The organism is Algiphilus sp. (genome assembly GCF_965216485.1).
In the GTDB taxonomy this organism is placed as follows: Bacteria; Pseudomonadota; Gammaproteobacteria; order Nevskiales; family Nevskiaceae; genus Algiphilus.
This window is the reverse complement of sequence record NZ_OZ244162.1, coordinates 1717864-1774967: the sequence shown is the minus strand read 5'-3', so window position 1 is coordinate 1774967 and position 57104 is coordinate 1717864. Positions and strand designations below refer to the sequence as shown.

Genomic DNA, 57104 nt, shown 5'->3' with positions numbered 1-57104 from the left:
TCGACCATCTCCGTACCGCCGTCCGGCGCCGGCGGTTCCACCGCCTGCGGCGGCTGATCAGCGTGTTCCTCAGTGGGGATGGCGACTGTCTCGCGGCGGTCGTCCACAGCAATCTCGGCGGTGATGCGCGCCTTGGGCACCAGGGTCGAAAAAAGCCGCGGCACCATGCTCGCCTGCGGGCGCCCGGAACCGAAATAGCCGGTATAGCCCGGCGCCATGCCGGTAGCGGCCTGGGCGATCTCGCGCGAGAACAGCTGCATCGCCTTGGGATTCTTGTGCTGTACGGCGATCTTCATCACCACCTCGCGGGTGGCCTGTGCCGCGGGCCGGGCATGCGGGCCGTAGCTCTCTTCCGAACCCACCGCGTGGATATCCACGCCGGTGAAGTCGTCATAACCCTTTTCCTTGAACTGGCGACGCACCTTTTCGATGATCGCCTTCGCCACCGTGCGTCCCTTCTCGGCCGCATCGATGCCGCCCATCATGAACAGCGCAGCGCAGCGCATGCCGGCGGGATAGGTCGCGCTCACCTTGTAGTTGCCACTGGGCGCGCGGCCCTTGGTGCCATGCACGGCGACGCGGTTGTTGCCCAGATCCTCGTAGCGCACTTCGCTGAAATCGCAGATCACGTCCGGCAGGTGGTAGCTGCGCGGGTCGCCGATCTCGTACAGCATCTGCTCCAGAACCGTGAAGCGGGTCACTGCCCCACCCGTGCCTTCGGGCTTGGTGATGACCATGCTGCCGTCGGCGGCGACTTCGGCAATCGGGAAGCCCATGTCCGGATAACCGTCCGCCACTGTGCGCCAGTCGGTGAAATTGCCGCCAGTGCACTGGGCGCCGCACTCGATGATATGACCGGCCAGCGAACCCGCCGCGAGCTGGTCATAGTCGGTCTGCCCCCAGCCCAGCTCATGCATGAGCGGGCCGAGCACCACGGCGGAATCCACACAGCGTCCGGTGACCACGATATCGGCCCCCGCCTCCAGCGCGCGCACGATCGGCAGCGCACCGAGGTAAGCATTCATCGACACAATGCCGGAGGGCATGGCAGCGCCGCTTTCCATCTCCACCGCATCGCTGAAATCGTCCAGCCGCGGCATCAGGTCATCCCCCAGCACCACTGCCACCTTGAGCGATACGCCGGCTTGCTCAAGAACCTCTTCCAGCGCCTTCTTGCAGGCCAGCGGATTGACGCCCCCGGCATTGGCCACCACCTTGATGCCCTTCTGCGCGATCTGCGGCGCCAGGTCCCCCATGACGTGCTTGACGAAGTCATTGGCATAGCCCTCGTCCGGATCGCGCATGCGCTTGGCGGCAAGGATGGACATGGTGATCTCGGCCAGATAGTCGAAGACCAGGTAGTCGATGTCGCCCTTGCTGACCAGCTGCTCCGCCGCCGTATTGGTATCCCCCCAGAATCCGGCTGCACAGCCGATGCGCACCTTCTTGTCTGTCATAGCTCCTGCCTTCTTGATCGCAATATGCGGTGCCGCCCCAGTAACGGGTCTGCGCTGCCACCGCCTGTGTGTGTTGTACCCGCCAGCCTTCGCCAGCGGTCAAGGTGCCTGCTAGGCCGGCACCAGTGCTTCACCCAAAAGGAGGGTCAAGACCCCCGTGACGACCGCGGCGAAGACACCCGCCAGCAGGTCATCCACCATGATGCCAAGCCCCCCGCCTACGTGGCGGTCGAGCCAGCGGATGGGCCATGGCTTGAGAATGTCAAAGAAGCGGAAGGCCACGAAGGCCACCAGCAGGCCCAGCCACAGCGGCGCCTCCACCCAGCCGAGGGCGGGCAGCAGCGGCGCCGCCGCCACGCAGTAGCCCACCATTTCGTCCACCACAATGCCCGGATGGTCATGCACGCCGAGCTTGCGGCTGCTGTAGGCGCAGACCGCCCAACCCAGCAGAGCAATGATCGCCAGCGCCAGTGCAAAGGCCTGCACATGCAGCCAGCTCAGCGCCAGAAACAGCAGAACGCCCGGCAGGGTGCCGAAGGTACCGGGCGCTACCGGCGACAGCCCGGTCCCAAAGCCGAAGGCGATGGTATGGATCGGCGAGGCCAGAATCAGCCGTGGTGGAAAACGGATCGCCGTTCCCTGCTGCGTCATGGTGCCACCCCCGCGCCACCACGCATCTCGAAATTGCCTTTAAAAATGGCTATACCCCCCTCTTTCCATTTCTATTTCTGTGCCGTCGGTACGCAACAAGCGCACACCGCTTCCGCGTCGGAAGCGGCCGATCACGGTCAGTGCCGTGCCCGCTTCGGCGCAGCGCGCCACCGCATGCTGGACCAGATCCGGGGCGATCGCCACCGCCAGTTCGTAATCCTCACCGCCACTTGCCTGCCACTCCAGCAACTGGGCCTCGGACACGTCCATCGCCTGTAACGCCTCGGAGGCCGGCAGCAGGTCGGCACGGATATCCGCCCCCAGATGACTGGTGCTGCAGATATGGCCCACATCGGCGAGCAGCCCATCCGACAGATCCACCGCGGCGCGCGCCAGTCCGCGCAAGGCCTGCCCCTCGGTCAATCGTGCCACAGGGCGATGCAGCCGTTGCTGCAGCGCTGTGCTCTCGGTGCCTGCCAGCGCGGCGGCCGCATCACCCAGCGTACCGGTGACCACCAGCAGATCCCCGGGTCGCGCACCGGAGCGCCGCAAGGCGCCGTCGACGGGCACCTCCCCGGTAACGGTGAGCGTGATGGTCAGCGGGCCGCGCGTGGTGTCCCCGCCTACGAGCGGCAGGCCCAGGGCGGTGACCGCTTCGCCAAGGCCGCGCGCAAAGGCTTCCAGCCAGTCGGCATCTGCCGTCGGCAGGCTCAGCGCCAACATGCAGCCCAGCGGGCGCGCCCCCATGGCCGCGAGATCGGAGGCGGCGGCCTGCAGCGCCTTCCAGCCGATGTCGCCAGGCTCGGCGTCCTCGCGAAAATGCCGGCCTACCACCATGGTGTCGCAGCTGAGCACGAGCTCGTGCTCGGGCGACACCGCCAGCAGAGCGGCGTCGTCGCCCACCCCGAGCCGTACTGCCGGCCCGGTAGCGCCGCCGAAATAGTCGCGGATCAGCTCGAATTCGGTCACGCCGCGCCGGCTCTACAGACCCGCGCGCACATGGTCGGCACGGACATCGTGCGCGACGCGGTCGAGCACACCGTTGACGAAACGATAGGACTCGTCGACACCACCGAACATCTTGGTCAGATTGACGGACTCGTTGACCACCACCCGCCACGGCACGTCCGGCTTGGCCATCAATTCGAAAGTGCCCACCAGCAGGATGGCGCGTTCGGTGGGATCGAGCTCCTCCAACGGCCGGTCCAGATGGGGCGCAAAGGTCTGGGTGATATGCGTGGCGTCGGCCGTGATCGCGCGCAATAGTTCATCAAAGTAGTTGCCGTCCGCCCGGCCCAGGCCCGGGTCCTCGCGAAACTCGCGCAGGATCTGCTCGGCCGGGGCTTCATTGACCAGCCAGTGATAGAGCGCCTGCACGGTCAATCGCCGCGCCAGGCCGCGCCGGCTAGGCCCCTGTGCCTTTTGCCCCCGCCCCTTTGGGGCACCGCTATCATTCACGGTGCATCGACCTCCCATTCAAAGCGGATCATCTCGAGCACCGCCTGCGCGGCCTCATAGCCCTTGTTGTCGTGCCCTTCACCGGCGCGTTCGGTCGCCTGCTCCGCAGTATTGACCGTGAGCACGCCGAAACCGACCGGTAAGGCGTGCCGCAGCATGACCTCCTGCAGGCCGCGCGCGCACTCGCCCGCCACGAAATCGAAATGCGGGGTATCGCCACGGATCACCGCCCCAAGAGCCACCACCCCGTCGAAATGCTTGCCGCGGGCGAGCTGCTCGCAGGCCAGAGGAAGCTCGTATGCACCGGGGGCGCGATAGATGCTGACGTTGTTCTCGGCCACCCCCCAATCGCGCAGCGCATTGGCGGCGCCTTCCACCAGGGCGTCCACCACCTCGGCATTCCAGCGTGTGGCCACGATGGCCACCCGGGTGTTGGCGAATTCGTCCGGCGCCGGTGGCGGCGGTGCGTGGTATCCCGATTTCATATCGCTCATGGCCGACCGCCCTCAATCGCAGGGGACATATTCCGTCACTTCCAGATCGAAGCCCGACAAACCCTGCATGCGCTTGGGGGCGGACAGCACGCGCATCTTGCGCACGCCCACATCGGACAGGATCTGGGCACCGATGCCGTAGGTTCGCAGCACTTCCTCGTGGTCGTGGCCGGTGGTGATGGCCACGTCCTGATGGTGGTGGCTGGCGCTCAGGCTCAGCTCCTGAATCTGCTGCGCGAGCTCGCGCGGCGATTCCGGCTTGCGCAGCACGACGAGTACGCCGTGGCCCTCCTCGGCGATGCGCTGCAGCGCGCGGCGCAGCGGCCAGCCGAAGTCAGGATGCTGCACGCCCAGGGTGTCGGCCAGGGTGTTGCGCAGATGGACGCGGACCAGCGTCGGCGTTTCCGGCGAAATCTCACCGCGCACGAGCGCCAGATGTACCGTGTTATCCGCGGAATCCTCGTAGCTGATCAGACGGAAGGGCCCGAATTCGGTCTCCACCCGCGATTCCGCCACGCGCTCGACGCTGTGCTCCTGCTGCAGGCGATAGCGGATGAGATCGGCGATGGTGCCAATACGCAGGCCGTGCTCGCGGGCGAAGACCTCCAGGTCCGGCCGCCGCGCCATGGTCCCGTCTTCGTTCATGATCTCGACGATCACCGATGCCGGCTCCAGCCCAGCCAGCCGCGCCAGATCGCAACCGGCTTCGGTGTGCCCGGCGCGCGTCAGCACCCCACCCGGCTGCGCCATCAACGGGAAGACGTGCCCAGGCTGCACCAGATCCTGCGGCGAGGCATCGGGCTTGACCGCGGTGCGGATGGTATGGGCGCGGTCGAAGGCTGAAATACCCGTGGTCACGCCCTCGGCCGCCTCGATGGACACCGTGAAGGCCGTGCGGTGGGCATCATCGCCGTGCGCTACCATCGGCGGCAGGCGCAGCTGGCGGCAGCGTTCCGGGCTCAACGTCAGACAGATCAGTCCACGGGCGTGACGCGCCATGAAGTTGATGTCCTCCGCCCGCACGCATTCGGCGGCCATGATGAGATCGCCCTCGTTCTCGCGATCCTCGTCATCCATGATGACGACCATGCGCCCTGCGCGGATGTCATCCAGCACATCGCTGATGCTGTCCAATTCACCGGCGGCCGTCGGGCGGCGCTCTGTCTGCTGCGTGTTTTCGGGCTTGTTCATGCGTGATCGCCTGCGCTGAGGAGTCGCTCGGTGTAGCGAGCGATGAGGTCCACTTCCATATTGGCGGCGCCGTCGATCGCCAGCGTGCCGAGGGTGGTGTTGGCCCATGTATGCGGCACGATGTTAACGCCAAAGCGCGCTCCATCGACGTCATTGACGGTGAGACTGATGCCGTCAATGCAGATCGAGCCCTTGCGCGCGACGTACCGCGCCAGGGCGGCCGGCACTTCGAACTCCATGCGCCAGCTGCGCGCATCCTCGTGCCGGCTCCGCAAATGGCCGACGCCATCGACATGGCCGGACACCAGATGACCGCCCAGCGGCTTGGCCAGGGTGAGCGCATGCTCCAGGTTGACTGCGCGCCCCGCTTCCCAGCCGCCGGCCGTGGTCGCTGCCAGCGTCTCCGCCGACACGTCGGCGCGAAAGCGGTCGCCCTCCATCTCGACCACGGTCAGACAGGCACCGGAGACCGCAATGCTGTCGCCGATGGCGGTATCCGCCAGAAAGCCCTCGGGGGTGGCGACCCAGAAGCGGCGGTCGCCACCGTCGTCGATGACCGCGTCGAGCGTGCCCACGCCCTCGATAATGCCGGTAAACATAGCTATTCCTTGTCCAAAGCTGCGTCGGTCGTCGGCGGCTGCATGCCTGCCACGATCCGAAGGTCCTGCCCCACCATGGCAACATCGCGCCACACCAGCGCGCGCCGCTGTGCCAGGCGTTCCAGCCCGGGCAGGCGCGCCAGCGGGCGCGCACCATCACCGAGCAGCGAAGGCGCCACATAGCACAGCAATTCATCCACAAGATCCGCCTGCAGCAGCGCACCGGCCAGACGGGGGCCGGACTCTACCAGCACATCGTTGATGCCGGCCTCCGCCAATAGACGCAGACAGGCCGCCAGATCGAGCTGTTCTCCCGCAGTGGGTGCCGAACACAGGCGCACATGCGCGGGCGCGGTCACCGTAGCCGCGCTGCCCACCACCCACCAGCAGGCGACACCATCATCGCTGAAGACTCGGGCATCGGCGGGCGCGCGGCCACGTGCATCCAGCACGATGCGTTCCGGCTGCCGTGTGCCCGGCGGGCCGGACCGCACGGTCAGCTGCGGATCGTCGTCGAGCACCGTCTGCGCGCTGGTCAGCACCGCATGGTGCCGGGCACGGGCGCGGTGCCCGTCCGCGCGCGCCGCCTCGCCGGTGATCCACTGCGACTCGCCCGAGGCCATGGCCGTGCGGCCATCGAGGCTGAAGGCCATCTTCAAGGTGACGAAGGGGCGGCCAGCCTCAAGGCGCTGCACGAATCCGCGATTGAGCGCACGCGCTTCCGCCGCCATCAGCCCTGACGCGACCTCAACGCCATTTGCCTCCAACCGGGCCAGCCCCTGCCCCGCCGTGCGCGGATCAGGGTCGACATGGGCCGCGACAACACGACGCACCTCGGCACGAATCAATGCATCACAGCAAGGCGGGGTGCGGCCGGTATGCGCGCAAGGCTCAAGCGTGACATAGACATCCGCCCCCGCCGCCGCTGCCCCGGCCGCCTGCAGCGCCAAGGCCTCGGCATGCGGCTCGCCGGCGCGGGCATGGAAGCCCTCGCCCAGCACCTGGCCATCCTTGACGATCACGCAACCGACCGCGGGATTCGGATGCGTGGCGCCAAGACCACGCCGTGCCAGGCGCAGCGCACGCGCCATGTAAGCGGCATCCTGCGCGGTGAAGGCTCCCTGAGCCGTCATGCCAGGCGTGCGCCTTCCTGCGCTGATTGATCCCCCTCATCCCCGGCCCTTCTCCCCAGGGGGAGAAGGGGGCACAGCACGCGGCCCATGCCAAGGGAAGCCCCTCGCCCCTCCGGGGAGAGGGGTTGGGGTGAGGGGCCCGCGTGACTGGCCGATGCCGTACCAGCCAAGCGCGATGGCATCCGCTCGCTGCGCTCACCCCCCTCAACCCCGGCCCTTCTCCCCGAGGGGAGATGGGAGCACAGCACGCGGCGCATGTCAGGGAAAGCCCCTCGCCCCTCTGGGGAGAGGGGTTGGGGTGAGGGGCCCGCAGGACTGGCCGATGCTGAACCAGCCATGCGCAACGCTCTCCGTTCGCTGCGCTCTCCCCCCTCATCCCCGGCCCTTCTCCCCGGGGGGAGAAGGGAGTACGACGCGATGCGCTCGCCAAAGAAAGCCCCTCGCCCCTCCGGGGAGAGGGGTTGGGGTGAGGGGGAGGACGCCGCTACCACCTCAGGCCGCACCGTCATCGTCTTCGCTGTGATGTATCAGCGGCAGCTGACTGCGGCGCAATTCGGCACTGGGGGTCTGCTCGAGACGTTCGATTTCCTCGCGGAAAGCCTGCGCGTCGTTGAACTGGCGATAGACCGAGGCAAAACGGACGTAGGCGACGTGGTCCAGATCGCGCAGTTCGTCCATGACCCATTCACCCAGCGTGCGCGCCGGCACGCTGCGTTCGCTGGCGGTACGCAGTTTCTCGACAATCTGGTCGATGCTCTGCTGCAGGCGTTCATCGCTGACGGGGCGCTTGTAGAGTGCGCGCACCATGCCGCGCCGCAGCTTTTCCTCATCGAAGGCTTCGGTGCTGCCATCCGATTTACGGATGGGGGGGACCGGCAAATGGGCGCGTTCGAAAGTATTGAAGCGGGCCCCGCATTCGGGGCACTCGCGGCGACGGCGGATGGAGGAACCATCATCCGCCGTGCGCGAGTCCACGACGCGCGTGTCGGCATGCCGGCAGTAGGGGCACTGCACGTCAGCCGCCGAGCACGCGCGTCATCAAATCAGGCAGCCGCCCGATACGCGTCGCCGTAGACCGGGAAGCGCGCACAGAGCTGCTCCACTTGGCCACGCACGCGGGTGATGGTGCTTTCGGCGTCGCCCGAGGCGAGCGCGTCGATTACGTCGGCAATCCAGGTGGCCACCTGCGCCATCTCGTCATCACCGAAACCGCGTGTGGTCGAAGCCGGCGTACCGATACGCAGCCCGGAGGTCACGAAGGCGGAACGCGGATCGCCGGGCACGGCGTTCTTGTTGACCGTGATGTGGGCGCGGCCGAGGGCTTCTTCGGCATCCTTGCCGGTGACGTCCTTGGCGACGAGGTCCAGCAGGAAGAGGTGGTCATCGGTACCGTCGGACACCACCTTGAAGCCGCGTTCCTTGAAGACCTTGGCCATGGCGCGCGCATTGCTGATGACCTGCTCCTGATAGCCGCGGAAGTCGCTCGACAGCGCCTCGCGGAAGGCCACGGCCTTGGCGGCGATGACGTGCATCAGCGGACCACCCTGCATGCCCGGGAAGACCGAGGAATTCAGCTTCTTCTGGAACTTCTCGTCGGCACCCTTGGCGAGGATGATGCCGCCGCGCGGGCCGCGCAGGGTCTTGTGCGTGGTCGAGGTCACGACATGGGCGTGCGGCAGCGGCGACGGGTAGACGCCCGCGGCGACGAGGCCGGCAATATGCGCCATGTCGACCCAGAACCAGGCGCCGACCTTGTCGGCGATCTCGCGCATACGCGCCCAGTCCATGACCCGCGAATAGGCCGAGAAACCGCCGATCAACACCTTCGGCTTGTGCTCCAGCGCCTGCTTCTCCATGGCGTCGTAGTCGATCAGGCCGGTGGCCTCGTCGAGGCCATAGGCGACCACGTTGTAGTACTTGCCGGAGAAATTGGCCGGATGCCCGTGGGTCAGGTGACCGCCGTGGTCGAGGCTCATGCCCATGATGGTGTCGCCCGGCTGGGCGAGCGCCATGAACACGGCAGCGTTGGCCTGGGCGCCTGAGTGCGGCTGCACGTTGGCGTATTCGCAGTCGAACAGCTCGCAGGCGCGGGCAATGGCCAGCTGCTCGGCGACGTCGACGTGCTCACAGCCGCCGTAGTAGCGCTTGGCCGGGTAGCCCTCGGCGTACTTGTTGGTGAGCACCGAGCCCTGCGCCGCCATCACGGCCGGGCTGGCGTAGTTTTCCGAGGCGATGAGCTCAATGTGTGCTTCCTGCCGTCCGGCTTCGTCGGAGACCGCTCGCGCGATTTCCGGATCGTACTCGGACAGACTGGGCGCGTTTTTCCACATAATCGTTGTACTCCTTGGGATCATTGCTGAACCGCGTGACGACCGCGCCGGGCGCGGCGGCGGTTCAGTTGGCGATGGCGAGCATCCGGTCGAGCGCCGCGCGCGCCGGGTCGGCGATGTCCTGCGGCACCTGGATGCGATTCACCGTGTTGCCCACCACGAGATTTTCCAAGGTCCAGGCCAGATGCTGCGGATCAATGCGAAACATTGTCGAGCACATGCACACCATCGGCGACATGAACTGCACGCTGACATTCTTGGGTTTCATCTCCGCGGCAAGGCGGTTGACGAGATTCAGTTCCGTACCCACCAGCCAGTGCGTTCCTGGCTCCGAAGCGTGCACGGTTTTCAGAATGGTCTCGGTCGAACCGACATAGTCCGACGCGAGACACACTTCGAGCGAATTTTCCGGATGGCTGATGACCTTGCCGTCCGGGTGCTGCTCGCGGAAATTCTTGATGTGTTCCGGCTGGAACATCTGGTGCACCGAGCAGTGTCCCTTCCACAGGATCACCCGGGCATTGCGGATTTCCTCCGCGGTCAGGCCGCCCATCGGCTTGGTGAAGTCCCAGACCACCATCTGATCCAGCGGAACATCCATGTTGTATGCCGTCCAGCGACCGAGATGCTGATCGGGGAAGAACAGCACCTTCTCGCGCCGTTCGAAGGCCCAGCTCAACACGCCGCGCGCATTGGTGGAGGTACAGACAATGCCGCCATGTTCCCCGCAGAAGGCCTTCAGGTCCGCAGCGGAATTAATGTAGGTGACCGGCGTGACCGTTTCATCAGGGTCGAGCACTTCGGCCAGCTCACGCCAGCAGGTCTTCACCTTGGCGAGATTGGCCATGTCGGCCATGGCGCAGCCGGCCGCCAGGTCCGGCAACACGACGGTGCGCTTGCCATGGGTGACGATGTCCGCCACCTCCGCCATGAAGTGCACGCCACAGAAGACGATGAACTCGGCGTCGGTACCCGCTGCCTGATGCGCCAGCTTAAGCGAGTCACCGGTCAGGTCCGCGTGGCGGTAGACCTCTTCGCGTTGGTAGTGATGGCCGAGCAGCACAGCGCGCTCACCCAGCTCCGCTTTCGCGGCGCGGATGCGTGCGTCGCACTCTCCGTCATCAAGGAGCGCAAAATCATCAAGTTGCAGCGCTGCTGCCACGGTGTGTCCTCCTGCTACCGTCGGGCGTTACCGCAGTCCAACGCCCGATTATAAATCAGCCTGCCCCTCGAACGGGGCGCAATCCGCCGGTTCGGTGACCCGGATCCGCAGAATATCCTCGCGGACAAGGAGTTCGCCCGGCTCTGCCCCACCGTCGTCAAAGCCCGGCAGATCCGGGTCCTGCAGCAGCACCGCGCGCACGGTCTGCTCCTCGCCCACTTCGCCCACGGCAGTGATGGCGCCGGCTTGCAGATTGCTAGACAGCGCGGCGCGGTCAACCACCTCGATCACCGGCTCAGCCTCTTCCTCGCCTGCCGTGTCGTCATCGCTGGGCGCATCCGCCCCGCTATCGTCGCCGCCCGCATCGTCATCCGCGCCGCCGTCTCCTTCTTCGACCACGGGGTCGCACTCCGGATCGACCGGATCCGTGGTGTCGATGGTCTCGTCACCCACGAGGTAATTCACCTCGCGGTCGATGCGACGGGTGACCGTCACCCGGCTGCCATCCTCGCGCAGGATTTCGATATCGCCATCTACGCCGGGCTGCACGGTGCAACCCTGCGGGACTTCGAGCACACGCTCGCCCTCGCCATCGGCCTCGACGCGCCAGCGAATGGCCTGTGCCCGTCCGGGACGCACAGTGAGAGGCAGGCGGTTGCTTTCCGCTTCCGGCAGATCCGATGCGCCGTCGGGGAGCTCGGAATCCGGCACGGCCACGCTGGGGTCCTGATCGAAACGCGCTAGTACGGTGGCGGAACCGCCCTCACCGGGTTCCGGGCAGGTTTCTTCGGTGTCCTGACTGCCCGAGAGGCCCAGCACCAGACTGTTGCTGCGTGCCGGCACCTGCAACAGCAGCAGCACATTGTTGTCGTTGTCCTCGGTCTCGAAGTCCGCTTGATTGTTCAGATTCTGGGTGCTGCCATCATCGAAGATTGCAGTGGCATCCAGCAGCTCGCTGAAACCGATGGCCAGCGGTTCGCCGTCGTCGTTGCGGCGCTCGATCCGCAGCTCCTCAATCTCTGCGACGCGGAATTCCTTCGAGAACTGCCGATCGCACAGGGCGAAATCGAGTGTGGCGCGCTGCGTCGGGCTGGGCAGGAGACCCCTTACGAAGCTCCGGCCACTGACGCTGGTCACTTGTGCGAAGGGACCGGCGTCGCTGCCACCGACATCCTCCACACTCAGTGCCGCGGCACTGGTGACAGAGGTGGTCTGACCTTGCACCACGGCGTCGGCCAGCACCTCGGCCAGACTGGCTGGGGCAATCACCTCCGGGAAATCGACAAAGGGAGTGATCTCGCCGAGGGCATTGACCTGCAGGTCGATCGACGAGCGGAAGCCGGCGAATTCAACCGACACGGTCGCCGTGCCCGCTGCCACCGGCAGCAGGGCGCCTCGCGGGAAGACGGCTTCCTCGTCACCGAGGAAGGGAATGTCGCGGTTCGAGACCTGCAGCACGGCGGGGTTGCTGCTGGTATAGCGCACATTCTCACTGCGCCGCGTGATGTCCTCGCGGCTGCCGTTGTCGAATTCCAGCACCACCCGCATGGCAGCGGGTAGGCACTCGGTCACCTCGAAGGGCGCACCGTTCTCGAAGGCTTCTTCGGCCGCCTCGCGTTGGCGGGCGCTGCCGGTGAAGCCCGGCTCGATCGTGATGCCGCTCGGCGCCACCCCCTCGCCCACCGAATCGCAGCCGGCGACGAGCAGAAGCATGGCCAGCGCGCTGCCGGCGGTGAGGAATGAACGCGGCCGTCGTGGCGTGTGCGTCATGAAGACTCCGTTATGGACGGTGTCGCGGCCTGATTGGCCAGGCTTCGGAGCGACAGTTCTCGTAGCGCCGCGGGTTCGACACGCCCCGGGGCATCGGTGAGCGGACAGTGCGCCGTCTGTGTCTTGGGGAAGGCGATGACCTCGCGGATCGACTCGGCGCCGACCATCAGCATGACGAGGCGATCGATACCGAAGGCCATGCCCCCGTGCGGTGGCGCACCAAAGCGCAGTGCTTCAAGCAGGAAGCCGAACTTCTCCTGCGCGGCCTGTGCGTCAATACCCAGAATGCTCAGCACGGTCTCCTGCATCTCGCGCCGGTGGATACGGATGGAACCGCCCCCGATCTCGACGCCGTTCAGCACCATATCGTAGCCCTGGGACAGGCAGGCAGCCGGATCGTTCTGAACTTCGGCCGGATCGGCCGTCTGCGGCGCGGTGAAGGGGTGGTTGCTGGCAAACCAGCGCTTTTCCTTGTCATCCCACTCGAACATGGGCCAGTCCACCACCCACAGCGCGCGCCAGCCCTGCGCGATGAGGCCGAGGTCGGCCGCCACGCGTTGACGCAGCGCGCCCATGGCATCGCATACCACTTGGAAGCGGTCCGCACCGAAGAACAGCACATCGCCATCCTGGGCGCCGCTGCGCTCGACGATGCCCGCCAGCGCTTCGTCCGACAGATTCTTGATGATCGGCGACTGTAGGCCGTCGCGGCCGGCCGCCACCTCGTTGACCTTGATCCACGCCAGTCCGCGGGCACCGTACTGGCTGACGAACTTGGTGTAGGCGTCGATCTGTCCACGCGACAGCGCGCCGCCGCCCGGCACCCGCAGCACCGCAACGCGCGAGCCCGCGTCATTGGCGGGGCCGGAGAAGACCTTGAAGTCGCACCCGGCGACAAGGTCGGCAATATCCACCAGCTCCAGCGGGTTGCGCAGATCCGGCTTGTCCGAGCCGAATCGGCGCATGGCCTCCGCCCAGCTCATGTGCGGCATGTCGCCCAGATCCTCGTCGAGCACTTCACGGAACAGGGTCCGGATCATGCCTTCCATCAGGCGCATGATGTCGTCCTGCGTGACGAAGCTGGCCTCGACATCGAGCTGGGTGAATTCCGGCTGACGGTCCGCGCGCAGGTCCTCGTCGCGGAAGCAGCGCGCCACCTGGTAATAGCGATCCATCCCGCCCATCATCAGCAGCTGCTTGAACAGCTGCGGCGACTGCGGCAGCGCGAAGAAGCGGCCCTGGTGGGTGCGCGACGGCACCAGATAATCGCGCGCGCCCTCGGGCGTGGCACGCGTCAGAATCGGCGTCTCGACGTCGATGAAGCCATTGCCATCGAGATAACGGCGAAGCGCCGACACGGCCTGATGGCGCAGGCGCAGGTTGTATTGCAGACCACTGCGGCGCAGATCGACGGTGCGGTGGCGCAGGCGGACGTCCTCGCCGACGTTCTCGTCCTCAGGCTGGAAGGGCGGCGTCTCGGCGCGGTTGAGGGTTTCCAGCGCAGTACCGAGGATCTCGATCTTGCCGCTGCGCATGTCCGGGTTGACCGTACCCTCGGGGCGGTGGCGCACCCGTCCGGTCACACGCAGCACGAACTCCGGGCGCGCGCGCTCGGCCTCGGCGAAGACCTCCGGCCGGTCCGGGTCGAAGACCACCTGCACGATGCCTTCGCGGTCGCGCAGGTCGATGAAGATCACGCCACCGTGGTCGCGGCGACGGTGTACCCAGCCACAGACGGTAACTTCGGAATCAACCAGGCTTTCGTCGACCTGGCCGCAGTAATGAGAGCGCATGAATGTGAATTGACAGGATCGCGGGTCGCGCATTGTAGCGGCGCAGTCACGGAGATGAGTGCAGCCGCCCTCCCCGCGCGCTGTCAGTCCGCGCTGGCCTGCTTGGCGGCGGGCTTGCTCTCGCTGCTGCTCTTGCTAGATTCGCTGCTCTTGCTGGCCGCGTCCGAGCTACCTCCGGACGCGCCGTCCGAAGCGCTACCGCTGCTGCTGGCGGTAGCGGAATCGCCGGCCAGATTGCGTTTGCTGCCATTGCCCTTGAAGTCGGTCTCGTACCAGCCGCCGCCCTTCAGTCGAAATCCCGCGGCCGAGATCAGGCGCTGAAGATTGGCGCCCTTGCATTGTTCACACGGGATTTCCGGCTTGTCGTTGATGCCGTGCAGAATCTCTTTTTCGACCCCGCATTCGGGGCATTGGTATTCATAGAAAGGCATAGGTCCCTCGGGATCAAGGAAACGCGCTTCGCGCGATGGATCGCTACTAAGGGCAATCGGCCGCAATTCAAGTGCCTGCGACCCGAACAACCCGCCCTCGAAACCGCAACAGCATGCGGCCCGTATCAGAGGAAATCACGACGATGGGAATGCATTGTCAAACGGACGGGCATTGCGTCGTGCTCACCACGGCGCAAGGATAGCGCCTACGTGCCCCGTTGACGCAGCCCGCGTCACTGAAACGCGAAACGAGTTGTTCATGGATACCACCGCCCCACCCGCCAAGTTTGTCGATCCGGACCGAACCGCCGACGGCGCCCAGCGCGCCAGCGTGGATCCGCGCCGTCTCCAGACGCTGTGGATCAACACGGGAACCCTGTGCAATCTGGCCTGCACCAACTGCTACATCGAATCCACGCCCACCAACGATCGCCTGGTGTACATCAACGACCGCGAGGTGGCGGCCTATCTCGACGAGATCGTGCACGAAGGCTTCGGTACCGAGGAAATCGGCTTCACCGGCGGTGAACCCTTCATGAATCCGCACTTCATGGCCATGCTGGCCGACAGTCTGCAGCGCGGCCATCGCGCGCTGGTGTTGACCAATGCCATGCGCCCCATGGAAAAGTGCGCCGACGCCCTGCTGGCGCTGAAGGAACAATACGGCGACCAACTGGAAATCCGGGTATCCATCGACCACTACACCCTGGCCCTGCACGAAACCGAACGTGGCCCGCGGTCCTGGAAGCCGATGATCCGCGGATTGCGCTGGCTGTCCGCGCATGGCTTCAATTTGTCCGCCGCCGGCCGCACGATGTGGGACGAAGGTGAGGCCGCGATGCGAGATGGCTACCGGCAACTTTTCCAGGAGCAGGCCATTGCAATTGACGCCGACAGCCCGCACCACCTCATCCTCTTCCCGGAAATGGACGAGAACGTCCCGGTACCGGAAATTACCACCGCCTGCTGGTCGATCCTGGGCAAGCGGCCGGACGACATCATGTGCGCGAGCTCGCGCATGGTGATCAAACGCAAGGGCGAGGCGCACCCGGTGGTGGCCGCCTGCACACTGCTGCCCTATGACCCGCAGTTCGAGATGGGCCGCAGCCTGCGCGAAGCCTGGCGCCCGGTGAAGCTCAACCACCCGCATTGCGCCAAGTTCTGTGTCCTCGGCGGCGGTGCCTGTTCGGCAGGCTGAGCCGTGCTGAGCCTGGTACTGCCGACCAGCAACGAAGCCGGTCTGGACTATCTGCCGCGCATCCTGGCGCGCTTTGCAGGCCGCGACGATGTCGAGCTCATCGTGGTCGATAATGCCAGTGGCGACGGCACCCGCGAGCGCATTGCCGAGGCCGGAGTGCCCTGTATCGATCTCCCCCGCAGCAACCGCGCGCAGCGCCTCAATGCCGGCATCGCGCAGGCGCGATCGGAGTGGGTGCTGCTGCATCACCCGCGCAGTCTGGCCCCGGCGGAGGCCCCGGCGCTGCTGGCCAAGCTCCCCGATAGCGTGCGCTGGGGCGCCTTCAGCCACCGCTTCGACATGGCGCACCCGCTGCTGGCCTGGACCTCCTGGTACTCCAACCATGTCCGGCTGGATCGCGCGGGCATCGCCTATCTCGACCACTGCATCTTCGCGCGCCGGGAGGCCTTGCTGAAATATCCCGTGCCGGATCTCGACATCTTTGAGGACACGGCGCTCTCCCGCGGGCTGCGCGCCCGGCTCGGCAAGCCAATGCGTCTGCCGGCCACGGCAACGACCTCGGCAGTGCGCTATCGGCATAACGGCGTGTGGCGACAGGCGTTGATGAATCAGGTGCTCAAGCTGGGCTATGGCGCACGCGTGCCGCATGTCTGGATGAACCGTCTGTACGAGCGCGGCCTGTCGCTCAACGGGTGAGCCGCACCCCTCGCGTCGGCCGCCCGCTATGATCGCCCCTTTTATCAGCGACACCGTCCGCCATGCGCATCCGGTACGCCTCCGATCTGCACGTTGAGTTATCCGGGCACCTTCCCCGCCAGATTCCGGAAATCGGCGAGGATCTGGTGGTACTCGCCGGAGACATTGGCGAAGGCACCAACGGCATCACCTGGGCCGCGGAGACCTTTGCCGGACGGCCCGTGTTGTACGTCTTGGGCAACCATGAGCTGTATGGCCACGATTTCCATCGGCTCGTCGAGCAGGCCCGGGATGCTGCGGCGGCCACCGACAACGTCCAGCTGCTGGAAAACGACGTGGCCTGGTTCGGCGACCTGCGCGTGCTCGGCTGCACGCTCTGGACGGATTTCGACGCCCATGGCGCGCGTACGCGTGCGATGGACGAGGCGCGGCACGCCATGCACGACTACCGGGTGATCCGCGTGGGGGATCGCCCGCTCGAGCCCGGCGATGTACTGGATCGCTGCCGGAAAAGCCGGGCCTGGCTTGAGGACCAGTTGCGCGCATCGGATGCGCCCACGCTGGTGGTCACGCACATGGCCCCGAGCGCTCGCGATGAATTGGTGAATCCCTTTTTCGGGTCCCAGGACCCTCTGACGCCGGCTTTCGCCAACGCCTTTGATCATCTCATCGCATCGCCCGTCGTTGCCTGGATCTTCGGCCACCATCACTATTCCCTCAACACCACCATTGACGGGGTGCGGATCGTCAGCAATCAGCGCGGCTACCCTGGGGAAGGCTGCGACTTCGCCTGGGACCGTGTGTTGGAACTGTGACCACCACGGCCTAGTCACTCGTTTTCGCTGTCGAGACGCAGGGTGCGTTCCCCCAACTCGCTGCGCGCCTGCTGGCTGCCTCGTTCTCCAGCTGGGAGCCTTCGAGCCGGCGGCGCCACTGGGAGGCGCCATTTCGGGGCCAGGTACTGTTCCGGCCGCCCACCTGCGCCTCGGTACGCCGGTACCGCCGCACGCGACGCCGCGATGCTTTCGGCCGTGCGGCGAAGCCCTTATGCTGTCGCGCCGCATCCGTCCAATCATTACGGCCGCGTTCGGCCTTGCTCAGGGAGTGCAAGCGTGAAAATCACCGTTTTCGGGTCCGGCTATGTCGGTCTGGTCACCGCGGCCTGTCTTGCCGATGCCGGCAACCATGTCGTGTGTGTCGACATCGATGCGGCCAAGATCGACCGGTTGCGCAAGGGCGAAGTGCCCTTCTACGAGCCGGGCCTCGAGGCCATCGTCAAGCGCAATCACGAGGGCGGCCGGCTGATCTTCACTACCGATGCCGTGGAGGGCGTGCAGCACGGGCTCTTCCAGTTCATCGCCGTGGGTACGCCTCCGGACGAGGACGGCTCAGCCGACCTGCAGTACGTGCTGGCCGTGGCCCGCACCATCGGCGAGCACATGGCCGACTACCGCATCGTAGTGACCAAATCCACGGTTCCGGTGGGCACCTCGGACAAGGTGCGCGAGGCCGTCGCTCAGGCGCAGAAGGCACGCGGTTCGACGGTGGAATACGACGTCGTCTCGAACCCTGAATTCCTCAAGGAAGGCGCGGCGGTCAGCGATTTCACCAAGCCCGACCGCGTCATCGTCGGTACCGACAATCCGCGCACCGCAGAGCTGATGAAGGCGCTCTACGCCCCCTTCAATCGCAGCCACGACCGCATGGTGGTCATGGATGTGCGCTCCGCCGAGCTGACCAAGTACGCCGCCAATGCCATGCTCGCCACCAAGATCAGCTTCATGAATGAGCTGGCCAATCTGGCGGAACGCCTGGGTGCCAATATCGAAGACGTGCGCGTCGGCATCGGCTCGGATCCGCGCATCGGCTATCACTTCATCTATCCCGGCTGCGGCTATGGCGGCTCCTGCTTCCCCAAGGACGTCAAGGCACTGATCCGCACGGCCTTCGAACAGGATTTCGATGCCGAGCTGCTGAAATCGGTGGAGAACGTCAACGAGCGGCAGAAGTCCCTGCTGTTCAACAAGATCCGCCGCCACTTCGATGGCGATCTCAAGGGCCGCACCTTTGCCGTGTGGGGGCTGTCCTTCAAGCCGCGCACCGACGACATGCGCGAAGCCTCCAGCCGCGTATTGATCGAGGCTCTGTGGAATGCCGGCGCCAGGGTACGTGCCCACGACCCGGTGGCCATGGAAGAAGCCCATCGCATCTGGGGCGATCGCGACGATCTCGCGTTGGTCGACAGCCCCGAGGCCGCCGTGGAAGGCGCCGATGCCCTGGTCCTGGTCACGGAGTGGAAGGTCTTCCAGAGCCCGGATTTCTTCGAGCTGGCGCGCGTGCTCGCGGAGCGCGTGGTCTTCGACGGCCGCAATATCTATGACCCGAATCTGGTCAATACGGCCGGGCTGAGCTACTACGGCATCGGCCGCAACGCCATCCTCTGAGGCCATCGTGGCGCGGATCCTGCTTACCGGCGCTGCCGGCTTCATCGGCTTCCACACCGCGCGTGCACTCTGCACCCGCGGCGACGAATTGGTCGGCTTCGACAACTGCAATCACTACTACGACCCCGCGCTGAAGGAGGCGCGTCTGGCCGAGCTGGCAACGCTGCCGAACTTCCGTTTCCACCGTGCCGCGCTGGAAGACCGCGCCGCCCTTGACGCCGCCATGGCCGATGCCCAGCCCCACGTGGTGATCCACCTCGCGGCACAGGCCGGTGTGCGCTACTCCATTGACCACCCGAAGGCCTATCTCGACAGCAATCTCGCCGGCTTTCACAACGTGCTCGAGTGCTGCCGCCACCACGACGGTCTCCAGCATCTGGTGTTCGCGTCGTCCAGCTCGGTCTACGGGGCCAACACCACGGTGCCCTTTTCGACCACGGACCGCACCGACTATCCGATCAGCCTGTACGCGGCCACCAAGAAAGCCAACGAAGTCACCGCCCACGCCTACAGCCACCTCTACGGCATACCGGTGACGGGGCTGCGCTTCTTCACCGTCTACGGCCCGTGGGGCCGCCCCGACATGGCCTATTTCAGCTTCACCAAGGCCATCCTCGAAGGCCAGCCTATCCAGATTTTCAATCATGGCCAGCTGGAACGCGACTTCACCTATATCGACGACATCGTCGAGGGCGTTGTGCGGCTCGCCGACCGGCCACCCACGACTGCCGTGGGCGCACAGGGTGATTACCGCAGCGATGCACGCTTTGCCCTGCACAACATCGGCAACCACCAGCCGGTGGCACTGGGGGATTTCATCGCCACCCTGGAAGATCTGTGCGGCCTCGAGGCGGTCAAGGAGTATCTGCCCATGCAGCCGGGGGATGTCCACGCCACCTACGCGGATGTGGAGAGTCTGAAGCAGGCAGTAGGCTTTGAGCCCAAGACCCCGTTGCGTGCGGGTCTGGAGCGATTCGTAAGCTGGTATCGCTCTTACTACGGCGCGTAGCAACGCGCACGCTGTGCGCGCCCCCTCACCCCTAGCCCCTCTCCCCGCCGGGGAGAGGGGAATCATTGAATCAAAGCGGAGCGCTGATGGTTGCCAGCAACACCCGCCTCTACGTTCCCCTCGCCCCTTTGGGGAGAGGGGTCAGGGGTGAGGGGGCCCCGCGAGGGTGCCTCTCACAGCGCCCAGGACTTCGATCTTCCCTGACTGCGACATCATCGCGCGCACCGCCGCGCGCCCTTCACACCTAGCCCCTCTCCCCGCTGGGGAGAGGGGCATGAGTAATGCCATCTCGTAACGCTGAAGGTGGCCCTCTACGCCGGCCTAAGCGCTCCCCTCGTCCCTCTTGGGGAGAGGAGAATGGTTGATACCACCTCACAGCGCAGATGGTTACTACACACGCCCCGCATATAGATTCCCCTCGCCCCTTTGGAGAGAGGGGCTAGGGGTGAGGGGCTGCGACGGTGGCCCAATTGATGGAGTCCATGCTGCCGATAGAGTCAGGGGTGAAGGGCTATAATGGCCACGCATGCGCCAAGAACTTGCTGCTACCTTTTCGACATGCATCCCTCCCCCTGCCTGCACCAACCGCAGCCCGCCCTCGACGGCCCGTCTTCCTCCCATTACAAGGCTGATGAGACCACTCACGCTCTCCTCACCGCACTGGGAGAAAAGGACGCGGGATGAGCGATAGCACCGTGCCGGGAGCGCACAGCGGGCGCCGCATCGTGCACATCGACATGGATGCCTTCTACGCGTCGGTCGAGCAGCGCGATAACCCGCAACTGCGCGGACGGCCGGTGGTGGTGGGCGGGCGCGGTGCGCGCTCGGTGGTCGCAGCGGCGTCCTATGAGGCGCGCCAGTTCGGCGTGCGCTCCGCTATGCCCTCAACGCGGGCCGAGCGGCTGTGCCCGGATGCCGTGTTCGTCGCCCCGGATTTCGCGCGCTATCGCGCCGTGTCGCAACAGGTGCGCGCTATCTTCGCGCGCTATACGCCGATCATCGAGCCCTTGTCGCTGGACGAGGCCTATCTCGATGTGACCACCCACCGCGGCGGCCTGGAGACGGCCACCGAAGTCGCCGAAGCCATTCGATCGGCAATCCGCAACGAATTGCATCTCACGGCATCCGCCGGGGTTGCCACCAACAAGCTGCTCGCCAAGCTGGCCTCCGATGCCAACAAACCGGATGGCATCTGCGTGGTGCGGCCGCAGGCGGTGGACCGATTTCTCCTTCCCCTGCCCCTGCGCTATCTGCCCGGCGTGGGGCCAAAAACCCAGCAACGCCTGGACGCGCTGGGGCTTCAGACCGTGGCCGATGTGCGCGCCCACAGCGAGGCGCAGCTCATCGAGTGGCTGGGCCGCACCGGCGAGCGCCTGTTCCAGCAGGCACACGGCATCGATGAACGGCCGGTGCAGGCCGAGCGCGTGCGCAAATCTGTGTCCGCCGAGGACACCTTGGCCGACGACCTCCCACTGGAGGCGCTCGCGCCGCACATCAATGCCATGGCCGAGAAGACCTGGCGGGCCGCCCAGCGTGGCGGCTACAACGGGCGCACGGTGATCCTGAAGCTCAAGACCGCTGATTTCCGCATCCTGTCACGCCACGCCAGCCTCGGCACGCCTCCTGACAGCGCGCGGGCGCTGGCGGATTGCGCCACTGCACTACTGGACCGGGTCGGCATGCCGGCGGCCACGCGTTTTCGGCTGGTGGGCGTTGGAATGACCAATCTGCAGACCACCGCCGCGTCGGACGCAGAGGCCGAGGTGGAGCAGCACCGCCTTTTCGACTAGGCGCTTGCTGCCTGCTGGCGTTGGCGCATCCAGTTGATCAGGCCGCCGCGTCTGAGCAACTCGACCTGCCGGTCGGAAAGCCCGTGCTTGAGCGTGATGGGCTGACCGTCGAGTTCTGCCTTGACGGTATCCCCGGCCGACAGCGCGTCGCGCAGGTGCTGCAGGGAGAGCGTACTGCCGTGCTGGACGGCGCGCGCATCGGTGCGCTCGGCAAAGGTCAGGGGCAGCACGCCAAAATTGATCAGATTCTGCCAATGGATGCGCGCAAAGCTCTCCGCGACCACCACGCGCAGACCGAGATAGCGCGGCGCCAGCGCCGCATGCTCGCGCGAACTGCCCTGGCCGTAATTGCCGCCGCCGACGATGGCGTGGTCCCCGGCTTCCTGCGCACGGCTGGGATAGTTCGGGTCGACCCGGTCGTAGACGAAGGCGCTGATGGCCGGGATATTCGAGCGGAAAGGCAGCACCTCGGCACCCGCGCGCATGATCTCGTCGGTGGAGATGTCGTCGCCTACGCGCAGCAGAATCGGCAGATCCAGCCGGTCGGGCAGCCCCTCGATCTCTGGCAAGGAGGCGATATTGGGCCCCTTCACCAGCTCCACCTGCCGCGCCACCGCTTCGGGCAGCGGCGCCTGCAGCATGCCGTCGTTGACGACCGGATCATCCGGGTCCGCAATGCGCGGATAGCCCATGTCCAGCGTGCGCGGATCGGTGATGACCCCGTGCAGCGCACTCGCAACCGCGGTTTCCGGGCTGCACAGGAAGACTGCATCCTCCGGCGTGCCTGAGCGCCCCGGAAAATTGCGCGGCGTCGTGCGCAGGCTGTTGCGGTCGCTGGCGGGCGCCTGACCCATGCCGATGCAGCCGTTGCAGCCGGCCTGATGCAGGCGTGCGCCGGCATGAAGCAGTGGGCCGAGCAGGCCGTCCCGCGTCAGGGTTTCGAGCATCGCGCGCGAACTGGGATTGACGTCAAAGGACACTCCCGGCGCCACCGCGTAGCCTTCGACCATGCGCGCGGCCACGGCAAAATCCCGGTAGCCAGGATTGGCAGACGAACCGATATAGGCCTGATAGATCGGCTCGCCGGCCGCCTCGCGAACTGGCACCACATTGCCCGGCGAGGAGGGGCGCGCAATCAGCGGCTCCAACTCAGACAGGTCGATGGTCTCTGCCACGTCATAGACGCAGCCCGCATCCGCCACGAGGGGTGCATAGGCCTGGGCGCGCCCCTGGCGCGTCAGGTAGCGCTGCACCTCCTCGTCCGCCGGAAACACCGTGGTCGTTGCTCCCAGCTCAGCCCCCATATTGGCAATGACATGCCGATCCATCGCCGACAGGTGCGCGAGCCCCGGACCGTAGTACTCGATGATGCGTCCGTTGCCGCCATCGACGCCGTGCCGACGCAGCATCTCCAGGATGACGTCCTTGGCCGACACCCAGTCCGGCAATTGCCCGGTGAGCTCGACGCCCCAGATTTTGGGCATCTTGGTGTAAAAAGGCTCTCCCGCCATGGCGAGGGCCACTTCCAGGCCGCCGGCGCCAATCGCCAGCATGCCGAGGGAGCCTGCCGCCGGCGTGTGGCTGTCGGCCCCTAGCATGGTCTTGCCGGGTGCGCCGAAGCGTTCCTGGTGCACCGCGTGGGAAATGCCATTGCCGGGGCGCGAGAACCAGATTCCGAAGCGCTGGCAAGCGCTCTGCAGGAACACGTGGTCGTCGGCGTTCTTGAAATCTTCCTGGATGAGGTTGTGATCGACGTACTGCGCGGACAGCTCCGTCTTCACCCGGTCCAGTCCCATCGCTTCCAGTTCCAGCATCACCATCGTGCCGGTGGCGTCCTGGGTCAGCGTCTGGTCGATGCGAAGCCCGATCTCCGCGCCAGGCTCCAGACTGCCGCTCACCAGATGGGAAGCGATCAGCTTCTGCGCAACGTTCTGGGCTGCTTCTGACATGAATGCGCCCCGTGCGAGTGAAGGCCCATGCTAACGCGGTGGGGCAGTACGCATGCGGATCCAGCTCGCTGCGCTCCCGCCCCCTCATCCCCAGCCCTTCTCCCCGCTGGGGAGAAGGGAGTACAGCGGCGCGGCGCTAAGATGAGCCCCTCGCCCCTTTTGGGGAGAGGGGTTGGGGTGAGGGGCAGACGTGCAGGGATTGCGGAACGCACATGGTTCGCTGCGCTCACCGCCCCCTCATCCCCGGCCCCTCTCCCGCTGGGGAGAAGGGAGTAAAGCGGCGCTGCATCAACGTGAGCCCCTCGCCCCTCCGGGGAGAGGGGTTGGGGTGAGGGGCAGACGTGTTGGAATTGCGGAACGCGCATGGTTCGCTACGCTCACCGCCCCCTCATCCCCGGCCCTTCTCCCCGCTGGGGAGAAGGGAGTACACCGGCGCTGTGCCAGAGTGAGCCCCTCGCCCCTCTGGGGTGAGGGGGTGGGGTGAGGGGCGCCAGAAACAACAAAGCCCGCATCAATGATGCGGGCTTCGCGGTGTCCATCTTGTGGCGTCCCCAAGGGGATTCGAACCCCTGTTACCGCCGTGAAAGGGCGGTGTCCTAGGCCTCTAGACGATGGGGACGGACTTGGTGGAGCCAGGCGGGATCGAACCGCCGACCTCCTGCATGCCATGCAGGCGCTCTCCCAGCTGAGCTATGGCCCCCTTAACGGGAGCGAGATTGTAGCGGCACGATCCCGGCAACACAATCGTTCCGGCCGATTTTTTTGACCGAAAAGTGACGGCACCCTACAAACCGAGTTTCTGCTTGAAGCGATCCACCGCATCGCGGGCGGAATCCCCGAGCTGCTCGACGCGATCTCGTAGCTCGTGCAAACGCTCTTCGGCGGCTTCCTGGATCTCGCCCAGGCGGTCGCGCATTTCATCGGCGCTCTCGCGTGCCCGCTTGAGCTGAGCTTCCGCCGATGCCCGTACGTCCTCCGAGGCGTGCTGGGCGCGCTTCTCGAGCTTTTCAATGTCCTGCTGGATGAGCTCCAGGCGCTGGCGTGCCTGCCGCATCAGTTCTTCGCGATTCATGGTCGTCTCCCTCGTTGGATGGTGAAACATCAAGCTATCGCTGTGCTTGCCACCCCAGTATCCTCCATGGTCCGGCCGAAGACCAACCCGAGTCATGACCACGCCCTTTCGACCGCACCCCTGGATGCAGGGGCCGCACGCGCAGACCGCCCTACCCGCGCTGTTCCGGCCGACGCCCTTCGTCGATTGGCGCTTGGACCATCTTGAGACAGACGACGGCGACGTCATTACCATCGGCCACCACGGGCCCGACGACGGCCCCGTACTGGCCTTGCTGCACGGCCTGGGCGGTTGTCTGGAATCGACCTACCTGTGCGCCACGGCGCGGCGCATGGCGGCCCGTGGCTGGCATTGCATCGGCATTCAGCAACGCGGCGCCGGCCGCATGCCGAATCGCCTCGCGCGGAGCTATAACCACGGCGCCAGTGACGATATCGCCTGGATTCTGCAGCAGCTGGCGACGCGCCACCCCAATGTCACCCGTGCCGCCGTTGGCTGGTCACTCGGGGGCAATGTCCTGCTCAAGACCCTCGGAGAGCTGGGCGCACGCGCGCCGGTGGACGCGGCTGTTGCGGTCTCCGTGCCGTTCCGGCTCGCGCCCTGTGTCGAGCACCTGCAGATGGGGCCGGCGCGGGTCTACCAGGCCTATCTGCTGAAAAACCTCAAGGCTGCCGTGCGCCGCAAGCATGGACCGGTTGCCCTCCCCAAGGGCGCTGATCTCGACAAGGCGCTGGCCGCCAAATGCTTCCGCGACTTCGATAACGCCTACACCGCGCCCTGCAATGACTATGCAGACGCCGATGACTACTACGCCCGCGCCAGCTGCGGCCAGTATCTGTCCGGCGTGACCATCCCCACCCGCATCATCCACGCTCTCGATGACCCGATGATGGTGCCGAGTATCGTGCCGGAGCCGGATACGCTACCCGCCAACATCGAGCTGGATCTGCACGAGCGTGGCGGGCACGTTGGCTTCGTCAGCCGGGGCGACAGCGGCCTGCCGCAGATGTGGTTGGAGCACATCATTGGACACTGGCTGGAAGCCCGTCTGGGGGCGCCTGCGTCGGCTCAATCGGCCGAGCTGGAGTCCGCGTAGCGCTGCGGAATCCACATCGCATCGCCATAGCTGAAGAAGCGGTAGCGCTGTTCGACCGCATGGCGGTATGCCGCCAGCATGCGCTCGCGGCCGGCGAAGGCGCTGACCAGCATCAGAAGCGTAGATTCCGGCAGATGGAAATTGGTGAGCAGCGCATCCACCACCTGAAAACGAAAGCCGGGGGTGATGAACAAGCGCGTCTCCCCTGCCGTTGGCCGCAGCGCGCCGGCATCCACCACGGCGCCTTCCAGTGCGCGCACCACGGTGGTGCCCACCGCCACCACCCTGCCTCCACGTGCACGGGTGGCTTCCACCTCCGCCACCAGCTGATCCGACACGGCATAGCGCTCGGCGTGCATGTGGTGGGCCGTGGGATCGTCAACACGCATCGGCGCGAAAGTGCCGGCGCCGACGTGCAGGGTCAGCGTCGTCCAGCGGATGCCGTGGGCCTTCAGCTTGGCCATCATCGCCTCGTCGAAGTGGAGGCTGGCTGTCGGTGCCGCCACGGCACCGGCCTTGTCGGCAAAGATCGACTGGTAGCGCGCCACATCCTCGGCCTCATCCGGCCGCGTGATATAGGGCGGCAGCGGCACATGCCCCGCCTGCTCGAAGACCGGCAGCGCGTCCTGATCGAAGGCCACGGTGAAAAAGCCTTCCTCGTCGCGACCTTCGACCGTTGCCACCGCCTCCGCGCCTTCCACGGTCAGGCGGGTCCCCGGCCGGATGGGCTTGGACGCGCGCATCTGTGCCTGCACGCGCTGCGGATCGGCGAGCACACGCTCCAGGAAAATCTCCACCCTTCCGCCGGTAGCCTTGTGCGCGTACAGCCGCGCCGGAATGACGCGGGTGTCGTTGAACACCAGAAGATCTTCCGGCGAGAGCATCTCCGGCCAGTCCAGCACGCCGGCATCGCGTGGCCCATCTGGCTCCACGCAAAGCATGCGCGCGCTGGAACGCGGCTCGACGGCGCGCTGCGCGATCAGATCTTCGGGGAGGTCGTAATGGAAGTCAGCGCGTTTCATGATGCGCGCATTGTAGGCGGGCCGGGCCTCCGTTATAGTCCGCTCCCGCGACAAAGCCGGAGTGGCGGAATTGGTAGACGCGCCGCACTCAAAATGCGGTTGGGCAACCAGTGTGGGTTCGAGTCCCACCTCCGGCACCAGCGCGGCCTTATCGGCCTTGCTGTGCGAATAGGGGGTTATTGCCCCCGAACGGGGTCGTACGGGTGCGCCTGGGCGCAATCGTCGATGACCGCGCATCGAATAACCACAAAGACGGCGACCTCACCTTCAAACTCCCGTCCCTGCTGCCCCGTCCAGCGATTTACACGGTTGGACAGCAGCACGCCGGAGACGAAGACGACCTCTTCACTCCGTGAACGACCGCCATGGGGGAACTTCACGTCATTCGCCATCAGAGTTCTGAGCCTCAGGGACTGAATCAGCCGTGGACAATCAAATGGTGTTGGCTCAGTTCGACAAATGGCGAATCTTCAAGGGCCTGGAGAACACGGTGCAAATGAGTCTTCCACAGCGCCAGGAGATCGCGATTCGAAACGTTGCCTGTTGATATCAGGAGGAGCTGTGCAGGCGTGTTACTGAGTTCGTGGCTATTGACGAAATCCGCATCCTTGGTGACGACGATCCGTGCCTGCGCATCGGCGACCGCGCAAATCTCTTCATCGGTGGTTTGATTGGCTTCCGGCAGATCCAAAGTGTGCAGAGCGTCATAGCCTTGCTCGCATAACCACAGCGCGAGCGAGCGCGGCAACTGCGCGTCAACCAGAAACTTCACGCTGCCAATGTTTCATGCCGCTTCAGGCGCGACAACTTGGCCGCATACGCCAAAACAGCGCGGATATCCTCGATCTCAAGATCCGGATAGTCTTCGACAATCTCTTCGGGTGACATGCCGGAGCTCAGCCATTCGAGGACATTCTCCACCGGATACCGCAATCCGCGAATGACCGGTTTGCCGTGGCAAATCGATGGATCAATGGTGATACGCGTCAGCGGATCGTTCATGACAGAACTCCGGATCAGATCGGGCGAATGAACCAATGAATTCGAATCTTATTGTACGCCAGCCATCGGTCTGACGCGGTGCGGACACCGACGCTAGAAAGGTGCGCCGCGTCACCGCCATTTCATCGCCTAGCCCCGCCGCCAGCGCCTTCAATGCCACATCCAGCGCCACCGTGTCGTTGGCCAAGGCCACCGCAAAGCTGGCAAAGGCACACTCGAATTCGTCCCTGCTGCCCCGTCGAGTGATTTACACGGTTGGACAGCAGCACGCTGGAGGTGGTGCCGGCCGCTTTTCGCGTAAACAAAGGCCACGGCGAAGATCCCCGCTGGCTCATTCCAGAATCTCCCGCGACAAAGGCGGCCAGGGGCGCTCAAAAGGGCTGACCACACTCACGCCGTGCCATACAAAGCCGGCCTGCATGTCCTCGGTCAACAGATAACGGCAACCAGCCTGCCCGGCAACCGACAGGATCAGCGCATCCCAGGTCTGCAGGCCGTGCGAAACAGCGCAGTCCATCGCCGCCGAGAAAGCCGCGGCCGTCGAGTCCGCAACCGGATAAGCGTCCGACCAGCTCATTACTGCTGCCCGTGCATCGGCGGCCTTCGAGCCCAGCTTGCCATCCAGCACCCGATAGAGTTCTCCCAGTACCTGGGCCGGCAACACGACTTCGAACCCGTCGAGCGCAGGAATCAATCGGCGAGCCGCCTCGCAACGCTGGCTGTCGCCAGCACCCTCCGCATAAGCCAGCACATTGGTGTCCAGCGCGACGCGTAGCTCAGTCGTCATACAGCGCGTCGCGCGTCCAATCGCGTGCGCCTGCCGCTGTTTGCCCCTGCAACCGCTGCAGCAACGCACGGCGCGCCTGCTCACGTCCGGCCGAACGGCCCTCGCGACCAGGCTCCATGACCGCTACGGGTCGGCCACACGAGATGATCGTCACCGAATTCCCTTCCTGCACGGCACGTAGCAAAGCTGAGAAACGGCGATTGGCTGCTGAAACACTGATGATCTTCATGACCAAGCAGTAGTGTTAACCACTACATGCTGCAAGGGGGCGTAGTGTCATTCCATCTAAATCATGAAACGGGTTCTGCACGCGCACGGTCCCGTAGTACTGGCCGTGATTGAGATCTTCGGAATACAGCAATTCGGCACCTGCGACATACGCCGCCTGCACCACCAACGCGTCCCAGAGTGAGAGCGGATGGCGCGCTTGCAAGTCGATGGCCTCAAGAATGGCGTCCGCGTCATTCACGATCACCTGCCAGTACATGTAATCCGCAATCCAGGCCTTTGCCTCGGCAACCGTTGGTGGATTCGCGCATTGGCGGGTCACATTGACAAAGAACTCGTGCAACACCTGCGTGCTAACCACGCCCTCACCGCTTTGCCACAGGCCAGCGACCAATGTCGCCGCGCGCGCATGCTTCAGCCCGGCGCCAGCATCGTGGGCGTACACCAGTACATTGGCATCGACGAAAGCTCTAACGCTCATGGAGCGCGTCCCGGCTCTCCGGCTTCTCCCAACCAAGTTCTGGCGCTTGGTTCAAGCGCCGGAGCGCGCGCGTTCTCGCGGCCTCGAAATGCTCATCCCGTCGCACCAGACGCTCCAGTTCCTTTGCGACCAGACGGCTCACGGAGGATCCCCGTTTTGCCGCCCAGATCTTGGCGTCCTGCGCCAGGCGCCGATCCACGCGAATCGTGATGTTGGTTGATTCCATAGCGATGCGCTCATGTTCATCGACTTGCACAGTTTCTGTGCGCCACAGCATCTGTGCAATTTGCTCTGGCGAGGAAGCGGCACCGAAGCCGAAGCGACTGCAATGCCTGACCTGTCGATTTCCAAAACAAGGCACACACGTGATGCGCGGACGTCGCCACAAGCCTCACAACCAGCATCTATGGTTCCGCGCGAAGGGACCATCACCGACAACGGCGTAAGGGTTTACAGATGCCGTTTCCCAAAGGAGCGTAGTTGTCGCCGGCACCAATGTTGCATCTCCCCCGCTTGCCGGCGTGATCGGCAAGTAATGAACCGGTACACTGCTGCAACGCAGCATCACCGTTCCCTGAGGGGGGAAAATGACCGCGAGCAAACCCGCGAGTTGCTTCAAGGCCTACGATATCCGTGGGCGTGTGCCGGACGAGCTGAACCCCACCATCGCCTATCGACTGGGCCTGGCCTATGCGCAGCGCTTCGAGCCCGTCAGCGTGGCACTGGGTTGCGACATCCGGCATTCCAGCCGCGCGTTGCTGGAAGCGATTGCGCTGGGCTTAAACCATGGCGGCAGCCGGGTCACCGACATCGGCTACTGCGGCACGGAGGAAATCTACTTTGCCGCTCAGCAACCCGGCTGCGACGGCGGCATCATGATTACCGCCAGCCACAACCCCGCCGACTACAACGGCATGAAACTGGTCCGCGGCGACGCTATCCCCATCTCCGGGGACAGCGGCCTGCGGGAGCTGGAAGCCGCCGTCTACGCCTCCACCGCCGAACCCAGCGGCACCCCGCTGATGACGCGCGACTACCTGCGGCCGCGCTACCGGCGCTTTCTACTCGACTTCATCGCCAATCGCACCATCAAGCCACTGCGCGTGGTGGTAAATGCGGGCAACGGTACTGCGGGCCTCGTCATCGACGCCCTGGAGCCGCATCTGCCGCTGGAGTTCATCCGCATCCACTGCGACCCGGACCCGGACTTCCCCAACGGCATCCCGAACCCGCTAGAACCCAACAACCGCCAAGCCACCATCGATGCCGTCAAGAAACACGGCGCGGACTTCGGCGTGGCGTGGGACGGCGATTTCGACCGCTGCTTCCTCTTCGACGAGAACGGCCGCTTCATCGAGGGCTACTACATCGTCGGACTGCTCGCCAAGGCGCTGCTTGAGGAAGTGCCCGGCGCCACCATCATTCACGACCCGCGCCTGACCTGGAACACCATCGACGAAGTCACCGCCGCCGGCGGCCGCCCCGTGCAGTCCAAGACCGGCCACGCCTTCATCAAGGAGCGCATGCGCGCCGAAGACGCCCTCTACGGCGGCGAGATGAGCGCGCACCACTATTTCCGAGCCTTCGGTTATTGCGACAACGGCACCCTGCCCTGGCTCCTGGTCGCCGCGCTGATCTCGGAAAAGGGCAAGCCCCTGTCCGAACTGGTCGACGAGCGCATGCGCCTGTTCCCCGCCAGCGGGGAGATCAATCGCACCGTAGCCGACAGCGACGCCACCCTGGCACTACTCGAAAAGAAATACAGCGAAGGCGCCATCCACATCGACCACACCGACGGCCTCAGCGTGGAATTCGCGGAATGGCGCTTCAACGTGCGTGCCTCGAATACCGAGCCGCTGCTGCGCCTCAACGTCGAATCACGCGCCAATGAGGCCCTGATGCAAGAAAAAACCCAGGGACTCCTGGCCAAGATCGAATCCACAAGCGCCTGATCCACACAAAACCCACCAAAGCCCTGCTGTCCCCTCTCCCAAAAATGGGAAAGGGTGGCCCGGAGGGCCGGGTGAGGGCAAAGCAACTACCATCAACCCCCGTATTCAGCACCCCACGCCACAACGCACCCACCCATGCCCACTCTAGTACCCGTCCTCCTAGCCGGCGGCACCGGCACCCGCCTGTGGCCGCTGTCCCGGGAAGGCTACCCAAAGCAGTTCCACAAGCTGATCGGCGAGCACACCCTGCTGCAGGCTACCGCCCTGCGTGCCGCCATGCTCGACAACGCCGCGCCAATGGTCATCATCTGCGCGGACCGGCATCGCTTTCTGGTAGCCGAGCAACTGCGCGAAGTGGGCATCGACAACGCCGTCATCATCCTGGAGCCGGAAGGCCGCAACACCGCACCCGCTGCCATCGTTGCCGCATTATTTGCCTGCCAACAGCATGGAGAAGACGCGCAGGTTTTTCTGATGAGTGCCGACCACGCCGTGGCGGATGAAGCGGCCTTCTGCAGTGCAGCCGCCACCGCCACCCAGGTTGCCGCGAGCGGGCGCATCGTCACCTTCGGCATCAAGCCCACCCGCGCGGAAACCGGCTACGGCTACCTCAAGCGCGGCCCGGCGCTGAATGAGGGTGGATTTGCCCTGGAAGCCTTTATCGAAAAGCCGTGCCTGGAAGATGCACAACGTTATATCGCCGATGAGGCCTATGCTTGGAACGGCGGCCTGTTCCTGTTTGCTGCCCAGCATCTGCTGAACGAGGCCAAGGCACTGGAACCCGAGATGTTAAGTGCCTGTGAGGCTGCCCTGCGAGAGGCCAATCAGGATCTCGACTTCCTGCGCTTGGACGCCACCGCCTTCGCCGCCGCCCGCTCGGATTCCATCGACTACGCCATCATGGAAAAGACCCGCAGCGCCGGTCTGGTACCAATGGATGCCGGTTGGGACGACATCGGCTCGTGGAGCTTCCTGCAGAAACTGCCCGCCGATGAGCACGGCAACGTCAAACACGGCGACGTGCTGATGGAGGACAGCCGAAATACCCTTGTCCATGCCAGCAGCCGCCTCGTCGCCGCCGTAGGAATGGACGACCACCTCATCGTAGAAACCAAAGATGCCGTGCTGGTCGCCCCCACCGACCGCGCGCAAGACGTGCGGCGCATCGTCAAACAACTGCAGCTGGACAAACGTGCCGAGGCCGAGCTGCATCCCCGCGTCTTGCGCCCGTGGGGCAGCTACGAATCCATCGCCGAAGGGGAGCGCTTCCAGGTCAAGCGCATTGTGGTGAAACCGGGCGAAAAACTCAGCCTGCAGATGCATCACCACCGCGCGGAGCACTGGATCGTTGTCCGCGGCACGGCTCGCGTCACCTGCGGCGACGAAGAAAAGCTCGTCACCGAAAACCAGAGCGTCTACATCCCCCTCGGCACCAAGCACCGCCTGGACAATCCCGGGCAGCTCCCGCTAGAGCTTATCGAAGTGCAGTCCGGCTCCTATCTCGGCGAGGATGACATCGTGCGCTTCGATGACGTCTACGGACGGACCAAGCAGACGAACTAATGCACTTCAGCATCTATCCCCCTTCTCCCCAAGGGAGAAGGGCCGGGGATGAGGGGGCGCGAAGCGCCTCAAGCTTCTCCCCCAGGTGCCCAATAACAGCGACACGGACCAACCCAAGTGCCCAACACCCCCCACCTCCGCATCCTCATCGTCAGCCTGAACTTCGCCCCAGAAGAGACTGCGACGGGGATGTACACGGGTGAAATGGCGAAATGGCTCGCCAAACGCGGCCACCATGTCGATGCGATCGCCGGCCTGCCCCATTACCCGGAATGGAAAGTCCGCCCGGACTACAAAGGTAAAGGGCTCCGGAAAGAAGCGCTAGATGGCGTAACCGTATTTCGGACGCCGCACACCGTGCCCTCAGGCAGCGGGGTATCCGCAAAGCAGCGCATCCTGATGGAGCTGAGCTTCTCCTTCTGTTCGCTCTATTGGTGGGCGCGTATTCTCTTTTCCCGCAAGCGCTATGACGTGGTGATCGCCATCTGCCCGCCATTGCAGACGGCAGTGATGCCCACGCTGTACCGCTTCATTCGTCGTGCTCCCTGGGTGCTTCACGTGCAAGACTTTCAGGTAGATGCGGCCCTGCGACTCGGAATGCTGACATTGGGCAAGTTCGACCGCCTGCTCTTCGCCCTGGAAAACTTCTTCCTCCGCCGCGCGACCCGGGTCTCCTCGATCACGCCCTCCATGTGCCGGCGCGCCAACGAAAAGGGCGCGGACACGGACCGCACCTGGCTATCCCCCAACTGGGCCGATATCACCCAGATCACACCTACGGATCCTAACAACAGCTTCCGAAAGGAGCTCGGGGTTAGCCCGAACGACGTCCTCGTGATGTACGCCGGCGCCATCGCCACCAAACAGGGACTCGATGTACTGCTCGACGCGGCTCACGAGATGAAGGACGACGGCCGCTTTCATTTCGTGATCGTGGGCAACGGCTCCGATCGCGAACGCCTGGAAGCGCGAGCCACGGAACTGGGGCTCCCCCGTTTGCACTTTCTGGACCTGCAACCACGCGCCCGCCTGGGCGAGATGCTGGGGGCGGCCGATATCCATCTCGTCATCCAGAAGCGCGAAGCGGCAGACCTCGTCATGCCCTCCAAGTTGACCAACATCCTTGCGGCCGGCCGCCCCGCCATCGCGACAGCGGAGAAGGGCACGGCACTCTGGGATGCCCTCGAAGACGGCGGCTGTGGTGTCTGTACTCCACCAGGGGATAGTGAGGCCCTCGCTGACGCCGTGAGAACGCTCGGAGACGATGCCCCCGCGCGCTTGGCGAAAGGACAAAAGGCGCGGGCATATGCCGAGACCCACCTGGATCAGGACCGGATCCTTCAGACCTTCGAGCAGAAGTTGCTCGGGCTGGCAGGCAAAGCCTCGAACACGAGAACCTGAGCCGCGCGAGCCCGCCCGAGGGCTCAACCACCAGCCTAGCCATCCAGTAGCGCAGCGAAATAGGCCTGCGCATTCGGGTGCACGGACGCCCCCGCATGCTCCACTGGCCGCTCCACGATCGGCGCCCACCACGTGTTGTCGTGCGATTCCTGCCGCAGATCGACCGTCTTCGTCAGTGCGAAGCAGTAGGCAAGCACCACGTAGTGGGTAGCGACCGCCGAACCATCGAAGGCGCAGTCATAGAAATGCTCGTATACGCCCAAAAGCTGGGGCTGCGCAATGGGCATGTCGCCAACAATCTCTTCACGCCAAACCCGCTGCAGCGCCTTTGCGATCGCCTCGCCCCGACGAATCCGCCCGCCAGGCACAAACCAAGTACCCCGCGCCGGCTCATCTCTCCGTTGGCCAAGCAGCAACTTGCCCCCATTGACGATCAGTAGGTCCACCGAAACCAGCGGCAAAGAGGCGATCGCATGCCGAAAGTCCGCAGCGCTCAGAAAGCCCTCGCGAGCATCAGTCAAAGCCTTTGAGCACAACTTTTACCAAGTGGCAGCACGCTGTCATCGTGCTCTGCCATCCCTTCTCCCCGTCGGGGAAAAGGTGGCGCGGCAGCGGCGGATGAGGGGGCTTAGCAAGGCGTCGAGCAAACCACAAGAATCACCCCCGCACCGCATCCTGATGTTCCAGGAACCATCTATACGTCTCCTCCAACCCCTCGCGCAAACCAATCTGTGGCTTCCAGCCGAGCTCTGAGAGCCGACTGGTATCCATCAACTTCCGAGGTGTGCCATCCGGCTTGTCGGCGTCGTAGACGATGTCACCCTCAAAGCCGACGACATCTTTCACCATCGCTGCCAATTCGGCAATGCTGAGGTCTTCCCCCCATCCAACATTGACGATGTCCTCGCTTTCGTAGTTCTGCATCAGATACAGGCAGGCATCAGCCAGGTCATCCACGTGCAAAAACTCGCGCCGCGGTGTGCCCGAGCCCCATACCGTAACGGTGGCGTCGCCTGCTTCCCGCGCCTCGTGGAACTTGCGAATCAACGCTGGTAGCACGTGCGAATTCTGTAAATCAAAGTTATCGCCCGGCCCGTACAAATTCGTCGGCATCAGGCTGATCGCGTTGAAGCCATACTGCCGGCGGTAGGCTTGGCATTGCTTAATGCCGGCAATCTTGGCGATGGCATACCACTCGTTCGTCGGCTCGAGCGGCCCTGTAAGCAGATGCTCTTCCTTCATCGGCTGCGGCGCGTGCTTCGGATAGATGCAGGACGACCCCAGAAACACCAGCTTCTTCACACCGGCCCGGTAAGCGGCATCGATCACGTTGAGCTGGATCTGCAGGTTGTCGCGCAGGAAATCTGCAGGCGCACTGTTGTTGGCGTGGATTCCGCCGACCTTGGCAGCCGCGAGGAACACGTATTCCGGCTGCGCCTGCGCGAAGAACTGCCGAACCTCGGCCGGATCGGTCAGGTCGGTCTCGCTGCGTGACTGAGTCAGCACATCCGAATAGCCATCCGCCTCAAGCTTGCGGCAGATCGCCGAACCCACCAGGCCGCGATGGCCGGCGACGAAAACCCTGGCATCCTTTTGCATGATCATTCGCCCGCCATCATTCGTGGTAGTCGAAGGACTTGTAGCCCGCATTCCGAACCAGATCATCCCTCCGAGCACTGTTGAGGTCTTCGCGCACCATTTCTGCAACGAGTTCTTCAAAGGTGGTCTTCGGCGTCCACCCCAGCTTCTCGCGTGCCTTGGTGGGGTCGCCCAACAGCGTTTCCACCTCCGCCGGTCGGAAATAACGCGAATCCACCGCCACAACTCGGGTCCCGGGCGCGACAACACATTCCTCACCCGCCGACTCCAGATACCCAACTTCTTCGACCCCGGCGCCTTCCCAGCGAAGCTTCATGCCGAGTTCGCCAGCGGCCGCATTCACGAAATCTCGCACCGAGTACTGGTGCCCGGTCGCGATAACAAAGTCTTCCGGCTCCTCCTGCTGCAGCATGAGCCACTGCATCTCCACGTAATCCCGTGCGTGGCCCCAGTCCCGCAGGGAGTCCATATTGCCCAGATAGAGACACTCTTGCAGGCCTAGGAAAATGCGCGCCATCGCACGCGTGATCTTGCGCGTGACGAAGGTTTCACCACGCAGTGGGGATTCATGGTTGAAGAGAATCCCGTTACAGGCATACATGCCGTAAGACTCACGGTAGTTCACCGTTATCCAGTAGGCATACAGCTTAGCCACTGCATAAGGAGACCGTGGATAGAAGGGGGTCGTCTCCTTCTGAGGAATTTCCTGCACCTTGCCGTAGAGCTCGGAGGTCGAAGCCTGATAAACCCGAGTCTTCTTCTCCAGGCCGAGGATGCGCACCGCCTCAAGAATCCGCAGCGTGCCCAGCGCGTCCGAGTTCGCCGTGTACTCCGGGCTCTCGAAGGACACCGCCACATGACTCTGCGCGCCGAGATTGTAGATCTCATCCGGCTGCACGGTCTGAATGATCCGTATCAGGTTTGTAGCATCCGTCAAATCCCCGTAGTGCAGGACGAAGCGTAGATCTTTCTCGTGCGGATCTTGGTACAGGTGGTCGATGCGATCCGTGTTGAACAGAGACGCTCGGCGTTTGATGCCGTGCACCTCGTATCCTTTTCCGAGTAGGAATTCGGCGAGATAAGCACCGTCTTGCCCTGTGACGCCAGTTATAAGCGCGCGCTTCACAATTGATCCTTTAACAGTTGGTTCTAAGTATGAGAAATAAATAGAGTTGGAGCTGAACCCGAAAGACTCGAACTTCGTAAGCAATGAGCTTGCCACTCAGTCACCGCCAAAGAGCCAGATAGTTCTAGGCCCTGTAGCTCACGGGAGGGCTGAGACTATCTTCCCTGCGGCCGACTCCGCTAAACGGTTTGGTAGCAGCAAATCAAAGACCAGCTATCAAAGTCTGCCCCCTGGACCTATTCGCACGCGTTCTATCCCGTCAGAACGGACACTCGCAACAATGCCTAAGCTGTGCCGAGGCGTGGTGATTTAGAAACGCAAGCGTTAAGCCCCTCTCCCAGAATCAGGTCTGGCCGATAATCGAAAATACCCACCTGACCCTCCACCACCAATTCCAACGCTAACTCGGACTCTCACCGCCCGAAGAGAAGATCCGCCTGCACCGCTTGGCCGCGCGCGTCGTAGGTCATGTGATACACGCCTACCAGACGCAGACCTCGCTCGCGCAACCAGGCGATTACTTCGTCGGCGAGGGACTGCCCCGTGTACAACTCCTGGAAGGAGCACTCCGCATACACCCAATCGAAATGATCCAGCATTTCCTCGCAGCCGGCCAACGCCTGTAGCTCGAAGCCCTGCACATCAAGCTTGAGCAGCGCTGGTGCGATGATGTCGACTGTCTGAAGGGCATCGGCAAGGCGCAACACGCGGACGGTCGCGATACCGACCTCTTCGGTCCCCGGGAACAGCACGCTTTGCCGTACGCCGATCGGTAAAAGGGACGAGGAGTCGTCACGCCCCGAGACGTGAACCTGCGCCTCGCCCGCCTGCGGTCCAAGTGCGGCCTCCACCAGCGTCGCGGACACATCGCTGGCAAACACCGCACGCCACCGTGCAGCCGGCCCTGACAGCGGCTCGAACGAGACAATGCGCGCATCGGCAAAACAGTGTCGCGCCACCAGCGCGAACTGACCGCGGTTCGCACCAATGTCGACCACCGTGCGCACCGAACCCATATTGCGCAGCACACCCGCATGTTCTACGCCCGCTGCCACCCCCTGGCGGCGCAACGCCCCGCGCCAAACCGGCACGGCGAGTATATCCACGAGCTTGCGAGCTTTGGCGGTGAATACGGTCATCTCGTGCCCCCGCTCGTCGCAGGAGCTGGCCCGCGTACCGCCGAGCCCCCGACCAAATCGGCCAACAGTGCCTGCCAGCGCGCCTCTCCTTGCTCATAGGTGCGCGTAAACTGTGCCGCCGCCGCTAGCGACGAGGCCTCGAACGCCGCTGAATCAGCCAGCCAGCTTTGAAGCCTCGCAAGCGCCGCCGGCACGAAGGGCGCCGAAGGATCGATCACCAACCCACAGTTTGCACCAACGATCTCCGGAATACATCCACGCCCGTAGGCGATCACTGGAACACCGCGCGACATAGCTTCGTGAATAACCATACCTTCGGTTTCGTTTTTATATCGCGTCGGGAAGACCAACACATCAATACCTGCGAAAAAAGCATCCTTGGCGGCATTGTATTGTGGCCCAACATATTCCACCTGAGGTAACGATGCCAGCCGAGCGCGTACCGCTTGTTCTGTGGCAGCATCCTGAAACGGGCCGGCCAACCTAGCATGGAGCGACAAACCCGCCTTTCCTGCGGCGGCCACTAGGTCCAGGAACTCCATTATCCCTTTTTCAAGACAAATGTTACTAATAAACCCGATTTCCCTGACTTTGCTCCTTGTTAATTCGTTTTTGCTGTATAAATCAACCGCTTTCGCCGGATCCATTAAGAACGTTGCATTTGAAAGCCCCCTCGCATCCGCTACCAGATATTGCGACTGAAGCTTCTCCGCCATACCAGAAGATTGCGTTATATGAATGCATTCCCTTCCACATGCGACCGTGAGCAGCCGCGTTCTCCATGAGTAGTGATCTAAATAGGCAAAACTGTGGTGGTGCACTACCATTTTGCAGCCTTTCAGCCTACCAATCACAGAAAACGCCGCCTCATAAACTTGCGCCCATCCTCCCGATATCGAAACATACGCGGCACTTCCGCGCTTGATTGGAGTTATAAAAAATTTGATTAGTGCGCCAAGGACACGCGGAAGCTTTAATAGCCGCACCCACACCGAGCGCGACAGTCCGCTAGACGCCACATCAAATAATACAAGGGGCACACCTCTCTCACAAAGAGACTTCGAAACCGCCGCTGTGATCGCAGTTTTTCCTGTTACCGGTGGAGGGAAAGCACCCCATATATACACCTTCTTCTCTGCGTCATCTTTCATAATAATCTCACATCAAACCGCCCCTCCTGCGGAATTGGATGATCCTTCGAACCCCCAACGTTGGCAAAGATTCGTTTCCAAGAGCGCATCTAGCTCAAGGACGTCATTCCAGAAGAGACGCTTTAAATCCTCTCTTGTGCCCTCTGCCATGCGAGGCTTTTCTCCATATTGATATTCGCTGTACAGAATCTGCTTCGTTATCGGTGACTCCTTCACCAACGTAACGAGTTGCGGGACCCCCAAGCTGCGAATGGACCAACCGAGCTGCCGTGCCATTCGGGCAACCAACACCGACCGCGGTCGCGCTGCCCTTAGCGCACCATCCTGCGCCACCTCGGACAAGGCAGCCGCGTCTATACCGAGGAAGCCGCACACCTCAGAAAAAAATGCTTGCGGGTTCTCGGCGAGATCATCGAAGACGGCAACATGAATCTGCTCTTTCGGAAATCTCTCCAAATACATTTTAAGGTGTTTACTATACAGACCGTGATCTACTAGCTCTCCGATACTTTCAAGCGCCGCCTCGAAACTGCCACGCACTCTCCCCTGTTTCCGCATGTACAGGTACGCGGAAAAAGCACGCTCAACTGGGTCACGTACACACACCATGAGTTTTACATTCGGGATATCTTCGGCGATGCGGTCGCGCGCCAGCTCAGAGAATAAATAGTCATGAGATATCTCACCCACTATATCATGACCACTGCCTGAGCCAGAAAAAAAACTATGATACCAACCCCACCCCTTCTCGTAATATCTATCGAAAAAGAATAGCTCTTTGACTGGCGATAAAAATACTTGCGGGTGATTCTTTAACGCTTGGTATATCCAAGTCGATCCGGACTTATCGGGGCCGATAAAGAGAAAATTTGGTACGTTAGGCATACAAGGACCTTCAACATACTCACATATGGTGGGGACCAGCGGCTCCTCTCCCACTTTCCGTACCAGTGTTCCAGCCCCCCATCATTATTTCGAGCACATCGCCGACGATAAGCGGTAACGATCAGACAGCTACTCCAAACACCCAGGCCGCCGGTGCTTCCCGCAGCCGCTGCTCCAGAGTTGCGGATGGACGAACATAAAGGGTGTTGCCGGTATCCTGACGCCAGTCCAGCGCAACCAACCGCCGAGCAAACGGATCGTATCGCATTGGTCGGAAGCCGGCTTCCAGAAGCTGGGCGTGGGTGTCGTCGTCGCTGAAACCATAGCGTACACCAAGACCGTTTAACTCGATCAACACGGCCTGAAGGGATGATTGCCCCAATATACCGTATGCGCCTTGGATGACATTAGCCTCGAAGCCCTCGACGTCAATCTTGATCATGGCCGGCGACTTGGCCGCGGCGATTGAATCGAGGCTATCCACCGCTACTTCAATGGCCTGCGTTTCCGGTTCCCAAGTCACTAGCACATGATTGGTAGGTCCGCCCGTCGTGGAAAAACGCATATTGCCCGGTTTGCTTCCAACACCGATGTTGCACGCATCGATCCGTTTCGCGAAGCCGTTCAGATGAACGTTGTCGAGCAATCGTCGATAAGTATCGGGAACCGGCTCAACAGCCAACACGCCGGCACCACGGCTTGCTGCCAAGATGCTGTAGACACCAACATTGGCGCCAACGTCGAGGAAATCATCCCCTTCGCGCAACATATGCAGTACGAAGGCCATGTCCTCAAATTCCATCAGCCCAACATAGGCATTCCCAGTAGCGCCGGTCATGCCCTTGCGCATCAGGAGTCGGGTCCCGTCCACGAAGGGCATCGCTACTTCTGCTGCGAGCAAGCGACTCCCGGCCTGCCAGCGCAGCATGCGCAGGAGGGTGCCAATGCGATCCCGCCGCCCTATCGGGTGGTCGAGGTAATGGCGTAATACGCGGCAAGGTTTCACAAGATTCATCGAGTGCCCCCTTCTAGCAGCTGCTGTACGGCGCATTCGAAATCGTTTGCCCATTGGTCCGGCGTATGGCACTGAATTTTCTGCGCCGCAACAGCTCCCATACGGTCACGCAGTGCAGGGTTCCCCGCCAGCATGTGCATGGCTCCAGCCAGCGCCGCTGTATCTTCGGGTGCTACGACGCAGCCGTTGACGCCTTCCTCAATGCGGTCGTTAATCTCGCCCGCAGCGGCGGTAGTGATCACCGGCAAACCGCAAGCCATGGCCTCGTCAACAACCAAGCCGTACGGATCACCCAAAGTGGGAAAGACGAATACATCCGCCAGTGCATAGTACCGGGGCAATTCAGACTTTTGCCGAAAGCCAACGAACACAACATTGCGGATACCGCGCTCTGTGCAGGCCTGCTTTAGCGCCGCCTCCTCTGGCCCGTCGCCAACCAGCAGCAAGCTGACAGGCTCAGCACATTTGCCCTGAACACGCTCAAAAGCGTCCAATAGGTAATTAACCCCCTTGCCCCACCAGAGTCGGCCGACGTAAATGAACGTAGTGCCCTCTAGCCCTAATTCGCGTCGCAGCACCTCTCGTTCAGGTCTCGCGGCCTCGGCCCCCGACTGGTAATGAGACACATCGATAACGTGAGGTGCAAAGAAGATCTTTTCGGGGCCAGCCCCATACCTAGTCGAGAATTCTTTACCGTCCTCACCTACAGTCAGGATCATATCGACTTTCGGGAATAGCCAACGCTTGATTGCCTCTTTCATCGTCGTGCGCTTAACCCAACGGTCGAAAGTAACCTCCACCCAAAACCCTGTCTTTGTTCTTCTCAGTTTCGCGAGCATGAAACCCGCGACAAAAGACGGTCCCGCATAAAGGCTCACAATAACATCCGGCCGCCGGCCAAAAAGGGGCAAGGGCCAGTGCTGGGTACGGCCACAAAGATGTGTCCTAGGCAAATACCGATACCGAAAACGCCACGAAGCTTCATTCACATCCCAGCTGCGGTCTGCTTCAAGGCGGTCATTGAACCAGGCCTCGAAATCAATAGCACCGCGATCAGCCAGCGCATCAAAGCGCTCGACCATATAGGGCGAAGGGATGTTATTCCAGTAGACCACAAAAGGCCGATTCGCAAGGCGCGATGACATGCTGTGACTCTTCATTAGTATAGCTACACGCCCCCAGGCGCTCCACTACAGAATAAACCCTGGTTAGCGACGGGCCATCCAACCAGCCTCCATGGCGCACATACCGCGCCTATCCGACAGGAAGTCAAAAAGAAGGCACTGATCCTTGCATGCCTCTCAAACTTCATTTTAATGTCTAAGGTGTAGACTTGCACTGTCTTTACAAACCTTCGGATATAACTGCATGAAGCAATCAAATTTTAAACTTGTGAGGCAAAAAAAACCGATCCTGCAACTTGTAGAAAAATCCACGCGGATCCCTTTGCCATTTTTTGATCTTGTAAAAAACCCTACGAAGGTTATCCAACCTGGTTGGAGCGCGTCCCATTACTCTAACGAAATAACGCTTGCAGTTCTCACGATGGTCTGCCAAAAGACGAGCAGATCCACTGATAGACGTTGCGTGTATTTTGAAAATCGCCAGATAGTCATCAACAATTTCAACCTTTTCGCCGGCAACCACAAGATCAAGGAGTAACTCAGCATCCCATCCACAGTTGTTATGGACATTGAACCCTCCAACATTCCAAAACGCGCTTGCTCGAATGAAGGTGCTTTGTTGGGCCACCTGCGCCCCCCCATAGACGAACTCCTTTGGCTGAATTTGGCTTGCTCTCACGCGCCTGATCAGCTGGTCGCCTTGTCCGACCATGTAGAGATGCCCAGCAATAATCCCGGCATCCGGGCTCTGTCGGGCTGCTTCGGCTACCTTCGCCAACGCCCCAGGCAGCAGGGCGTCATCGGAGTTGATATATCCATATATGTCTCCCGTTGCACATCCAAAGCCTTTGTTCAGCCCATCTGCCGGCCCTTCGTCCGGTTCGAAGATGATTTTGTCAATACGGTCTCGGTAACGCTCAATTATCGCCCTACTACCATCGTCTGATCCTGGATCAACCACGATATATTCTAGATTCGGATAGTCCTGTTCAATAACGGAGAGAATGGCACGTTCGAGAAAAGATGCCTGATTGTAGGAAATCGTTACGATTGAAAACTTCATCGGTAAGACTCGCTTTGCGGGTTGGCAGTAGCTTTCGTAGTCGCCACCTTGCTTTGAGCGCGCCGTCTCCTAACGCTTGGGATGAAACTCATCATGAGGACGATATAAAATGGTGTGATAAATCGCCGCTCTCCCGCGAAGGGGGAGAAAAAAGTGTCCCAAATCAAATGGAAAGCTAAGAGCGCCACTAGGGGGGCCAACCGTTCTTTGACCGTAAAGAGCCCCGCGAGAGCTCGCATAGGCAGTGTTAGCAGCCACAGCCAAAATATTGCACCAAGTATGCCGGCTTGCACCCACGCGCCCATCAGATGCGAGTGCGCTGGAATCAGACATTCCTCGTCTTCCTCACCAGGGAAGTAGCCGGCCCTTCGCTTGAGCTCTACATAAAGAGATGAATAACGGCAATCCTTGGCCCAAGACCCGTGTCCGATCACAGGAGCATCTAAAATTGCCAAGCCCGAAACCAACACTTCTGTGCGTCCCCCAATAAGTAATCCGTACTCTCCGGACGCTTGCATCTCGTACTTCTGTCGAGCCTCCGTCCCGAGCCAGCCAGCAGCCACCGAATACTCATATATTTGCAAGATTGTCCAAGCACCCAGCCCTGCCAGAGCGCCCACCGCTAACAACTGCCGGAACTGAATTTGCGATGAAGTGGAGCGTGTTCCGCGCAGGACTTGTGCACCCAAATAGCAAGCTGCAAGAAAAGCCACACCGCCAACTGCGCGCGACCCCATAAACATGTTTAACGCTGCGACGAACAACAAAACCACGGAGGGCCACAATCGTCCAGGATGAAGGCGCTCGGGGAGCGCAACCGCTAGGATCAGTACCAACAGCCAGCTCACGCCGGTGCCATAGCCAAACTTCCAAGGATGCGCTAGCGCGTAATTGCCGGGTGCAATGAAATAATCCGCAATCTGGCCAATCGCAGCGCCGGCGGCAAATAGCACTAGCCGCTTTGGGTTGCCCGCCATCAGGAGAAAAAGCGAGCAGAAGTTGATCAGCGCGAAGCCTATCATCGCCCATCCACGGGCGTAATCGTTGAAAGACGAGCCACGGATGAGATCAGTGGCGATTTGACCCAAGAGCCAAAGCAGCAGCAACCCAATCAAGGTGCGCGGCAAAGGCGTAGCAAGCCTGTAGCCTCGACGGACGAGAAGAGACGGGAATAAAGCTGCAAGCAGAACTTCAGTAAGAAACAATCGGCCGAAAATGGTGACGTCGACAAACCGCAAAAGTGGCGCAATAAAGACAATGGCGTCGAGCAATCCAAACCGAGTAAGCAACCGACGCGAACTCCAATACGCTCCTGCCCGCATTTCGCCATGCGCATGTGAAAGCCCGTTTGGGAAAGTCATATAGGTGTCTTACCTTGGAAGCCTTAGGTGATCGACGACAGCCGCTGGTTCACCCTCAAAACCCTCCTCACCTGCAGTGCTAGTCTCCAACGCATTCCTGCGCAGCACGGGTGTCCAAGGGCACTAGCTTTGACGCCTCTCCCCCTGCCGCCAGAGCCTAACCATTTTTTTTGCGACCCAACACTCTGGTAAATCGGCACAGCCACACACACATTTACGCTCCACCCGCGAGTCCCGCCTTTACAGGCCTCATCCAGTTTCTTTCTTGCTTCCCCTTGCGGCTCCGGTTCATGATGACCTTTGCCCAGCAGCAACCAAGACTGGGAATTCGATGATTCTTGCCGTCTTTGGTCGCCATTCACTACGATGCTCCCACTTACCTTTGAGCGAAGCACCCTAAAGGCGTGTTTAGGTAACGGCATAGCTTCGGCGGCGCGAAAGTGTACGTAGCGCCTGTCGCTTAACACCAGACAAGTCTAGCGGACCATGAAGCGCTCCTACTGTCATGAATAGTGCGTCTGACAACAGTCGGGGCACGCGGCAGCTCGGAGCACCGATTAATGCATGCTGAAGTTCATTCTCGTCATAGCCCATGGTTCTCAGTCGGTCCGACCCGATCCATGCCAAATACCGCCTTGCCCATGCCCTTCGTAGTGGCGTGTCAAATGCGCTGACCCAGTCATCAACCGAATCCGACGAGATACGACTAAACTTCCTGTTTCCTGTCGGGTCTCCCATGCTGCCGGAGAACTGAACGCCAGAATAGCGCTCGAGAACAAAGGGATCATATCGTAGCCCAAGATAAGAGAAGACAGACGGCCATACAGTTTCTGGCTCAGTTACCATATGCTCATAGCGCAAATGAAAAAACCTGTCAGGTTTGGCGTCGACAGCCTCTACTAGATTCTCCACCCCCTTGTAAAGATCAATATTATAACGGTGCGTAATCCAGCGCTCATTCCGCGCCCACGTCCTCACAATGGATGCCGCGACTGCCAAGGGGTTTCGCCACAGGATAATGCACTTCGCCTCCGGAAATATCTCTAGGATTTCTTTTATTATGAGATGGTAACGTGGAGTCTTATCAAGGAAATACTGGCTTTTATTTCCTGAAGCAGAACCATACAAGCGCAGCGCTAATTCTCGTAGCGCAGCGTAGTAATCACCTTTCCCAGCTGGAAGTTCCCGAATAAAATCTTGGATTGCTTTCGCCCCGGTACTTTGAGCATACTCAGTGTACACTCCGTCATTTCGCAGCGCGTAAACGAAAGGAAGAAGCAACCACGGTTCAGCCACCGTGGCAATTTCAGCGTGCGAGGCCAATATCCTCTGCGCGAGAGTCGAGCCTGATCTAGGGAGGCTAAAAACAAATATTGGCGCTGTCATTGAAGGACACCTACTACCGAATTAAGAACGGACACAGGCAACGTTTATCTCCTGTGATACCTGGCCACAGTTTGCAGAACGTTAATCGTAGCCAAACCGCAACATCTGCTCGTGCCACCTTCTGCATATCTTCTCCTGCATAAGCGGGCTGAGTTCGGAAAAATTCCTGGAAGTACCGCTCCGAAAAAAGCGAGCCCCTGGCGCCGAAGTGCGCCGCGCCGACCACTGTGACCCTTCCCGATCCTCCCGTTCCCTAAGTTTTTCCATGGAACAAGCGCGGACAGCTGAATAGACAGCTTCATCACCACAACAAATACCCAGAAATTCACATATGCGCATTAATCCATTCATGGGTTCTGATTTTAACTCTTCATATGTGAGCCGGAGCATATCTGCGCTTTCAGCGCATTCCCAACTTCCTACGTGCTCTGCCCATGTGCCATAACCGTCAAGCCCACCGGATAAAAACAAAGAAACAAAACCATCCAATGACATCTCGCTCACCATGGAATCGCTCCGAACTCCGCGGAGGTAATGGTAGTATGAGACGCACACATCGCGTGGATCCCTCGTGATATAGATAACCCGCTTATAGTCTGGCCTAAAGCTCTGATGACTTTTTATCAACCTACCGCCACATGGGAAGCGATACGCTTTCTTAAGTTCGCGGCCCCGACTTTTATAAACGTCGGGCACGAGCTGCTCCATTTCCGAGAGTGATGACTGCGGATTAACCAAATGCGATACAAGGGCGCGCACCCATGTATTTCCGGATTTCGGATAAGAGACCAACATCACATCGTCAGACTCTGGCACGAATCTAGCGCCTTGCTTGGACAATTCGAACTCAAGGCGCCTCAATAGCCCCTTCACCATTGATCGTCGCCCCTCAATCTACCGAAGAAATTTCCGGCTGCCGTGCTTGATAGCCCAGTCCGCCGCCGAACGTATACAACCAATACAATATTCCAAGTGACCAAGCTCAAACCAGTTGCGAAAGCTGCACCCTCGATACCCCATATCGGGATCAACGTCGCATTTGAAACAATGTTGACGATTGCGGCGATAGCTACGCCAAGTGCCGAGTCTCGCTCATGCGCTGTCATGTTAAGGATAAGCGCAGCAGGGCCCGCTGCAGCGTTAATAACCTGCGCCCCGCACAAGATTGCGAGGCACGCCGCGCCGTCCTCGAAGCCCTCGCCGTAAACTCCGCTGAGAATGGGCTGTCCGAACCATGCTAGCACCAGCGCCACGGGCAGTGACGCGCTAAAGGCGCCTCGCGCCGCTATCGTGATAATTCGCTGCAGCTTCTTCATTTCGCCAGCGGCGTAGAGATGAGCGATTGTAGGCTGCACGGCCATGTTGACGACCAGAAGCGAAAAGACCACCAGATCCGCGCCACGGGCTGCGGCCCGATAAACGCCGGCCGACTCCGGCCCCTGGATAGCGGCGAGCATCAAGACATCTGCTTGGGTGTTGATGATGTTCATACCACCAAGGAACAGCAGAGGGAGCGCGGATCGTGCCCACGTCGCTGTTTCATAGCGAGGTGTGGCTTGGCGCATCTGGCTCGGTAGTCGGCTTAGCAACAGTGCAGTGCCCACAATGAAAGCAACGGAGAATGCGGATATTTGGAGTCCGATTGCGTTCTGGGGCGAGAGCCGTGCCCCAGTTACATGCCAAGCAAGCAGAAAAAGGGTGAAAAAACCAGGCACAACGAGACTTTCGGGCAGCTGTCCCAAGATAACATGGTGCAGCCCACGCAACGCGGCGGAGCGCATTGCGCCGAGCGCCGTCAGGGGAACAATCGTTAACGCCAAGAGATATACCGCTTGATTTGTAAGGCTCAGCCAACCGCCGAGCCCCCAAATCGCCGCTGCGACGATCAGCATCATGATGAGTGACGCTCCCAGCACGACTTGGTTGCCGCGTACTAGCAAGCCGCGCATTAGCCCCCATTGCTCGTGCAGGCTATAACTTGCGAGCAGGCGGACCACCAGCATCGGAAGGCCGAGCCCGGTGGGCACTGTCAAGAGCATGACCAGCGCCATGGCCGTGGCATATACGCCGTAGCCTTCGGGGCCCATCCAGCGCGCCAGTAGTATGCTGGCTAGCAGCGTTAGCACCTTGGACGAAAACGCAAGCGCCGCACTGCCCCCTGCGGCTTTCATGAGGTGCCTGCGAAGTGAGCCGCGTCCAGCCATCTGGCTGCGCAGACGGGCAGTGAAAGTCAAGAGTTGCACCTAATGAGGTCTGTCTGCAGCGCGGCGCTATGGGCCCTCGTGAAGATCATGCCCCGTGACTCGCCTCGGAATGCGCCGAGGTTGGCGCTTGCGAGGCTTGTCCATCATTCTGCCGCCACAGTGAAGCGTACCATGGCTTGCCCCGATTGCGACGGCGGGCGCATTTCTGCGCGATGTCGGTGACTTCATCCAGCATGCCGTCGCCTAGATGTCAGGTCCCGAGTGATTACGAACAGCTTTTTTGAATATGTCCGGCTTGTGCGCCTGCCAGTCCTTCATGATTTGAATGGGCGTGCGATGGCTGATCGCCTTTTGTGGCAGATGCTGGTTGTACAGCCAGACATAGCGCTTGAGCGTGGTTTCGAGGTCGTCGCGGCTGCGGAAGTGGTGCGTGCGCAGGACGTCGGCAATTCGTCCATTGAAGCGCTCGACCATGCCGTTGGTTTGGGGCCGGCCCGGCGGAATGAGCCGGTGCTCGATGCCGAGTTCGGTGCAGCGCCGATCAAAGCCGTGCGTCCCGGTGGGCTGCCGCTGGCCGTTGGCGGTGAAGCGGTCGGTGAATTCCTTGGCGTTGTCGGTCAGGATCGTGTGGATATTGAACGGGGCCGCCTCGTGCAACGCCTTGAGAAAGCGCTCGGCCGAGCGCGTGCTCTTATCGGCCATCAATTGCACATAAACCCAGCGCGTGGCGCGGTCGATGGCCACAAAGGCGTAGCGCCGCGTGTCCTCGTCGCGCATCTGGGGCAGGTACTTGATGTCGATGTGCACGAAGCCCGGCTCGTAGGGCTTGAAGGGCTTGCTGGGCTTTGCCTCGGCATCGGCTTCCTTCGGCAACTTCGAGACGCCATGGCGCCGCAGCATCCGGTCCAGCGCCGAGCGACTCATCTGCGGGGCAATGAACTCGCGCGTGACTGCCAACAGATCGTCCAGGGGCAGGCGCAGCGTGGTGCGCAGATACAGCACCAGCGCCTCCTGCCCGTCGTTCAGCGTCTTGGAGAGCCGGTGCGGCGTGTGACTGCGATCCGCCGTCGACTCCCGGCGTCGCCACTTCATGATGGTGTCGCGCGACTGCCCGAAGCGCGCCGCCAGCTCGTCAACGGTGCCTTCGGCCTCTCGAATCGCTTGGCGCGTCGCCGGCGTGGTGGTCGCGTTCTTGTGCAAGCTCAGCAGCATCCCGGATCCTTCTCCCATCGTGCCAAAACTCCCGCCAGGGCTTCACGGCCCATCAGCAGTGGGCGCCTATTGTGAAGAAGGTGATCATCCGGGACCCGACAACTACGCGGCTCATGCTTCGACTAAGGATCATCTGAAAAACCCATGCTGAAACGGGCTGCCAAGCGTGAAGTGACGAAAACCGGGTCTGAGGATCGGGATTCGACACCGCACATTGCCCTTTCGGGCTTCGGATCGCTGCATAACCTCGATTTCGTCGCTCATCGGACGCACCTATCCCATCACCATGAGTCTTCTCCTCACCATCCACAGGTTGGAAAGGGCAAACAGGGTCTGCAACTGGGCAGTGTTCTTGGCCAGCCCCCGGTAGCGCACCTTGGTGTAGCCAAACTGGCGCTTGATCACTCGGAACGGATGTTCGACCTTGGCACGGATGCGGGCCTTGGTCTCTTCCAGCGTTCTCATGATCTGGCCCATGGGGCTTTCCGGCAGTGCCCGGCGCTTGCCGGGACGCATGGAGACCTGCCATTGGACCTTGTGATGCGTCAGTTCCTCCCGTTTGTCGATGCCCTGGTAGCCGGCGTCGGTATGCACCTGCGCTTCCTCTCCATGCAGCAGCTCGTCGACCGGCGTCAGGTCATGGACGTTCGCGGCCGTGCCTGCAACGGAGTGCACCAACCCAGAGTCGGCATCCACGCCGATATGGGCCTTCATACCGAAGAACCACTGGTTGCCCTTCTTGGTTTGGTGCATCTCCGGATCGCGCTTGCCGCTGCTATTCTCGGTGCGTGGATCAGGGTGGCATCGATGGCCGTACCAGCCTTCAGCATCAGCCCCCGCGTGGAGAGGAGTTCGTTGATCAGCCGCAGCATGGCGGGGTCAAGCCCGTGCTGTTCCAGCAGATGACGGAACCGCAGGATGGTGCTCTCGTCAGGCATCCGATCCGCACCGGGATCAATGCCAATGAACTCACGATACAGGGGCACATCGTGCAGGGCCTCATCCATCGCCGGATCAGAATGACCAAACCACTGCTGCAGGAAGTGAATCCGCAGCATCAGCTCACAGGGAAACGGCGGGCGGCCCGTGGACGCCTTACCCAGTAGTGCGGCTCAATCAGCGCCACCAGCTCCCGCCAGGGCACGACTTGGTCCATCTCTTCCAGAAACACCCGCTTGCGCGTGCGCTTGGATGCCACTTCAAACCCAGACGCAAGGCTCAGTTGCTTCATCGGGATCAGGCTCTCATCAGGTCATCAGCGAAGCGTGAATTGTCCCATGCGGCGGGGTTTTGCAGATGATTCCTAGGGAGGGGCTTCACATCATACTATGCCCACATCCTTATCCCGCCCACAAGTGGGCACTTGATGAACCGTTTTTTCACGCTGCTTTAGCCAAAGGCCAAGTGCTCAATAAGCGCCTTTGACTTTCAGGACAACCATGACGGTACGTATCATGATTCCTAGATCGAACAGGATCCCAGCATTTTCCGCGTAAGCTCTATCCATTGCCACTCGTCGACCGTAATCCACGTCATTTCGGCCTGACACCTGCCAGAGACCTGTCAGCCCCGGGCGATTAGCCAAGTAAAATCGTGCGCCGCGGCCGTACCGAATCAATTCCTCACGAACGACAGGGCGCGGCCCCACCAAACTCATATCCCCCCTGACTACGTTCCAGAGTTGCGGAAGTTCATCTAGGCTAGTTCGGCGCAAGAACCGTCCCATTCGCGTAATACGGGGATCGTTTCTCAGTTTGAAAGCCCGTTCCCATTCGGCCCGTGCTTCCGCATCCGAATCGAGTAGCTGCTGAAGCACGGCCTCCGCATCAGGCACCATCGTGCGAAATTTGTAACAATAGAACGGTTTACCGCCCCTCCCTATACGCTTGTGACCGAAGAAGATCGACCCCTTCTGGAAAGCCATTACGGCAAGCGTGGTGAGGATTACCGGCGAGAAGACAAGCGCGATCCCGCACGCCCCGACAATATCCATGCCCCGTTTCGTTACCGCGTAGCGCCGTGTCTGCTGTAGAGCAAATCGACCGGTACGTTGAGTGCTGTCTGCGGTTCTCTCTTCCAACGCGTGTGAAAAGCTTCCGTCCAAGATCGTCACCCTTGTGCCGAGTGTTGGTCGGCTCTGGCGCCTGCAGTGGCGACAGCTTCCTTTTCCGCCATCCAGGCCCGGAAAGTGGCGCTGCTGTGCCAGTTGAGGGCGGTTTCGATGATGGCGCCCATTGCCGTGTACCGGGGCGCCCAACCGAGCACCGCCTTGGCGTGCTTGCCGCTGGCTACCAGATGTGACGGATCACCGGGGCGGCGACTCGTGGTTGGTATGTCGATTGGCTCCCCGGAGACTTCACGAACCGCGTCAACGACCTCGCGAACGCTGTAGCCGCGGCCGCTGCCTAGATTGAAGGTGTGCATGCCAACGGCGTAGTCCAGATGCTCCAGCGCGCGCAGGTGCGCATCGGCCAAGTCATTGACGTGAACATAGTCACGTACGCAAGTGCCGTCTTCCGTGGCGTAATCCGTACCATTAATGGCAACAACGATATCTTCGCCTGCCGCCTTGCGCACCAATTTTGGAATGAGATGAGTTTCCGGGTCGTGCGCTTCGCCAATCAGTCCGGAGGGGTCCGCACCAGCGGCGTTGAAGTAGCGCAAGGAGACCGCCCGGATGCCGTAGGCGCGACAGCTATCGCGGAGAATTTGCTCCACCATCAGCTTCGATAGGCCGTAGGGGTTCATCGGAGCGGTTGGGTGGTCCTCTGCGATGAGTCGCGACTGAGGTTCACCGAATACGGCAGCGGTTGATGAGAAGACGAACTTCTTCACCTCGAACTCTCGCATCACGCCCAGAAGATTCAGCGTCGCAGCAACGTTGTGCTGGTAATAACGCTGCGGATGCCGCATGGATTCTGCGACTAACGAAAGCGCAGCGAAATGCAGTACCCCATCGAACGCGTATTTGGAGAACAGCGTCCGGAGGAAGTTGGCATCTTCGATTGAGCCGAATTCGTGCTTACCCCACAGCAGGGCGCCGGCGTGGCCGGTGGATAAATCGTCACACACCACCACCTCGTGTCCCGCTTCGTGCAACCGCTTGCACATGTGGGAACCGATATATCCCGCGCCGCCACACACTAAATACGTTGCCATGCTCCCACCCCCGGCTCCGGGATTACCCGCCTTTCATTATGATGCACTGCACCATGGCGCTTTTGCAACGGCATTTGCCGTTTTTATTGCAACGCTGTCCATCTCTCGCAGCATGCCACTCGTCCGCAATTACATGAATCCCCATTCAACATTAATCCGTGATCAATCTATCCAGTTGGAATAAGGTGGATACGGTGGGCAGGATTTGACTCACGATTCGGTTGTAGCGCGCGAAGTCGGTTGATGAGACATACACAACGTCGCGCGGTTGCAGTTCAAACCTCTCAGCAAGAAGGATGCCATCCGCCCTGCTGAGGTCCAGGCCGAAGACCAAAGCTTCCTCAGGCTCACAATCGCACAGGCGGCTGATACCTGGCTGAACACCGCTGCGGAATACGAAGACGGAAGCATCATCCGCAGACAGGGTATCCATCCCCTGGGCACCCGCGATGGCTTCGGTCAGGGACATGTAGTTACGAGCGATGGGCACGGAGCCCTGCTCGCCGACCTCCCCCAGTACGAAGACCTTGTCCGCGGAATTGTCGGGAATATGGAGGACATCGCCCGCTTCCAGTGCAACGTTGAATCGGGTGTTGCCGCGCGCGTGGAGGGCGTGCAGGTTCACCAGATGGGATTGGTCATCGCGGGAAAGCACGGCAATACGGCGGCTGGCCATTTCAGTGAGCCCGCCGTGCTCATTGATAAGGTCGAGCACGCCACGCGGGGTGTCGTCGATCACGGACACGCCGGGTTGGGCGACCTCGCCCGTCACGAACACACGCTGGCTCCGGTATTCGAGCACGCGGACATCCACCTGGGGGGTGCGGATGACCTTTTGTAGATTCTCGGCAATGTAGTCGCGGATTTCTGCCAGCGTCATGCCCGCGGCTTTGAAGTTACCGACATAGGGATAGAACATCTCTCCGTCCGGCCCAACCAGGCGCCCGGCGCTCTGGGTGTCGCGCAGTTCGTTACCTGGGTTGGTGAGCTCCGGGTGTTCCCACACGACCACATTGAGCACATCACCTGCGCCTACGCGGTAGTTGTAGCCCTGATCCCGAACCTGCTCGACCGGCTGCAGGCCGCCTTCCAGCGGCAGGCGCGAGCGTTCCGCGGCTCGCTCTTCGAGTTCCGCGATTACCGATGGCGTAATCTGAAGCAGCGTGTACGGCAGGCTGGCCTGGCGCTTATCGGCATCCGAGCTTGGATCGACATTCAGGCCCGGAAGAATGGTGCAACCGCTCAGAAGCAGTGCCAACGCACCTTGAAATGCCGCTCGTGCAGTGGTCCATTTCATGCTGTGATGCCCCCGAAATAGCATGGTCATGCTCAGGTTTGTGAGGAATATTGATAGGTGTAGCCGTAGCGGTAGCCGTAGCGGCCTTGGCGGCCATAGCGGCCTGCACTGACGCCCATCTGATTGAAGACCGTACCGCGCACGGTCACACCGCCCTGGCGAAGGCGGTTGTAGGCGTCCGCAATCATATCCATCGGGTGCTCGCCTTCCTTCAACACCATCAGGGTAGCGCCTGCGAGACGCCCCACGATGGCCGCATCCGTAACTGCGAGGATGGGCGGGGTATCCACGATTACGTAATCGAAGTTTTCCCCCAACTGCATCAGCAGTTGCCCGAAGCGCTCGTTGAGCAATAGTTCGGCTGGATTCGGTGCGACTGTGCCTGCGGAAATCAGAAAGAGGTTTTCCTTGCCCTGTACCTGCCGTACTACGTCCCCGGCGGGGGCGTCATTGGCAATGTAATCGGATAGCCCTGGCTTGCGGCTCAAGCCCACACGCTCGTGGATGTGCCCACGGCGAAGGTCCGCATCCACCACCACCACGCGACTGCCGGCCTCAGCCAACACCGCGCCGAAGTTCATGGACAGGAAGGACTTGCCTAGGCCTGGGCTCGGGCCTGTAATGGCAAGAATACGGCTGGGTGCATCCAGCAAGGCGAAGTGCAGGGAGGTGCGCAGGCTGCGCAGTGCCTCTGCGGTGACAGACTGCGGCGCTTCATGCACCAGAAGCCCGGCTGTCTCGCCCCGTTTGCGTGCGCGGCGTCGGCGCGCGCGATCGAGTTTGCGTTCTTCCTCGCTGTAGGGAATGGCGGCGTAGGTGGCAAGGCCGATCTTCTGTTCAACTTCGGAAGGGTTGCTGACGCCCTCGCGCAACGCTCGGCGGATGAAGACAGCCATCACCCCCAGCATGCCGCCCAAGACCAGACCAAGGGCAAGCACCAAACCGGTGCGGGGTGTTGCGGCTTCCTCGGGCTGGACCCCTAAGTCAATGATGCGGACATTGCCGATGGTGCCGGCACGCGTGATCTGCAGCTCCTGCGCGGAGTTCAGGAGCGAGGTGTACAGCTCGGTGTTAACTTCCACATTGCGACGCAGGCGGAGCAGCTCCTGCTGCGTTTCTGGCAGCCGGTTGACCTCACCCCGCAGGGTGTCCATTTCCTTTTTCGTTTCCGCCAGCTGCGCGTCTATGGTCTTGAGCACAGGGTGATCCGGGGTGTAACGGCGCAGAGCCTCTTGGCGGCGTTGCTCCAATTCGGTGCGCTGCTGCTCCAGGCTCACGCTGCGCTCCAGCACCAGCTCGGTTTCCTTGGTCAGGTCGGCAGAGCCCTCACGCAGTCGATACTCGTTCAGGCGGGCTTCGGCAGTCTCAAGCTCCTGCTTGACCTTGGGGAGCTGCTCGTTCAGAAAATCCAGCGTCTGCTGGGCCTCCTGGGACTTCCGTTCCACGTTTTGCCGCTGATAGGCTTGGACCAAGCGATTGACGCGCTCTGCCGCTTGTTCTGGTGTATTTCCGGGAGAGGTGACATACAAGATTCCGCTATCCCGGCCACGCTCCGACACCGAAATCTGTTGCTGCAGACCACCGATTACTCGGTTACGGCTACGGCGAACTACCCGGAATTCCGTTCCGGGCATACCGATAATTTCCTGCACGAAGATGACGATCGGGCCTTTGGGCGTCGTGCGTTGAATCAACTCCCCGACTGCGCCTTCTTTAATCAACAAGGTACCCTCAGGTCCAACGAGTCGGAATCGCTCATTGCCCAGCTTGGTGAGAATCATCTCCTTGCCTAGAAGCAGATTTCCGACTTCCAGGTTCGTGACTTCGATTCGTTCTTCGTCCCAAGCAAACTGACGCAGCCCCAGTACAGCGCCCTCCAGATTGCCATCACCGAAGGTGCGCGCCCACGCTCTACCGATGTATGGGAAGTAACGAGGTTCCGCCACAATGAATTCGCGAAGGCTGTCAACCACTTTCCCGATTACCATGCGGCTCTTGATGATTTCCACCTCAGCAGAAACAGGCGTTTCCTGTCCGCCTAGCGCTCCGCTCAGTTCGCCCAGCGCAGAATCCAAGGGGCTTTGATTCTGCAATTCCACCTGTACCAGTGCACTGGATTGATATTCCCGCTGCGCCGTCCACACGTACAACGCCGCCAGCAGCAACGCGCCGATGATGCAGCCAATGATGATCAGCCGCCCTTCGGACAGCGCGGCGAAAAGCTGCCGCAGATCGATCTCGTCGTCATCGCCCTGATAGAAAGACGAGGGGGCGTTCATTGACCCTGGCTGGTCCTGATACTGATTCACTCGGTCAGTTCCTGATTCTTCGTTGGCGTCTGGTTGGTTTCGGCGGCATAGAGCCACACGATGTCAATACGGTGTGGGGTCCCTGGTAGACGCTGCTCCAGGCGCGCGACCCGGTTCGTAGCGCGGTCGAACCACAGCACATTGGTGTGCTCCCGGCCGCTCGCTCTATGGTATACGCGCTCTTCCATTCGCTGTAACGAGCGCACGCGGCCGGATTGCTCAACCGCGACGGGACTTCCGACTGCTACAAAGCGAGACACGAGGATTTGGCCGAGTTCATGGTCATCGCCGCGTGCATAGGCGGAATAATCCGACCCCAGCACCCGGCCTTGCGCCAGCGCCTCGAGGTTGGGCAGCGGTGTCAATCGTTGGTAGGCGACAACATCATCCGTAAGGCCGCGAGTGGCTACAACGCGCCACCCACCCTGCAGCCAGATCGCCTTGCCGTCCGCGGCCAGCCATTGCTGGGTGCCCCCTTCCTCCTGCGCCAGCATCATGCGACCCGGTGGCCCGCCATCAATGCGCACGCTGATCTGGCCGTACGGAAAGGGCAGACGCCGCACCGACAGCGGTTTCACATACTCCACCTGCCCGGACTCGGTCACACCCAGCGCCGCTGCGGAGCGATTGATGGCTTCGCATCCCGTCAACACGCTGAGCGTGAGTGCGGCGAGCAGTATTCGGAGGCCAAGTGGCGTAGGCGTCATTGCGTCCAGGCCTCCGGGTTGTTGCGCAGCGTACGCGTATGCGAGAACTGCAGGGTGTCGTACAAAGCGCGACCCGCACTCACCTTCTGGCCACCGTCGCGCACCAACGGGCGGAAGGCAAAGGTAGTGGCGCCCTTGGCTGTTCGTGGGCTGAAGAAATCCAGCGGTATGGTGATGTAAAAGCCCTTGTCGAAGGAGCCTTCGCCAA

53 protein-coding genes, 3 tRNA genes and 3 pseudogenes (2 of these 59 only partly in view) are annotated in these 57104 nt (G+C 61.9%); 11 read left to right on the top strand and 48 right to left on the bottom strand.

The window, feature by feature from the left end; genetic code table 11:
* From ACOOFO_RS08245 to ACOOFO_RS08180, 14 genes are all read right to left on the bottom strand, one after another.
* Window positions 1–1457 carry the 5' portion of an acyclic terpene utilization AtuA family protein gene (locus tag ACOOFO_RS08245; protein WP_420426311.1) on the bottom strand. The gene continues 340 nt to the left of window position 1, outside the view, so only the first 1457 of its 1797 coding nucleotides appear in the window; its start codon is at window positions 1455–1457; its stop codon lies off the left edge, out of view.
* Window positions 1458–1568: 111 nt separating this feature from the next.
* Entirely contained in the window at window positions 1569–2108 is a 540-nt protein-coding gene (locus ACOOFO_RS08240) for a phosphatidylglycerophosphatase A (protein WP_420426310.1), read from the bottom strand.
* Window positions 2109–2147: 39 nt separating this feature from the next.
* The gene (gene thiL, locus ACOOFO_RS08235) at window positions 2148–3077 is read right to left on the bottom strand and encodes a thiamine-phosphate kinase (RefSeq protein WP_420426309.1); all 930 of its coding nucleotides are present in this window, start codon (window positions 3075–3077) and stop codon (window positions 2148–2150) included.
* A gap of 12 nt (window positions 3078–3089) precedes the next feature.
* Window positions 3090–3566, bottom strand: coding sequence for a transcription antitermination factor NusB (gene nusB / locus ACOOFO_RS08230; RefSeq protein ID WP_420426308.1), 477 nt, complete (start codon window positions 3564–3566; stop codon window positions 3090–3092).
* Window positions 3563–4051, bottom strand: coding sequence for a 6,7-dimethyl-8-ribityllumazine synthase (gene ribH / locus ACOOFO_RS08225; protein WP_420429688.1), 489 nt, complete (start codon window positions 4049–4051; stop codon window positions 3563–3565). The genes nusB and ribH overlap by 4 nt, the downstream gene beginning before the upstream one ends.
* Before the next feature lie 21 nt (window positions 4052–4072).
* Window positions 4073–5251, bottom strand: coding sequence for a bifunctional 3,4-dihydroxy-2-butanone-4-phosphate synthase/GTP cyclohydrolase II (gene ribBA, locus ACOOFO_RS08220; protein WP_420426307.1), 1179 nt, complete (start codon window positions 5249–5251; stop codon window positions 4073–4075).
* A complete protein-coding gene (locus ACOOFO_RS08215) occupies window positions 5248–5850 on the bottom strand; it encodes a riboflavin synthase (protein WP_350165816.1) in 603 nt (200 codons plus the stop codon). The genes ribBA and ACOOFO_RS08215 overlap by 4 nt, the downstream gene beginning before the upstream one ends.
* 2 nt (window positions 5851–5852) lie before the next feature.
* A complete protein-coding gene (gene ribD / locus ACOOFO_RS08210; RefSeq protein WP_420426306.1) occupies window positions 5853–6983 on the bottom strand; it encodes a bifunctional diaminohydroxyphosphoribosylaminopyrimidine deaminase/5-amino-6-(5-phosphoribosylamino)uracil reductase RibD in 1131 nt (376 codons plus the stop codon).
* A 492-nt stretch (window positions 6984–7475) separates the two neighbouring features.
* Complete coding sequence (nrdR, locus tag ACOOFO_RS08205) at window positions 7476–7997, bottom strand: transcriptional regulator NrdR (RefSeq protein WP_420426305.1); 522 nt, start codon at window positions 7995–7997, stop codon at window positions 7476–7478.
* A 29-nt stretch (window positions 7998–8026) separates the two neighbouring features.
* On the bottom strand, window positions 8027–9313 hold the full coding sequence (gene glyA, locus ACOOFO_RS08200; protein WP_420426304.1) for a serine hydroxymethyltransferase: 1287 nt from the start codon (window positions 9311–9313) through the stop codon (window positions 8027–8029).
* Between the two features lie 64 nt (window positions 9314–9377).
* The gene (gene nadA / locus ACOOFO_RS08195; protein WP_420426303.1) at window positions 9378–10475 is read right to left on the bottom strand and encodes a quinolinate synthase NadA; all 1098 of its coding nucleotides are present in this window, start codon (window positions 10473–10475) and stop codon (window positions 9378–9380) included.
* Window positions 10476–10523: 48 nt separating this feature from the next.
* Complete coding sequence (locus ACOOFO_RS08190; protein ID WP_420426302.1) at window positions 10524–12245, bottom strand: hypothetical protein; 1722 nt, start codon at window positions 12243–12245, stop codon at window positions 10524–10526.
* Window positions 12242–14038 (bottom strand): aspartate--tRNA ligase, encoded by a 1797-nt coding sequence (aspS, locus tag ACOOFO_RS08185; RefSeq protein WP_420426301.1) that lies wholly within the window; start codon window positions 14036–14038, stop codon window positions 12242–12244. The genes ACOOFO_RS08190 and aspS overlap by 4 nt, the downstream gene beginning before the upstream one ends.
* An 83-nt stretch (window positions 14039–14121) precedes the next feature.
* Entirely contained in the window at window positions 14122–14469 is a 348-nt protein-coding gene (locus ACOOFO_RS08180) for an FmdB family zinc ribbon protein (RefSeq protein ID WP_420426300.1), read from the bottom strand.
* A 259-nt stretch (window positions 14470–14728) separates the two neighbouring features.
* Between ACOOFO_RS08180 and ACOOFO_RS08175 the strand changes: the two genes are divergently transcribed.
* The 6 genes from ACOOFO_RS08175 to dinB all read left to right on the top strand — a co-directional run bounded on the left by ACOOFO_RS08175 (window position 14729) and on the right by dinB (window position 21606).
* Complete coding sequence (locus ACOOFO_RS08175; protein ID WP_420426299.1) at window positions 14729–15667, top strand: radical SAM protein; 939 nt, start codon at window positions 14729–14731, stop codon at window positions 15665–15667.
* A 3-nt stretch (window positions 15668–15670) separates the two neighbouring features.
* Window positions 15671–16363 carry a glycosyltransferase gene (locus ACOOFO_RS08170; RefSeq protein WP_420426298.1) on the top strand — a complete coding sequence of 231 codons (693 nt, stop codon included), beginning with the start codon at window positions 15671–15673 and terminating at the stop codon, window positions 16361–16363.
* A gap of 62 nt (window positions 16364–16425) precedes the next feature.
* The gene (locus ACOOFO_RS08165; RefSeq protein WP_420426297.1) at window positions 16426–17178 is read left to right on the top strand and encodes a metallophosphoesterase; all 753 of its coding nucleotides are present in this window, start codon (window positions 16426–16428) and stop codon (window positions 17176–17178) included.
* 297 nt (window positions 17179–17475) lie between these two features.
* A complete protein-coding gene (locus ACOOFO_RS08160; protein WP_420426296.1) occupies window positions 17476–18807 on the top strand; it encodes a UDP-glucose dehydrogenase family protein in 1332 nt (443 codons plus the stop codon).
* Between the two features lie 7 nt (window positions 18808–18814).
* On the top strand, window positions 18815–19816 hold the full coding sequence (locus ACOOFO_RS08155; protein ID WP_420426295.1) for an NAD-dependent epimerase/dehydratase family protein: 1002 nt from the start codon (window positions 18815–18817) through the stop codon (window positions 19814–19816).
* Between the two features lie 680 nt (window positions 19817–20496).
* Window positions 20497–21606 carry a DNA polymerase IV gene (dinB, locus tag ACOOFO_RS08150; RefSeq protein WP_420426294.1) on the top strand — a complete coding sequence of 370 codons (1110 nt, stop codon included), beginning with the start codon at window positions 20497–20499 and terminating at the stop codon, window positions 21604–21606.
* On the opposite strand, the gene ACOOFO_RS08145 is transcribed toward dinB, so the two are convergent.
* The 4 genes from ACOOFO_RS08145 to ACOOFO_RS08130 all read right to left on the bottom strand — a co-directional run bounded on the left by ACOOFO_RS08145 (window position 21603) and on the right by ACOOFO_RS08130 (window position 24627).
* On the bottom strand, window positions 21603–23555 hold the full coding sequence (locus tag ACOOFO_RS08145; protein WP_420426293.1) for an aconitate hydratase: 1953 nt from the start codon (window positions 23553–23555) through the stop codon (window positions 21603–21605). The genes dinB and ACOOFO_RS08145 overlap by 4 nt on opposite strands.
* A 543-nt stretch (window positions 23556–24098) precedes the next feature.
* A tRNA-Glu gene (locus ACOOFO_RS08140) sits at window positions 24099–24174 on the bottom strand.
* Between the two features lie 5 nt (window positions 24175–24179).
* Window positions 24180–24255 (bottom strand) — tRNA-Ala (locus ACOOFO_RS08135).
* An 84-nt stretch (window positions 24256–24339) separates the two neighbouring features.
* The gene (locus ACOOFO_RS08130; protein ID WP_420426292.1) at window positions 24340–24627 is read right to left on the bottom strand and encodes a hypothetical protein; all 288 of its coding nucleotides are present in this window, start codon (window positions 24625–24627) and stop codon (window positions 24340–24342) included.
* A 94-nt stretch (window positions 24628–24721) separates the two neighbouring features.
* Here ACOOFO_RS08130 and ACOOFO_RS08125 point away from each other — a divergent pair, with 94 nt between their 5' ends.
* The gene (locus ACOOFO_RS08125) at window positions 24722–25723 is read left to right on the top strand and encodes a YheT family hydrolase (protein ID WP_420426291.1); all 1002 of its coding nucleotides are present in this window, start codon (window positions 24722–24724) and stop codon (window positions 25721–25723) included.
* Here the strand turns inward: ACOOFO_RS08125 and queA are convergent.
* The gene (gene queA / locus ACOOFO_RS08120) at window positions 25696–26745 is read right to left on the bottom strand and encodes a tRNA preQ1(34) S-adenosylmethionine ribosyltransferase-isomerase QueA (RefSeq protein ID WP_420426290.1); all 1050 of its coding nucleotides are present in this window, start codon (window positions 26743–26745) and stop codon (window positions 25696–25698) included. The two genes, ACOOFO_RS08125 and queA, sit on opposite strands and share 28 nt — an antisense overlap.
* Before the next feature lie 55 nt (window positions 26746–26800).
* Between queA and ACOOFO_RS08115 the strand changes: the two genes are divergently transcribed.
* Window positions 26801–26885: transfer RNA gene (locus ACOOFO_RS08115), tRNA-Leu, on the top strand.
* A gap of 87 nt (window positions 26886–26972) precedes the next feature.
* Here the strand turns inward: ACOOFO_RS08115 and ACOOFO_RS08110 are convergent.
* From ACOOFO_RS08110 to ACOOFO_RS08075, 8 genes and pseudogenes are all read right to left on the bottom strand, one after another.
* Window positions 26973–27114, bottom strand: a pseudogene (locus ACOOFO_RS08110) (aminotransferase); the annotation flags it as partial.
* A 49-nt stretch (window positions 27115–27163) separates the two neighbouring features.
* Window positions 27164–27517: a DUF5615 family PIN-like protein gene (locus tag ACOOFO_RS08105; RefSeq protein WP_420426289.1), complete on the bottom strand. Its 354-nt coding sequence runs from the start codon at window positions 27515–27517 to the stop codon at window positions 27164–27166.
* On the bottom strand, window positions 27514–27747 hold the full coding sequence (locus ACOOFO_RS08100) for a DUF433 domain-containing protein (protein WP_420426288.1): 234 nt from the start codon (window positions 27745–27747) through the stop codon (window positions 27514–27516). Before ACOOFO_RS08100 ends, ACOOFO_RS08105 begins: the two co-directional genes overlap by 4 nt.
* Window positions 27748–27826: 79 nt before the next feature.
* Window positions 27827–28082, bottom strand: a pseudogene (locus tag ACOOFO_RS08095) (DegT/DnrJ/EryC1/StrS family aminotransferase); the annotation flags it as partial.
* Window positions 28079–28534: a PIN domain-containing protein gene (locus ACOOFO_RS08090; RefSeq protein WP_420426287.1), complete on the bottom strand. Its 456-nt coding sequence runs from the start codon at window positions 28532–28534 to the stop codon at window positions 28079–28081. The pseudogene ACOOFO_RS08095 and the gene ACOOFO_RS08090, both read right to left, overlap by 4 nt.
* The gene (locus tag ACOOFO_RS08085) at window positions 28524–28763 is read right to left on the bottom strand and encodes a type II toxin-antitoxin system Phd/YefM family antitoxin (RefSeq protein ID WP_420426286.1); all 240 of its coding nucleotides are present in this window, start codon (window positions 28761–28763) and stop codon (window positions 28524–28526) included. The genes ACOOFO_RS08090 and ACOOFO_RS08085 overlap by 11 nt, the downstream gene beginning before the upstream one ends.
* Before the next feature lie 15 nt (window positions 28764–28778).
* Complete coding sequence (locus ACOOFO_RS08080; RefSeq protein WP_420426285.1) at window positions 28779–29243, bottom strand: PIN domain-containing protein; 465 nt, start codon at window positions 29241–29243, stop codon at window positions 28779–28781.
* Complete coding sequence (locus tag ACOOFO_RS08075; protein ID WP_420426284.1) at window positions 29233–29520, bottom strand: DUF6364 family protein; 288 nt, start codon at window positions 29518–29520, stop codon at window positions 29233–29235. The genes ACOOFO_RS08080 and ACOOFO_RS08075 overlap by 11 nt, the downstream gene beginning before the upstream one ends.
* Window positions 29521–29830: 310 nt before the next feature.
* Here ACOOFO_RS08075 and ACOOFO_RS08070 point away from each other — a divergent pair, with 310 nt between their 5' ends.
* From ACOOFO_RS08070 to ACOOFO_RS08060, 3 genes are all read left to right on the top strand, one after another.
* Window positions 29831–31195: a phosphomannomutase gene (locus tag ACOOFO_RS08070; protein WP_420426283.1), complete on the top strand. Its 1365-nt coding sequence runs from the start codon at window positions 29831–29833 to the stop codon at window positions 31193–31195.
* Window positions 31196–31330: 135 nt separating this feature from the next.
* Window positions 31331–32758: a mannose-1-phosphate guanylyltransferase/mannose-6-phosphate isomerase gene (locus ACOOFO_RS08065; protein WP_420426282.1), complete on the top strand. Its 1428-nt coding sequence runs from the start codon at window positions 31331–31333 to the stop codon at window positions 32756–32758.
* A 117-nt stretch (window positions 32759–32875) separates the two neighbouring features.
* Complete coding sequence (locus ACOOFO_RS08060; RefSeq protein ID WP_420426281.1) at window positions 32876–34159, top strand: WcaI family glycosyltransferase; 1284 nt, start codon at window positions 32876–32878, stop codon at window positions 34157–34159.
* 35 nt (window positions 34160–34194) lie between these two features.
* Here the strand turns inward: ACOOFO_RS08060 and ACOOFO_RS08055 are convergent, their stop codons facing one another.
* The 21 genes and pseudogenes from ACOOFO_RS08055 to ACOOFO_RS07955 form a co-directional block, all read right to left on the bottom strand.
* Window positions 34195–34680, bottom strand: a complete 486-nt coding sequence (locus tag ACOOFO_RS08055) for an NUDIX domain-containing protein (protein WP_420426280.1) — start codon at window positions 34678–34680, stop codon at window positions 34195–34197.
* 136 nt (window positions 34681–34816) lie between these two features.
* Window positions 34817–35758, bottom strand: coding sequence for a GDP-L-fucose synthase (fcl, locus tag ACOOFO_RS08050; protein WP_420429686.1), 942 nt, complete (start codon window positions 35756–35758; stop codon window positions 34817–34819).
* Between the two features lie 16 nt (window positions 35759–35774).
* The gene (gene gmd / locus ACOOFO_RS08045) at window positions 35775–36887 is read right to left on the bottom strand and encodes a GDP-mannose 4,6-dehydratase (protein ID WP_420429684.1); all 1113 of its coding nucleotides are present in this window, start codon (window positions 36885–36887) and stop codon (window positions 35775–35777) included.
* 410 nt (window positions 36888–37297) lie between these two features.
* Window positions 37298–38023 carry an FkbM family methyltransferase gene (locus tag ACOOFO_RS08040; RefSeq protein ID WP_420426279.1) on the bottom strand — a complete coding sequence of 242 codons (726 nt, stop codon included), beginning with the start codon at window positions 38021–38023 and terminating at the stop codon, window positions 37298–37300.
* Window positions 38020–39174 carry a glycosyltransferase family 4 protein gene (locus ACOOFO_RS08035; protein WP_420426278.1) on the bottom strand — a complete coding sequence of 385 codons (1155 nt, stop codon included), beginning with the start codon at window positions 39172–39174 and terminating at the stop codon, window positions 38020–38022. Before ACOOFO_RS08035 ends, ACOOFO_RS08040 begins: the two co-directional genes overlap by 4 nt.
* Before the next feature lie 12 nt (window positions 39175–39186).
* The gene (locus ACOOFO_RS08030; RefSeq protein WP_420426277.1) at window positions 39187–40059 is read right to left on the bottom strand and encodes a sulfotransferase family protein; all 873 of its coding nucleotides are present in this window, start codon (window positions 40057–40059) and stop codon (window positions 39187–39189) included.
* Window positions 40060–40180: 121 nt separating this feature from the next.
* Window positions 40181–41074, bottom strand: coding sequence for an FkbM family methyltransferase (locus ACOOFO_RS08025; protein WP_420426276.1), 894 nt, complete (start codon window positions 41072–41074; stop codon window positions 40181–40183).
* On the bottom strand, window positions 41071–42219 hold the full coding sequence (locus tag ACOOFO_RS08020; protein ID WP_420426275.1) for a glycosyltransferase family 4 protein: 1149 nt from the start codon (window positions 42217–42219) through the stop codon (window positions 41071–41073). Before ACOOFO_RS08020 ends, ACOOFO_RS08025 begins: the two co-directional genes overlap by 4 nt.
* 232 nt (window positions 42220–42451) lie before the next feature.
* The gene (locus ACOOFO_RS08015; RefSeq protein ID WP_420426274.1) at window positions 42452–43261 is read right to left on the bottom strand and encodes a glycosyltransferase family 2 protein; all 810 of its coding nucleotides are present in this window, start codon (window positions 43259–43261) and stop codon (window positions 42452–42454) included.
* A complete protein-coding gene (locus ACOOFO_RS08010) occupies window positions 43258–44622 on the bottom strand; it encodes a hypothetical protein (protein ID WP_420426273.1) in 1365 nt (454 codons plus the stop codon). The genes ACOOFO_RS08015 and ACOOFO_RS08010 overlap by 4 nt, the downstream gene beginning before the upstream one ends.
* Window positions 44623–45030: 408 nt before the next feature.
* A complete protein-coding gene (locus tag ACOOFO_RS08005; RefSeq protein WP_420426272.1) occupies window positions 45031–46008 on the bottom strand; it encodes a sulfotransferase family protein in 978 nt (325 codons plus the stop codon).
* An 81-nt stretch (window positions 46009–46089) separates the two neighbouring features.
* The gene (locus ACOOFO_RS08000; protein ID WP_420429682.1) at window positions 46090–46803 is read right to left on the bottom strand and encodes a sulfotransferase domain-containing protein; all 714 of its coding nucleotides are present in this window, start codon (window positions 46801–46803) and stop codon (window positions 46090–46092) included.
* Between the two features lie 74 nt (window positions 46804–46877).
* A complete protein-coding gene (locus ACOOFO_RS07995) occupies window positions 46878–48179 on the bottom strand; it encodes a flippase (RefSeq protein ID WP_420426271.1) in 1302 nt (433 codons plus the stop codon).
* Window positions 48180–48455: 276 nt separating this feature from the next.
* Window positions 48456–49424, bottom strand: coding sequence for an IS481 family transposase (locus ACOOFO_RS07990; protein ID WP_420426270.1), 969 nt, complete (start codon window positions 49422–49424; stop codon window positions 48456–48458).
* 273 nt (window positions 49425–49697) lie between these two features.
* Window positions 49698–50655: pseudogene (locus ACOOFO_RS07985) on the bottom strand (IS5 family transposase).
* Window positions 50656–50832: 177 nt separating this feature from the next.
* Window positions 50833–51417, bottom strand: a complete 585-nt coding sequence (locus ACOOFO_RS07980) for a sugar transferase (protein ID WP_420426269.1) — start codon at window positions 51415–51417, stop codon at window positions 50833–50835.
* A 116-nt stretch (window positions 51418–51533) separates the two neighbouring features.
* Window positions 51534–52583, bottom strand: coding sequence for a UDP-glucose 4-epimerase GalE (galE, locus tag ACOOFO_RS07975; RefSeq protein WP_420426268.1), 1050 nt, complete (start codon window positions 52581–52583; stop codon window positions 51534–51536).
* Between the two features lie 151 nt (window positions 52584–52734).
* On the bottom strand, window positions 52735–53880 hold the full coding sequence (locus tag ACOOFO_RS07970) for a polysaccharide biosynthesis/export family protein (protein WP_420426267.1): 1146 nt from the start codon (window positions 53878–53880) through the stop codon (window positions 52735–52737).
* Between the two features lie 32 nt (window positions 53881–53912).
* Entirely contained in the window at window positions 53913–56246 is a 2334-nt protein-coding gene (locus ACOOFO_RS07965; RefSeq protein ID WP_420426266.1) for a polysaccharide biosynthesis tyrosine autokinase, read from the bottom strand.
* Window positions 56186–56896 carry a YjbF family lipoprotein gene (locus ACOOFO_RS07960; RefSeq protein WP_420426265.1) on the bottom strand — a complete coding sequence of 237 codons (711 nt, stop codon included), beginning with the start codon at window positions 56894–56896 and terminating at the stop codon, window positions 56186–56188. Before ACOOFO_RS07960 ends, ACOOFO_RS07965 begins: the two co-directional genes overlap by 61 nt.
* Window positions 56893–57104: the final stretch of a YjbH domain-containing protein gene (locus tag ACOOFO_RS07955; protein ID WP_420426264.1), read on the bottom strand. It continues 1894 nt past the right edge of the window; the window shows 212 of its 2106 coding nt (coding positions 1895–2106); the start codon falls outside the window, past its right edge; its stop codon occupies window positions 56893–56895. Before ACOOFO_RS07955 ends, ACOOFO_RS07960 begins: the two co-directional genes overlap by 4 nt.

Bases quoted from the DNA above. Each gene is read 5' to 3' on its own strand.
- ACOOFO_RS08240 (WP_420426310.1), bottom strand. From the start codon at position 2,108: ATGACGCAGCAGGGAACGGCGATCCGTTTTCCACCACGGCTGATTCTG.
- ribH (WP_420429688.1), bottom strand. From the start codon at position 4,051: ATGAAATCGGGATACCACGCACCGCCGCCACCGGCGCCGGACGAATTC.
- ribBA (WP_420426307.1), bottom strand. From the start codon at position 5,251: ATGAACAAGCCCGAAAACACGCAGCAGACAGAGCGCCGCCCGACGGCC.
- ACOOFO_RS08215 (WP_350165816.1), bottom strand. From the start codon at position 5,850: ATGTTTACCGGCATTATCGAGGGCGTGGGCACGCTCGACGCGGTCATC.
- ribD (WP_420426306.1), bottom strand. From the start codon at position 6,983: ATGACGGCTCAGGGAGCCTTCACCGCGCAGGATGCCGCTTACATGGCG.
- glyA (WP_420426304.1), bottom strand. From the start codon at position 9,313: ATGTGGAAAAACGCGCCCAGTCTGTCCGAGTACGATCCGGAAATCGCG.
- ACOOFO_RS08190 (WP_420426302.1), bottom strand. From the start codon at position 12,245: ATGACGCACACGCCACGACGGCCGCGTTCATTCCTCACCGCCGGCAGC.
- aspS (WP_420426301.1), bottom strand. From the start codon at position 14,038: ATGCGCTCTCATTACTGCGGCCAGGTCGACGAAAGCCTGGTTGATTCC.
- ACOOFO_RS08180 (WP_420426300.1), bottom strand. From the start codon at position 14,469: ATGCCTTTCTATGAATACCAATGCCCCGAATGCGGGGTCGAAAAAGAG.
- ACOOFO_RS08175 (WP_420426299.1), top strand. From the start codon at position 14,729: ATGGATACCACCGCCCCACCCGCCAAGTTTGTCGATCCGGACCGAACC.
- ACOOFO_RS08165 (WP_420426297.1), top strand. From the start codon at position 16,426: ATGCGCATCCGGTACGCCTCCGATCTGCACGTTGAGTTATCCGGGCAC.
- dinB (WP_420426294.1), top strand. From the start codon at position 20,497: ATGAGCGATAGCACCGTGCCGGGAGCGCACAGCGGGCGCCGCATCGTG.
- ACOOFO_RS08145 (WP_420426293.1), bottom strand. From the start codon at position 23,555: ATGTCAGAAGCAGCCCAGAACGTTGCGCAGAAGCTGATCGCTTCCCAT.
- ACOOFO_RS08130 (WP_420426292.1), bottom strand. From the start codon at position 24,627: ATGAATCGCGAAGAACTGATGCGGCAGGCACGCCAGCGCCTGGAGCTC.
- ACOOFO_RS08125 (WP_420426291.1), top strand. From the start codon at position 24,722: ATGACCACGCCCTTTCGACCGCACCCCTGGATGCAGGGGCCGCACGCG.
- queA (WP_420426290.1), bottom strand. From the start codon at position 26,745: ATGAAACGCGCTGACTTCCATTACGACCTCCCCGAAGATCTGATCGCG.
- ACOOFO_RS08100 (WP_420426288.1), bottom strand. From the start codon at position 27,747: ATGAACGATCCGCTGACGCGTATCACCATTGATCCATCGATTTGCCAC.
- ACOOFO_RS08090 (WP_420426287.1), bottom strand. From the start codon at position 28,534: ATGACGACTGAGCTACGCGTCGCGCTGGACACCAATGTGCTGGCTTAT.
- ACOOFO_RS08085 (WP_420426286.1), bottom strand. From the start codon at position 28,763: ATGAAGATCATCAGTGTTTCAGCAGCCAATCGCCGTTTCTCAGCTTTG.
- ACOOFO_RS08080 (WP_420426285.1), bottom strand. From the start codon at position 29,243: ATGAGCGTTAGAGCTTTCGTCGATGCCAATGTACTGGTGTACGCCCAC.
- ACOOFO_RS08075 (WP_420426284.1), bottom strand. From the start codon at position 29,520: ATGCTGTGGCGCACAGAAACTGTGCAAGTCGATGAACATGAGCGCATC.
- ACOOFO_RS08070 (WP_420426283.1), top strand. From the start codon at position 29,831: ATGACCGCGAGCAAACCCGCGAGTTGCTTCAAGGCCTACGATATCCGT.
- ACOOFO_RS08065 (WP_420426282.1), top strand. From the start codon at position 31,331: ATGCCCACTCTAGTACCCGTCCTCCTAGCCGGCGGCACCGGCACCCGC.
- fcl (WP_420429686.1), bottom strand. From the start codon at position 35,758: ATGCAAAAGGATGCCAGGGTTTTCGTCGCCGGCCATCGCGGCCTGGTG.
- ACOOFO_RS08040 (WP_420426279.1), bottom strand. From the start codon at position 38,023: ATGACCGTATTCACCGCCAAAGCTCGCAAGCTCGTGGATATACTCGCC.
- ACOOFO_RS08035 (WP_420426278.1), bottom strand. From the start codon at position 39,174: ATGAAAGATGACGCAGAGAAGAAGGTGTATATATGGGGTGCTTTCCCT.
- ACOOFO_RS08030 (WP_420426277.1), bottom strand. From the start codon at position 40,059: ATGCCTAACGTACCAAATTTTCTCTTTATCGGCCCCGATAAGTCCGGA.
- ACOOFO_RS08025 (WP_420426276.1), bottom strand. From the start codon at position 41,074: ATGAATCTTGTGAAACCTTGCCGCGTATTACGCCATTACCTCGACCAC.
- ACOOFO_RS08020 (WP_420426275.1), bottom strand. From the start codon at position 42,219: ATGTCATCGCGCCTTGCGAATCGGCCTTTTGTGGTCTACTGGAATAAC.
- ACOOFO_RS08015 (WP_420426274.1), bottom strand. From the start codon at position 43,261: ATGAAGTTTTCAATCGTAACGATTTCCTACAATCAGGCATCTTTTCTC.
- ACOOFO_RS08010 (WP_420426273.1), bottom strand. From the start codon at position 44,622: ATGACTTTCCCAAACGGGCTTTCACATGCGCATGGCGAAATGCGGGCA.
- ACOOFO_RS08005 (WP_420426272.1), bottom strand. From the start codon at position 46,008: ATGACAGCGCCAATATTTGTTTTTAGCCTCCCTAGATCAGGCTCGACT.
- ACOOFO_RS08000 (WP_420429682.1), bottom strand. From the start codon at position 46,803: ATGTTGGTCTCTTATCCGAAATCCGGAAATACATGGGTGCGCGCCCTT.
- ACOOFO_RS07995 (WP_420426271.1), bottom strand. From the start codon at position 48,179: ATGAAAGCCGCAGGGGGCAGTGCGGCGCTTGCGTTTTCGTCCAAGGTG.
- ACOOFO_RS07990 (WP_420426270.1), bottom strand. From the start codon at position 49,424: ATGCTGCTGAGCTTGCACAAGAACGCGACCACCACGCCGGCGACGCGC.
- ACOOFO_RS07980 (WP_420426269.1), bottom strand. From the start codon at position 51,417: ATGGATATTGTCGGGGCGTGCGGGATCGCGCTTGTCTTCTCGCCGGTA.
- galE (WP_420426268.1), bottom strand. From the start codon at position 52,583: ATGGCAACGTATTTAGTGTGTGGCGGCGCGGGATATATCGGTTCCCAC.
- ACOOFO_RS07970 (WP_420426267.1), bottom strand. From the start codon at position 53,880: ATGAAATGGACCACTGCACGAGCGGCATTTCAAGGTGCGTTGGCACTG.
- ACOOFO_RS07960 (WP_420426265.1), bottom strand. From the start codon at position 56,896: ATGACGCCTACGCCACTTGGCCTCCGAATACTGCTCGCCGCACTCACG.